The sequence below is a fragment of the Streptomyces sp. NPDC006798 genome (genome assembly GCF_040635975.1).
GTDB lineage: Bacteria > Actinomycetota > Actinomycetes > Streptomycetales > Streptomycetaceae > Streptomyces.
Genome location: NZ_JBEYIS010000050.1, coordinates 1 through 55,223, shown reverse-complemented (window position 1 = coordinate 55,223; position 55,223 = coordinate 1). Strand labels below are relative to the sequence as shown.

45 protein-coding genes, 8 tRNA genes and 2 pseudogenes are annotated in these 55,223 nt (G+C 72.2%); 22 read left to right on the top strand and 33 right to left on the bottom strand.

The window, feature by feature from the left end; genetic code table 11:
- Nucleotides 1-213: pseudogene (locus ABZ714_RS27780) on the top strand (HNH endonuclease); the annotation flags it as partial.
- A gap of 199 nt (nt 214-412) precedes the next feature.
- On the opposite strand, the gene ABZ714_RS27775 reads toward ABZ714_RS27780, so the two are convergent.
- The 5 genes from ABZ714_RS27775 to ABZ714_RS27755 all read right to left on the bottom strand — a co-directional run bounded on the left by ABZ714_RS27775 (nt 413) and on the right by ABZ714_RS27755 (nt 3,977).
- Nucleotides 413-877 (bottom strand): hypothetical protein, encoded by a 465-nt coding sequence (locus tag ABZ714_RS27775; protein ID WP_358828078.1) that lies wholly within the window; start codon nt 875-877, stop codon nt 413-415.
- Between the two features lie 40 nt (nt 878-917).
- A complete protein-coding gene (locus ABZ714_RS27770; RefSeq protein WP_358828077.1) occupies nt 918-1,349 on the bottom strand; it encodes a peptidase inhibitor family I36 protein in 432 nt (143 codons plus the stop codon).
- Nucleotides 1,349-1,969: a hypothetical protein gene (locus ABZ714_RS27765; RefSeq protein ID WP_358828076.1), complete on the bottom strand. Its 621-nt coding sequence runs from the start codon at nt 1,967-1,969 to the stop codon at nt 1,349-1,351. Before ABZ714_RS27765 ends, ABZ714_RS27770 begins: the two co-directional genes overlap by 1 nt.
- Nucleotides 1,957-2,454 (bottom strand): hypothetical protein, encoded by a 498-nt coding sequence (locus ABZ714_RS27760; protein ID WP_358828075.1) that lies wholly within the window; start codon nt 2,452-2,454, stop codon nt 1,957-1,959. The genes ABZ714_RS27765 and ABZ714_RS27760 overlap by 13 nt, the downstream gene beginning before the upstream one ends.
- Nucleotides 2,455-2,927: 473 nt before the next feature.
- Nucleotides 2,928-3,977 (bottom strand): methyltransferase domain-containing protein, encoded by a 1,050-nt coding sequence (locus tag ABZ714_RS27755; RefSeq protein ID WP_358828074.1) that lies wholly within the window; start codon nt 3,975-3,977, stop codon nt 2,928-2,930.
- Between the two features lie 539 nt (nt 3,978-4,516).
- Between ABZ714_RS27755 and ABZ714_RS27750 the strand changes: the two genes are divergently transcribed.
- Nucleotides 4,517-5,125 carry a choice-of-anchor C family protein gene (locus ABZ714_RS27750; protein WP_358828073.1) on the top strand — a complete coding sequence of 203 codons (609 nt, stop codon included), beginning with the start codon at nt 4,517-4,519 and terminating at the stop codon, nt 5,123-5,125.
- An 88-nt stretch (nt 5,126-5,213) separates the two neighbouring features.
- Here the strand turns inward: ABZ714_RS27750 and ABZ714_RS27745 are convergent, their stop codons facing one another.
- Nucleotides 5,214-5,960, bottom strand: coding sequence for a VOC family protein (locus ABZ714_RS27745; protein WP_358828072.1), 747 nt, complete (start codon nt 5,958-5,960; stop codon nt 5,214-5,216).
- Nucleotides 5,961-6,128: 168 nt separating this feature from the next.
- On the opposite strand from ABZ714_RS27745, the gene ABZ714_RS27740 reads away from it, so the two are divergent.
- Entirely contained in the window at nt 6,129-6,887 is a 759-nt protein-coding gene (locus ABZ714_RS27740) for a hypothetical protein (RefSeq protein WP_358828071.1), read from the top strand.
- Between the two features lie 112 nt (nt 6,888-6,999).
- Here ABZ714_RS27740 and ABZ714_RS27735 read toward each other — a convergent pair whose 3' ends face one another.
- Complete coding sequence (locus ABZ714_RS27735) at nt 7,000-7,842, bottom strand: methyltransferase domain-containing protein (RefSeq protein WP_358828070.1); 843 nt, start codon at nt 7,840-7,842, stop codon at nt 7,000-7,002.
- 126 nt (nt 7,843-7,968) lie between these two features.
- Nucleotides 7,969-8,622, bottom strand: coding sequence for an NAD(P)-binding domain-containing protein (locus ABZ714_RS27730; protein ID WP_358828069.1), 654 nt, complete (start codon nt 8,620-8,622; stop codon nt 7,969-7,971).
- Nucleotides 8,623-8,700: 78 nt separating this feature from the next.
- Between ABZ714_RS27730 and ABZ714_RS27725 the strand changes: the two genes are divergently transcribed.
- The gene (locus ABZ714_RS27725) at nt 8,701-9,063 is read left to right on the top strand and encodes a helix-turn-helix domain-containing protein (RefSeq protein WP_358828068.1); all 363 of its coding nucleotides are present in this window, start codon (nt 8,701-8,703) and stop codon (nt 9,061-9,063) included.
- Between the two features lie 592 nt (nt 9,064-9,655).
- Here ABZ714_RS27725 and ABZ714_RS27720 read toward each other — a convergent pair.
- Nucleotides 9,656-9,853 carry a hypothetical protein gene (locus ABZ714_RS27720; RefSeq protein ID WP_358828067.1) on the bottom strand — a complete coding sequence of 66 codons (198 nt, stop codon included), beginning with the start codon at nt 9,851-9,853 and terminating at the stop codon, nt 9,656-9,658.
- Between the two features lie 404 nt (nt 9,854-10,257).
- On the opposite strand from ABZ714_RS27720, the pseudogene ABZ714_RS27715 reads away from it, so the two are divergent.
- Nucleotides 10,258-10,578: pseudogene (locus ABZ714_RS27715) on the top strand (helix-turn-helix transcriptional regulator); the annotation flags it as partial.
- Between the two features lie 129 nt (nt 10,579-10,707).
- Nucleotides 10,708-11,730: an XRE family transcriptional regulator gene (locus tag ABZ714_RS27710; RefSeq protein ID WP_358828080.1), complete on the top strand. Its 1,023-nt coding sequence runs from the start codon at nt 10,708-10,710 to the stop codon at nt 11,728-11,730.
- A 669-nt stretch (nt 11,731-12,399) separates the two neighbouring features.
- Here ABZ714_RS27710 and ABZ714_RS27705 read toward each other — a convergent pair.
- The 7 genes from ABZ714_RS27705 to ABZ714_RS27675 form a co-directional block, all read right to left on the bottom strand.
- Nucleotides 12,400-12,475, bottom strand: a tRNA-Lys gene (locus ABZ714_RS27705).
- Between the two features lie 131 nt (nt 12,476-12,606).
- Entirely contained in the window at nt 12,607-15,690 is a 3,084-nt protein-coding gene (locus ABZ714_RS27700; protein ID WP_358828066.1) for an FG-GAP-like repeat-containing protein, read from the bottom strand.
- Nucleotides 15,691-15,966: 276 nt separating this feature from the next.
- The gene (locus ABZ714_RS27695; RefSeq protein ID WP_358828065.1) at nt 15,967-18,258 is read right to left on the bottom strand and encodes a DEAD/DEAH box helicase; all 2,292 of its coding nucleotides are present in this window, start codon (nt 18,256-18,258) and stop codon (nt 15,967-15,969) included.
- A gap of 348 nt (nt 18,259-18,606) precedes the next feature.
- Nucleotides 18,607-19,194, bottom strand: a complete 588-nt coding sequence (locus ABZ714_RS27690) for a hypothetical protein (RefSeq protein ID WP_358828064.1) — start codon at nt 19,192-19,194, stop codon at nt 18,607-18,609.
- A 621-nt stretch (nt 19,195-19,815) separates the two neighbouring features.
- Nucleotides 19,816-20,166 (bottom strand): fluoride efflux transporter CrcB, encoded by a 351-nt coding sequence (gene crcB, locus ABZ714_RS27685; protein WP_358828063.1) that lies wholly within the window; start codon nt 20,164-20,166, stop codon nt 19,816-19,818.
- Entirely contained in the window at nt 20,163-20,711 is a 549-nt protein-coding gene (locus ABZ714_RS27680) for a CrcB family protein (protein WP_358828062.1), read from the bottom strand. Before ABZ714_RS27680 ends, crcB begins: the two co-directional genes overlap by 4 nt.
- The gene (locus ABZ714_RS27675; protein ID WP_358828061.1) at nt 20,708-21,058 is read right to left on the bottom strand and encodes a metallopeptidase family protein; all 351 of its coding nucleotides are present in this window, start codon (nt 21,056-21,058) and stop codon (nt 20,708-20,710) included. The genes ABZ714_RS27680 and ABZ714_RS27675 overlap by 4 nt, the downstream gene beginning before the upstream one ends.
- Nucleotides 21,059-21,181: 123 nt before the next feature.
- Between ABZ714_RS27675 and ABZ714_RS27670 the strand changes: the two genes are divergently transcribed.
- The 4 genes from ABZ714_RS27670 to ABZ714_RS27655 all read left to right on the top strand — a co-directional run bounded on the left by ABZ714_RS27670 (nt 21,182) and on the right by ABZ714_RS27655 (nt 23,202).
- Complete coding sequence (locus ABZ714_RS27670; protein WP_358828060.1) at nt 21,182-22,807, top strand: metallophosphoesterase; 1,626 nt, start codon at nt 21,182-21,184, stop codon at nt 22,805-22,807.
- 80 nt (nt 22,808-22,887) lie between these two features.
- Nucleotides 22,888-22,960, top strand: a tRNA-Glu gene (locus ABZ714_RS27665).
- A 46-nt stretch (nt 22,961-23,006) separates the two neighbouring features.
- Nucleotides 23,007-23,081: transfer RNA gene (locus tag ABZ714_RS27660), tRNA-Asp, on the top strand.
- Nucleotides 23,082-23,128: 47 nt separating this feature from the next.
- Nucleotides 23,129-23,202 (top strand) — tRNA-Phe (locus ABZ714_RS27655).
- A gap of 44 nt (nt 23,203-23,246) precedes the next feature.
- On the opposite strand, the gene ABZ714_RS27650 is transcribed toward ABZ714_RS27655, so the two are convergent.
- The 3 genes from ABZ714_RS27650 to ABZ714_RS27640 form a co-directional block, all read right to left on the bottom strand.
- Complete coding sequence (locus ABZ714_RS27650) at nt 23,247-24,101, bottom strand: cytochrome c biogenesis CcdA family protein (RefSeq protein WP_358828059.1); 855 nt, start codon at nt 24,099-24,101, stop codon at nt 23,247-23,249.
- 2 nt (nt 24,102-24,103) lie between these two features.
- On the bottom strand, nt 24,104-24,931 hold the full coding sequence (locus ABZ714_RS27645; RefSeq protein ID WP_358828058.1) for a thioredoxin domain-containing protein: 828 nt from the start codon (nt 24,929-24,931) through the stop codon (nt 24,104-24,106).
- Between the two features lie 106 nt (nt 24,932-25,037).
- Nucleotides 25,038-25,397: a hypothetical protein gene (locus tag ABZ714_RS27640; RefSeq protein WP_358828057.1), complete on the bottom strand. Its 360-nt coding sequence runs from the start codon at nt 25,395-25,397 to the stop codon at nt 25,038-25,040.
- Nucleotides 25,398-25,758: 361 nt separating this feature from the next.
- On the opposite strand from ABZ714_RS27640, the gene hrpA reads away from it, so the two are divergent.
- Both hrpA and ABZ714_RS27630 read left to right on the top strand, forming a co-directional pair.
- Nucleotides 25,759-29,703, top strand: a complete 3,945-nt coding sequence (gene hrpA, locus ABZ714_RS27635; protein ID WP_358828056.1) for an ATP-dependent RNA helicase HrpA — start codon at nt 25,759-25,761, stop codon at nt 29,701-29,703.
- Between the two features lie 143 nt (nt 29,704-29,846).
- Nucleotides 29,847-29,921: transfer RNA gene (locus tag ABZ714_RS27630), tRNA-Asp, on the top strand.
- A gap of 685 nt (nt 29,922-30,606) precedes the next feature.
- Here ABZ714_RS27630 and bldC read toward each other — a convergent pair.
- The gene (gene bldC / locus ABZ714_RS27625; RefSeq protein ID WP_003949541.1) at nt 30,607-30,813 is read right to left on the bottom strand and encodes a developmental transcriptional regulator BldC; all 207 of its coding nucleotides are present in this window, start codon (nt 30,811-30,813) and stop codon (nt 30,607-30,609) included.
- Between the two features lie 474 nt (nt 30,814-31,287).
- The gene (locus ABZ714_RS27620) at nt 31,288-32,166 is read right to left on the bottom strand and encodes a hypothetical protein (RefSeq protein WP_358828055.1); all 879 of its coding nucleotides are present in this window, start codon (nt 32,164-32,166) and stop codon (nt 31,288-31,290) included.
- A gap of 417 nt (nt 32,167-32,583) precedes the next feature.
- Here ABZ714_RS27620 and ABZ714_RS27615 point away from each other — a divergent pair, with 417 nt between their 5' ends.
- The gene (locus ABZ714_RS27615) at nt 32,584-33,684 is read left to right on the top strand and encodes a Glu/Leu/Phe/Val dehydrogenase dimerization domain-containing protein (RefSeq protein ID WP_358828054.1); all 1,101 of its coding nucleotides are present in this window, start codon (nt 32,584-32,586) and stop codon (nt 33,682-33,684) included.
- A 295-nt stretch (nt 33,685-33,979) separates the two neighbouring features.
- Nucleotides 33,980-34,234, top strand: coding sequence for a DUF3073 domain-containing protein (locus ABZ714_RS27610; RefSeq protein WP_358828053.1), 255 nt, complete (start codon nt 33,980-33,982; stop codon nt 34,232-34,234).
- A 285-nt stretch (nt 34,235-34,519) separates the two neighbouring features.
- On the opposite strand, the gene purM is transcribed toward ABZ714_RS27610, so the two are convergent.
- From purM to purS, 9 genes are all read right to left on the bottom strand, one after another.
- Nucleotides 34,520-35,617 (bottom strand): phosphoribosylformylglycinamidine cyclo-ligase, encoded by a 1,098-nt coding sequence (gene purM / locus ABZ714_RS27605; RefSeq protein ID WP_358828052.1) that lies wholly within the window; start codon nt 35,615-35,617, stop codon nt 34,520-34,522.
- A 141-nt stretch (nt 35,618-35,758) separates the two neighbouring features.
- Nucleotides 35,759-37,276 (bottom strand): amidophosphoribosyltransferase, encoded by a 1,518-nt coding sequence (gene purF, locus ABZ714_RS27600; protein ID WP_358828051.1) that lies wholly within the window; start codon nt 37,274-37,276, stop codon nt 35,759-35,761.
- A 155-nt stretch (nt 37,277-37,431) separates the two neighbouring features.
- A complete protein-coding gene (locus tag ABZ714_RS27595) occupies nt 37,432-37,920 on the bottom strand; it encodes an META domain-containing protein (protein ID WP_358828050.1) in 489 nt (162 codons plus the stop codon).
- 687 nt (nt 37,921-38,607) lie between these two features.
- Nucleotides 38,608-39,357 carry a sterol carrier family protein gene (locus ABZ714_RS27590; RefSeq protein WP_358828049.1) on the bottom strand — a complete coding sequence of 250 codons (750 nt, stop codon included), beginning with the start codon at nt 39,355-39,357 and terminating at the stop codon, nt 38,608-38,610.
- A 10-nt stretch (nt 39,358-39,367) separates the two neighbouring features.
- Nucleotides 39,368-40,318 (bottom strand): M23 family metallopeptidase, encoded by a 951-nt coding sequence (locus tag ABZ714_RS27585; protein WP_358828048.1) that lies wholly within the window; start codon nt 40,316-40,318, stop codon nt 39,368-39,370.
- Nucleotides 40,319-40,400: 82 nt separating this feature from the next.
- Nucleotides 40,401-40,946, bottom strand: coding sequence for a winged helix-turn-helix domain-containing protein (locus ABZ714_RS27580; protein ID WP_358828047.1), 546 nt, complete (start codon nt 40,944-40,946; stop codon nt 40,401-40,403).
- A 139-nt stretch (nt 40,947-41,085) separates the two neighbouring features.
- A complete protein-coding gene (gene purL, locus ABZ714_RS27575; protein ID WP_358828046.1) occupies nt 41,086-43,335 on the bottom strand; it encodes a phosphoribosylformylglycinamidine synthase subunit PurL in 2,250 nt (749 codons plus the stop codon).
- A gap of 37 nt (nt 43,336-43,372) precedes the next feature.
- On the bottom strand, nt 43,373-44,053 hold the full coding sequence (gene purQ, locus ABZ714_RS27570) for a phosphoribosylformylglycinamidine synthase subunit PurQ (RefSeq protein WP_358828045.1): 681 nt from the start codon (nt 44,051-44,053) through the stop codon (nt 43,373-43,375).
- Nucleotides 44,050-44,298 carry a phosphoribosylformylglycinamidine synthase subunit PurS gene (gene purS, locus ABZ714_RS27565; RefSeq protein ID WP_006348228.1) on the bottom strand — a complete coding sequence of 83 codons (249 nt, stop codon included), beginning with the start codon at nt 44,296-44,298 and terminating at the stop codon, nt 44,050-44,052. The genes purQ and purS overlap by 4 nt, the downstream gene beginning before the upstream one ends.
- 579 nt (nt 44,299-44,877) lie before the next feature.
- Here purS and ABZ714_RS27560 point away from each other — a divergent pair.
- From ABZ714_RS27560 to ABZ714_RS27525, 8 genes are all read left to right on the top strand, one after another.
- Complete coding sequence (locus ABZ714_RS27560) at nt 44,878-45,213, top strand: Lsr2 family protein (RefSeq protein ID WP_358828044.1); 336 nt, start codon at nt 44,878-44,880, stop codon at nt 45,211-45,213.
- A gap of 322 nt (nt 45,214-45,535) precedes the next feature.
- Nucleotides 45,536-45,607: transfer RNA gene (locus ABZ714_RS27555), tRNA-Gly, on the top strand.
- Between the two features lie 78 nt (nt 45,608-45,685).
- Nucleotides 45,686-45,758 (top strand) — tRNA-Gly (locus ABZ714_RS27550).
- 171 nt (nt 45,759-45,929) lie between these two features.
- Complete coding sequence (locus tag ABZ714_RS27545) at nt 45,930-46,847, top strand: ABC transporter ATP-binding protein (protein ID WP_358828043.1); 918 nt, start codon at nt 45,930-45,932, stop codon at nt 46,845-46,847.
- A gap of 1 nt (nt 46,848) precedes the next feature.
- Nucleotides 46,849-47,652: an ABC transporter permease gene (locus tag ABZ714_RS27540; RefSeq protein ID WP_358828042.1), complete on the top strand. Its 804-nt coding sequence runs from the start codon at nt 46,849-46,851 to the stop codon at nt 47,650-47,652.
- Nucleotides 47,625-49,055 carry a histidine kinase gene (locus ABZ714_RS27535; protein WP_358828041.1) on the top strand — a complete coding sequence of 477 codons (1,431 nt, stop codon included), beginning with the start codon at nt 47,625-47,627 and terminating at the stop codon, nt 49,053-49,055. The genes ABZ714_RS27540 and ABZ714_RS27535 overlap by 28 nt, the downstream gene beginning before the upstream one ends.
- Nucleotides 49,052-49,660, top strand: a complete 609-nt coding sequence (locus ABZ714_RS27530) for a response regulator transcription factor (protein WP_358828040.1) — start codon at nt 49,052-49,054, stop codon at nt 49,658-49,660. The genes ABZ714_RS27535 and ABZ714_RS27530 overlap by 4 nt, the downstream gene beginning before the upstream one ends.
- Nucleotides 49,661-49,684: 24 nt before the next feature.
- Nucleotides 49,685-49,757 (top strand) — tRNA-Gly (locus ABZ714_RS27525).
- Between the two features lie 109 nt (nt 49,758-49,866).
- On the opposite strand, the gene ABZ714_RS27520 is transcribed toward ABZ714_RS27525, so the two are convergent.
- The 3 genes from ABZ714_RS27520 to ABZ714_RS27510 all read right to left on the bottom strand — a co-directional run bounded on the left by ABZ714_RS27520 (nt 49,867) and on the right by ABZ714_RS27510 (nt 54,670).
- Nucleotides 49,867-50,778 carry a phosphoribosylaminoimidazolesuccinocarboxamide synthase gene (locus ABZ714_RS27520; protein WP_358828039.1) on the bottom strand — a complete coding sequence of 304 codons (912 nt, stop codon included), beginning with the start codon at nt 50,776-50,778 and terminating at the stop codon, nt 49,867-49,869.
- Nucleotides 50,779-50,886: 108 nt separating this feature from the next.
- Nucleotides 50,887-52,413, bottom strand: a complete 1,527-nt coding sequence (locus ABZ714_RS27515) for a N,N-dimethylformamidase beta subunit family domain-containing protein (protein WP_358828038.1) — start codon at nt 52,411-52,413, stop codon at nt 50,887-50,889.
- A 463-nt stretch (nt 52,414-52,876) separates the two neighbouring features.
- Nucleotides 52,877-54,670 (bottom strand): hypothetical protein, encoded by a 1,794-nt coding sequence (locus ABZ714_RS27510; protein ID WP_358828079.1) that lies wholly within the window; start codon nt 54,668-54,670, stop codon nt 52,877-52,879.
- Nucleotides 54,671-55,223 lie beyond the last annotated feature (553 nt).

Sequence of the window (55,223 nt, the reverse complement as noted above, 5' to 3'; positions counted from 1 at the left end):
GCCGTCACCGCCGCGTCCAACCGCTCCAAGTCCGACCAGGACCCGGCCGAATGGCTCCCGCCGTCCTCCGGCGCGATCTGCCGCTACACCTCGGAATGGCTGGCCACCAAGCTCCGCTGGGGCCTCACCGTCGACCAGACCGAGCAGACCCGGCTGTACGAGCTGGCCGCCGACTGCTCCGGCGACCAGGTGACGTACGAGACGGCTCCGTAGGACCGGACGGCAGGGGTCCCGGGCCGCCGTGGCAGAGGCGGCCCGGGACCGGGTCCCCCGCACGGGCGGGGGGGGCGGGAGGCACCGGGACGGATGTCGTTCCGGCGGGCGGCGAGGCCCACGGATCCGGACGACTCTCCCCGGCCCCGGTGCGCCCCCTCGGTATCGGCCGGGTCGGTGCCGGCCGGATCGGTGCCGGTCAGTGGATGATGATCTCGAAGCCGGTCTGCGCCTCCCGGTCGTTGGCGGTCGCCGTGATGAGGAACGGCCCGGTCACGGTGCCCGCGGTCAGGGTGGGCGCCTGGGCGGTCCCGTCGGCCCCGGTGACCGCGGTCGCGGTCGTGGCGCCGCCGGGGAAGGTGAGTTCGCCCGGGGTGATGAAGGTGATGACGGCGCCCTCGACCGGCGCGAACGAGACGTCCATCGCCTTCACGGTCAGGGCCTGGGGGACCGGCCGCCCGGCGGTGACGGTCTGGCTGTCACCGGAGAAGGCCCGCAGATAGGTGACGGTCGCGGCGGCCTCGGTGGTCGCCGCGGAGATGCCGGCCGGGGCGGGGGCGGCCCCGGCGGCGGCCACGGCGGCCGGGGTGAGCGCCGCCGCGGCGGCGGCGAGGGCGACGGCGGCGAAGGCGGTGCCCGCGCGACGCCGGAGTGACGGATTCATAGCTGCCTTCCTCGGGGGACGTGGTGGGGAGTCCGGCCGCTCAGCACGGCTTCGCCGACTTGATCGCCCAGCCGGCGTCCCAGGTGAACCCCGGTACGGCGGCGAAGCTGTTGCCCCGGTAATCGGGCTCCGAGTAGACGCAGTACGTCAGCAGGGTGCGGTTGGAGTACGACCACGAGCCGTCGATGCTGGCGCCGTTGGAGAACTTGAGGGACGAGAGGTCGGGGATATCGGTACCGGGCAGTGCCGCGAACGACCACCACGTGTAGCGGAGGCCGTTGAAGAGGCAGAACCAGCCGGTGGGGCACTCCGGCCCGTACTCGCCCGCCTGGTTGAGGATATGGACTCCCGGCGGGTTGGCCGCGGCGGCGGACGCCGGGGCGGCCGGAGCTACCAGCAGGGCGGCGACGGCCAGGCCGAGCGCGGCGAACGCGGCCACCGGCCGGCGGAGTACGGCGGGGACGGTGGCCATCACGCTGCCTCCAGGGCGGGGAGATCTTCGGACCAGATGACCTTGCCGGTGCCGGGCACCGTGCTGGTGACCGGGCCGATGCGCTGATAGCGCTGGGTGGCGGTGTCACAGCCGAGGATGCGCTCGTAGTACCCCGTGACCCGCATGGTCTCGATACCGATGTAGACGATGTAGCCCTCGTACGGGCCGACCTCGTAGGCCACCTCGGTCTCCCGCTCGACGGAGTTCTCCTGGGTGATGGAGAAGCCGTAACCGGCCCTGAGCGTCGCGGACATGCTCGCGGAGAAGATGCTGAAACCGGCGGTGATCTCGATCCCCACGTCCACCGAGTGGGTGTACGAGCTGGTGGTGGTCTTCTTGACCCGCTCGGTGTACTTCTTCGGGCTCTTGCTCTTGCGGTTGTCGAAGGTGAACCGTCCGGCTTCCACCCGCTCCTGGATCGGAGCGCCCACCTGGGCGAAGTGCCACTGGTCGTCGCAGGGGATGTCGCCGGGATCGGCCAGGGCCGGTGCCGCCGACGCGGTCATCAGCAGGGAGGCGGACAGCACGCCCGCGCAGAGCGCCGCGACCGTCCGCCGCAGCCCGGATCGCCCGCCGGGACGCTTGCTCAGTAGATCCATGCCGCACCCTCGGGCTTCATCGCGGTGGCCGTGGTGGTCGCGTCGGCGGTCCAGTACAGATGGGAGGCCGACTGGGTCCTGGTCAGCTCGACCGAGACGGTGTCGCCGCCCTTGATCTGCCGCCAGATGAGGTTCAGGGCACCGGTCAGGGTCTCCTGGCAACGGGCCGTGGAGCTCTGTCCGTTCTGAACGCCCGAGCAGTCGTAGACCACCACCGACAGATCACGGAAGGCCCGCCCGGTATTCGTGAACGCCAGATACGGCTCGTTGTTCCGCAGGACGCAGACCGAGAGCGTGCCGCCGGTCACCGGGATGCTGCGCGGTGTTTTGACGCAGTCCGGCGCGGCGGCGGCCGGCGGGGCCTGGGGCGCGGCGGCGACGGGGGGCGCGGCGCCCAGGGGCACCAGCAGGCCGGCCGTCACCGCGATCAGGGCGGCCCAACGGCCGCCGTACCGTGTCCGCATCGCGGACAGTGGAGTGGACATAGCTCTCCTCACGAAGGGTGTGGAGGGTCACCGGCGCACGGCGGCGGGGCACGACGAACGGCCCGGCCGGACACCGGAGGACAAGGGAGTAGCGAGTGCGCCCCGTTGAGCTGCGGCACGCGCACTGACGTGCCTGGATGTCCATGCGGCCCCAGCGGATGGCGACCGTTCTGCGGCACGGACGGCGAAAGGAAAGTGGTCTGCTTCCCAGAGCCCGGCCGCCGCTCGCACCGTGGATTCGGTGAAGACCAAGGCGGCCGTTTTGACTTCCGTATGGTCTGCCCGTTACCGGGTGTCGACCATTGCCCAGCATGACAGCAGAGGTCTCGACAACTGCACAATCGGGTCGTCCCACTTATCACCCGGACAGGTGAAGCAGGGCCTCCGGTCCCATCAAAGGTTCGTCGAATGAGCGCTCGAACGCCCCGCGCCCGGAGCGCCCTTCGGCCGTCGGCGGGGCGTCCCCCGCCCGCTCAGAGCCGGGACGGCGGCACCTCGGCCACGACCACGTACAGCGTCACCGCCCCCAGGAAAGGCCCGTCCGACGCGAGCGCTTCGAGCCAGGCGTCGCCCCGCTCCCGCGACAGATATCCGGCGGCGATCGCGCGTTCGGTGTTGCGGTGCAGTCCGAGGACGTCGTCGGCGGCGCGGACGTCGCGGAAGACCGAGGTCACCGGGATGACCGTCGGTACGTCGAAGCCCGCCGCCAGTGCGATCCTGGGCAGTTGGCGGCCCAGGATCCCGTTGTGGACGATCCGGTCCGTGATGTGCCGGGTGTAGGCGCGGGCGGTCTCCAGGTCGGGATGGTCGACGGCGAGGGAGTCCCAGTCGGGTTCGGCCATGACCAGCCGGCCGCCGGGCCGCAGTACCCGGCGGACCTCGGCGAGGGCGGCGGCCGGGTCCTCGACGTGCTGGAGTACACGGTCCGTACGCGCCCGGTCGGCGCCCGCGTCCGGGAACGGCAGCCGGTGGACGTCCCCGATCCGTACCTCCACATTCCCCTCGGCGGCGGTCCGCTCCCGGGCCCGCTCCACCATCTCCCGGCTGGCGTCGATCCCGATCACCGAGCCCCCGGGGCCGACCTGGCGGGCGAGCGACTCCAGATCGGTGCCGGGCCCGCAGCCCAGGTCGAGGACGGTGTGACCGGCGCCGGCCCGGAGTTCATGCCGTGCCACGTGTTTGTAGGACCGGCCCGCGCCGGTGGCGGCGACCCGGTCGAGATAGCGGATCTCGTCGGGCGGAACGGTCTCGAAGACCTGGCCGCTGACCCGTTCCATGGTCCGCGCCTCCCGGGCCAGCACGTCCCGGCCCCGGCCGGTGATCCGGTACGGCCGCCTGCGCTCCCGTACCTCCATGGCCTCGATCAGCCCCTTCCGCTCCAGCCGTTCGAGGGCGCCGTAGAGACTGCCCGCGCCGAGCTTGGCGCCGGAGAGCTTCTCCACGGCGGAGTTGACGGCATAGCCGTGCAGGGGGCCTTCGGCGAGAACGGTCAGGACGAGGGTCTGTGCGTCATGGGTCCGCATGGCGGCGATAGTACGTGGCGCGTACTACGCGGCGCGAGCTATTCACCGTACAGCTGTCCGCATCCAGCACCCGGGCATAACCCGCGGAAGGCCGGGCAGGGGCGGGTCAGGCCCCGCCGCGCTCCCCCTCGCGGCGGGGCCACCCGCTTTTCTGTTCGCCACGCCTGAATTCCCGTACGGTGAACTCACGTTCATCGTATGAGCATCAGAATTTACGGCGGAAAGAGCAGGATCGTTTCCCCCTAAGTGCCTGCCGGAATAATCCGCGCGAACCCCCGCCCGTCACCCCGCTCACACCCCTCCACCTGCGATGTCACCCGGCGTGAACCGGCACCGGAATGCCGTGAAACCGGCGCTTGAGGCACGTGGGCCCAAGGGATGCGCCAAAGTGCGCCGTCTCTCCGGGGTTGGCGTACAGGCCGATGAACGGGAAATTCATCGAGCGGGAAATACGCCCGCCGGGCCAGCGAATCGGCCCGGTATCGACGCGTACCCCTTTCCCCTTCCGGTTTCCAGTTGCCACGTTCCACGGAGGTTCCATGTCAGCCTTGCGTGCCCGAACCACCCTCGTCGCCACGGCGCTCGCGCTCGCCGCGACCGGCGCCGTCCTCGCCTCGCCCGCCCAGGCGGCGGCGCTCAGCCGGTTCGACAACGGCAGCTTCGAGTATCCGCTCGCCCCCGCGAACTCCTTCTCGACCCATGCCGCGGGCAGCTCCCTCGGCCCGTGGCGGGTGGGCGCGGGCGGAATCGACCTGATCGACAACGGCTTCTGGCAGGCGGCCGAGGGCGACCAGTCCATCGACCTCAACGCCGGTTCGCCGGGGTCGGTCGCCCAGACGTTCACGACCGTGCCCGGGAAGACGTACACCGTCAGCTACTCCCTGGCCGGGAACCCCGAGGGCGTGAACCAGCCGGTGGTGAAGACGGGCCGGGCGCTCATCGACGGCCAGAACTTCCAGGACTTCACCTTCGACGTCACCGGCAAGACGCGGGCGAATATGGGATACGTGAACCGCCAGTTCACGTTCACCGCCGGCGCCGCGGCGACGACGCTCGGCTTCGTCAGCAGCACAACGGGCGCGCATGGCCCGGTCCTCGACAATGTCCAGGTCAAGCTGGGCTGTTGCGGCTGTTCGTCGTCCTGCTGACCCGGCTGGACCCTGCCGAGGTCGCGGCCGGGTAGATATGTGCGTACGGTACGGGCCCCGCGCCTCCCGCGCGGGGCCCGTACCGTACTCAGCCCTCCATCAGGCTCGTGGCCGGGTCCCGGTCGGTGAGGCAGTACACGCCCCCGGACGGATCCCGCAGCACCGTCCAGTGCTCGAAGACCCCCACCACGGTCGCACCCAACGCCTCGTGCGCGGCGGCGGACGCGGCCCGGTCCGCCGCCGCGAGGTCGATATGCGCACCCGCCTCCCGGGGCTCGTCCAACCGCTGGAGCAACAGCCGTACCGGCAACCGCCCGGCCGGGGCCTGAACCGCCCGGTACTCCGCCCGGGGTGCGATCAGCAGCGGCCAGCCGGTGACGGCGCTCCAGAACTCGGTCTCCTTCTCGTATATCTCCGGCGTGATATCGAGGCAGATCTGGTCGAGCCTGGTCCCGGCATGGGTGTCGGGCCGCCGGGACTCGCCGTTCCACTCCACCGAACAGAACGCCTGCCCGCCGGGCGAGGCCAGCACCACGTAGTCGTCGTACTCCCCGACGATCTCGGCCCCCTCCCTGACGGCCCGCGCGGCGAACCCGGCCACGTCCTCGACATGGAAGTCGATATGGGCCCCGCGCGTCCCGTCGTCCCAGGCCCCGACGCCCTGGAGCCGTACGTACGGATCGGCGACGGCGGCGTCCGGCAGCAGCGTCGCGAACTCGCCGTACGCACCCCGGCGCGGGGAGAGTCCGGTCCCCGTGACCGCCGTCCAGAACTCCGCGGCGACGGCGAAGCGCTCCCGCGGCCGGTCCACGAACAGGCTTGTCCAGCGAATCATGGTGCGCTCCCCTTGCTCGGCTTTTTCTGCGGGCTGTCCGCCGCAAGGAAGGGTAGGCGGCGACCGCCCGGTCCGTCGTCGTACCGGGGTGATCACCCCACTCGCCCGGCACGCCGTTTGAGTACGGATGCTCATGTGGCCGCCCGGCGATGATCGAAAACTAGCCACATGAAGCGATTCGACGCCCCTACGACGGGCACCGCCCGCACCGCCCGCACCAGCCGCCGTTCGCGTCTCGCCCTGGCGAGCACGGCAGTCGTCGCGGTCCTCGCCCTCGCCGCCTGCGGCACCGACAAGGCGAACGCCGACGGCACGATGACGGAAACCGCACGAACCGGTACGCAGTCCCAGCCCCAGGCGCAGCCACAGGCCACGGTGGCGGCGACCGCGAAGAAACAGCCGGCGCACGAGGACGACACCAACGCCGATTGGTCGTTCTTCGAGATGCTGACGCAGGTCTCGGACCCCTGCTACCCCGACCCGGTCCCGCCGACCATGCCGGTCGAGCCTCCCCTGAAGGACGGACTCGGGCCCGCCGGGAAGCCGCCGACCCGGCCCGGCCCGGTCCCGATCGACGAATCCGCCCCCGTCCCCGAGCGGATCGACACCATCGAACCGCCGGCCGAGCTGTCCGAGGCCGAGCAGTGCGCGGGCAAGCGCCACGCGGACCGGATCACCAAGGCCCTCAACGGCAAGTCCACCGCGCCCGACCAGGTGCGCAAGGTCCTCAACGACCTCACGTACGACAACGAGCGCATCCACGCCCTGAAGCGCACCGGCTCCACCACCACCTTCGCCCTCGACCTCCGCTTCCTGGGCAGTCACCTCGCCCTGAAGGCGACGGTGACGGCGAAGGGCACGACGGTGGAACCCTTCTGGGCCAATGAGCAGGGCCGGTTCGTCCTGGCGGAGACCGCCTCCCGGTAGCCGGAATCGGTGAACGGGCCCGCTCAACAGGCCCGGTGAACAGGCGGCCCCGTCAACAGACCCGGTCAACGGGCGGGCCCCGGACGCTCCGGACCCGCCCCCCCCTACCCCACTACCCTGGCCGCACCGCGGTGACGACGTAATAGTCGAGAATGCCCCGCTCCCAGGCGTGCCGGAAGTTCCGGGGCCAGCTCCCCGGCGGCCACCAGCGGGCCAGCCAGAGATCCCAGCCCGGCCAGACCCGGTCCCCGATCGACTCGACGCGTACGTCGTCGAAACCCGCCCCGGTCAACGCGGCCACCAGCGCGCCGACCGGGCGGGCGATGTCGAGACCGTTGGCGAAGGTCTCCAGCAGCCCGGCGAGCTGACCGGGCCGTACCGGGGCCCCGTCGACCGCGAAGAAACTGGTCACCCCCACCCGGCCGCCGGGCCGAAGTACCCGGGCCGCCTCCGCCGCGAAGGCGTCGAGATCGGGGAAGTGCTGGGCCGCCTCCACACTGATCACGGTGTCGAACTCGGGCCCGTCCCACGGCATCCGCTCGGCGGCGCCCCGGACGAACCGCAGCCGCCCCGGCTCGGCCCGCAGCAACTCGGACTGCGCCGCGCGGGCCCGCCGGAGCTGTTCGGGGTGGATGTCCATACCGGTGATCACGGCGGGCGCGTACTCCCGCAGCGCCACCGCGCACCCCATCCCCAGCCCGCACCCGACCTCCAGAATCGAGCCGCCCTCCGGTGGCGCCAGCGCGTCCAGCACTCTGCGGTACAGATCCTCCTGGCTCCGTACCCGCTCGGCCTCGCCGACGGGTGCGCCGAGGTCGACGTCCCGCCAGTAGCCGAAGTTGATGAACCCCCCGGCGAAGATGGGCTCCCGGCTCAGATCCCCGGTCCCGTACGCCTCCCGTACCGCCGGGCTGATCACGGGCCAGGCCGCGTCGTCGTCCGTACCGTCCGTCACCCTGCCGCACCTCCGAAAGCGCGATCACCGTGCCGCGCGCGGCTCTCCCCGGCGGCCGGACCGGGAGATGACTTGCCCGACGGCACGGAAACCGAAACGCCCGGGACGCGGGATCCGGCGATCCGGTCATGGGCGTGCGGGCCCGGCCGCGTACTCCAGCGGCGGCGCCATCGCCCGTACGTCCGCGTTCTCGCCCACCCACAACCCGATGTACAGGGCGGCCGTCGCCTCCAGCAGCCCCGCGCGCTCCAGCCCACCGGCGGCCAGGGGCTCGCAGCCCGCGTCCCGCACCAGTTCCCCGACCCGTACGAGAGCCCGCTCGTCGTCCCCGCAGACCGGCACGGCCAGCGGACGGCCCTCGAACACCGGCGGCAGCATCCGCCAGACGTCGACATGGCAGAGGTTGAAGGCCTTCACCACCCGCGCCCCGGGCGCGGCGTCGGCCAGCAGCCGCGCCGCCGAAGGCCCGCCCCCGGTCAGCAGCCGAAACCCCGGCCCGACCGGATTGGAGCAGTCGAGCAGAGTCTTCCCCGCCAGCTCGTCCCGGAGTTCGCGTACGACATCGCCCCCGGCGCCGTACGGCAGGGCGACCAGCACCACCTCCCCGAACCCGGCCGCGTCACGCAACCCACCGGCCCCGGCCCCCGGCCCGAGCCGGGCCGCGAGCCGTTCGGCCGCACCCGGGTCCCGCCCGCCCACGACGATCCGGTGCCCCGCCCGCGCCCAGTGCCCGGCCAGCGCGTCGGCCATCCCTCCCGTCCCCAGTACGCCGATCCTCATCGCCCGTTCCTTCCGTCCGGCTACGACTTCCCCACTTCCCCATCGACGCTAGGGACCGGGCCGGGCACCATCTGGTACGTGCCACCAGACGCCTTCCTCGCCGACTGCCGCGCCCGCCTCGCCTTCGACCTGCTCGCCAACACCTGGAACCCGGTGGTCCTCCGCTCCCTGCGCGACGGCCCCCACCGCCCGTCCGACCTGCGCCGCCACATCGGCGGCATCAGCTCCAAGGTCCTCACGGAAACCCTCCGCCGCCTCACCGCCGACGGCCTGGTCGAACGCCGCGCCGCCACCCCGTCCCGGGTCGAATACGCCCTCACGGACCTGGGCCGCACGCTGCTCGCCCCCATCGACGCGATGGGCGCCTGGGCCTTCGCCCACGGCGACGAGGTCCTGGCGGCGCGCGAGGAGACCTGCGTCCGGGCGCGGGGCGGGCGGTGACGCGTCGGGAATGTGCTCGGGGCAAGTAACGCACCCGGGCCGGACTTCGACGGGTGCCGTCGTGGTTCTCCGGCAGAGCTGGCATTCGGCGGTGTCGGGCTCGGGCGGTCTGGTGAGGAGCCCGTCCCGGGTCACCGGATCCACGTCCGGGCGGGCCCCGGCCTAGCGGCCCGTACGGCCACGGGCTGTTCGAAATGGAGCCCGTCGGGAGCGATGATCACCCTGCGGGGAGCGACGGATCGTTGCCGGAGGATGTCCTGGGCTTCGGCCCGGGTGGGGCTGGTCCAGGGCCGGGCCCACGGGTCGGCCGGGGTCGGCCGGGTCACCACGATGACGGCGGGTCGGCTTCGGCACAGCTTGAGTAAAGCCCGCACGGCGGCAATGAGGCTGGGGATAAGGTCACGCATACGACAGGTCAGCTCCTCGGAGGGCTGGTCGGTTGAGCCCCGGGTGACCGCTGCGAACGGTCGGTCGGGGCGTTTTGCATTTCTGTGGGGGTAGGTGGTCCCGGCTCCGTGCCGCGGGGGACGGTTGTACGGAGCCGGGACCCGTTCCCGGGCCCGGGGCGTGAGACCACCGAACCCGGGAGCTATCAGGCCCGCCGGGGCCGGACCGGGGCCCGCTTACGCGGCTTGGGGCACTCAGGATGCGCGTACAACGACGGACGAGACCCGGACGCCGAGAACCCCAGCATCAGCAGCGTCTCCTCGGTCCGCTCCACCAACCGCTCGCAGTACACGCAGTACTCCGGCGGACCACCGGACGACGCGGAAACGAGGATGTCGATCACGATCGGCCCCCGGGGACATCCCGGCAGCGAAGGCACCGGCAAGGCGGAAACCGCAACGGCTCCAACGGCAGACGATCACGGTCGGCCCCTACACAAACGACCGTCGGCGGCCCCCAGGTCCGCCCCGAGTCCCGGGAGACCCTGATGGTCATCCGGGGCCGGGCTTCTCCGCTCCGGGCATCTGACACCGTCACCGAGCGCTCCCGCACAGCCGGGAGATCGACATGCGGCGCTCAGCATCCGTCGGATGCCCGACGGAGGGTTCGCCTAGGAGAATCCGCACGCTCATCGTGCCCGCCTTCCTGATGCGGGGCCCGTGAACCAGGCCACCGGTCAGAAAGGAAACCGACGACCGGGATGGCAGGAGACCGGTGTCCGTGCGGCGTGCAAACCCTTTGCACGCCATGCAAGTGGTTTACGGGGACTCGCGTCCCGGCCGACGACGGGGCGAGAATCCAACTGGCTGGAGGGGATACGGAAGGTGGGAATTCATGACTGTGGACGCCCCGCACCCAGGCCGACGCACACCCTCGGCTCCGGTCGCCGGCGCACGGGGTGGTCCCGGTGGAATCGTCAGACTGGCCCGGGTCGCCGCAGGTCTCACCCAGGCCGAGTTGGGGGCGGCCACCGGCTACACAGCGGCTTCGATCTCCAGAATGGAGCGGGGCAAGCAACCGATGCGGGACATGGTCCTGTTACGGCGTATCGCCGAAGTGCTGGGCGTGCCGCCTCATCTGTTCGGGCTGGCTGCGGGGCACTCCCCTCCTGAGGCACACGAGTCGGGCCCTCATGTGCAGACCTCGGCAACTAGGGTGGCCGGAAAGCCGCCGCTAGGTGAAGAGGGTGATGATCCCGTGCGACGCCGCAACCTCCTGGCCGGACTCACGACGACAGCCGCGAGCGCCGTACTCGGTACGGCACCGGCACTCGCCGCCCCGACTCTTTCCGGGCTCGAGGACTTGTTGCTGCACCGAGGCGTCCCCGGCACCGGGATCGAGCCCACCCAGCAGTCGGTGGCGGCCGCGCTCGCTGCCTCACGACGAGAGTTCGCCGCCTGCCGCTACGACGCCCTGGCCCGCGCGCTGCCCGCCCGGATCGCCCTCGCCCGAGCGCTGGGGCAGCAGGGCGCGCCAGAGCAGTCGGCCACCGCAGTCGCCGAGTTGTACAACACCGCCACGCGGCTCTGCATCAAGCTCGGCGAGGACGGTCTGGCCGCAGTCACCGCCGACCGGGCCCTGACCGCCGCCCTGTCCGGGGCCGGGGCGCTGACCGTCGCCGAGGCGCACCGTATGGTCTCCAGCTCTTGGCGGCGCCAGGGGCACTACGCCCGCGCCACCGAGGTGGCCGTCACCGCCGCCCGGCAGCTCGCGGACGACCACGCGGCCCCGGAGGCCGAACGCCTCTCCGTGCAGGGCAATCTGTACGCCACCGCCGCGTACACCGCCGCCAAGCAGGGGGATCGGCACACAGCCCGGGAACTGATCTCCGAGGCCGAGGCCACCGCCACCCGGCTGGGCCGGGATGGTCAGCCGGGCGGCACCACCTACTTCGGCCCCAGCCAGGTCCTGCTGCACCGGATTTCCATCAGTCATCTCCTGGGCGATTGCGGACTCGCCGTCGAGCACGCCCGCCGGGTCGACGTCACCCGCCTCCCGTCGCCCGAACGCCAGGCGCGTTACTGGATCGACGTCGCCCGCGCCTTCGACCAGTGGGCCAAACCCGACCGGGTCTACCAAGCCCTCCTGGCCGCTGAGCGGGCCGCCCCGCAAGAAGTACGGCGCGGCTCGGTCCACCCCATGGCCACCGGCCTCCTCCGCCACGACCGCGCCCTCCCGGGCGTCCGCGCCTTCGCCAACCGCGTCGGCGCGCTGAACTGAACAGTCGGCATCGCCCCGGGCACCCTCGCCCATCAGAAGTGGCCTCCCGGTCGGATACGTCCGGCACCAGGCAGCCCGCCACTCGTTAGGGAATGCAGTTGATTCCGCCACCTCTTCCCCGCGCGTGCGGGGATGTCCCCAGTCCACTTGGCTGTGCAGGCCAAGTCATGAAGTCGTCCCCGCACGAGCGGGGTTGTGTTGCCTCGTGGGCGTCGAACCGAACCCTTCGGTTCGACGCCCACACGTGCGTGGTGGTCCGACACTGAACCGCACGCTTGGCGCCCTCTCGATCATCAGCCCGACTCACCGATAGCAGCCACCTCAACCAAGGGGACTGTTCTCCTCAACCGCGTAACCGGTGGACCAAGAGGTCGGTTAGCCCGAAAGCAGGTCGGCGACCGGTCTGTCCTACGAGCACCCGCTGGAGGAAGTAGGCGAGCATGGAACCAAGGCCTCCCTGGTGGTCCGATCCAGGGTGGTGGAATCTCCTCGTCAGCCTGGCCATCGCAGTCATCTCCTGACGCACGACCCCAGCAGGCCAGGCGCACGATGTCAGCTCGTCCTCGGATGAGCTCTCAAGAAAGCCTCACAACACCGAAGCGCCCCACCCGGCCACAACCGGATGGGGCGCTTCGTCGCAGGTGACCCGGGTGAACCCGGGGCCCGTCGTGGTAGGCCGCGTGGGACTCGAACCCACAACCAACGGATTAAAAGTCCGCTGCTCTGCCAATTGAGCTAGCGGCCCTCGGCCCGACCACACCTGAGCATAGCCCGAGCCGGAGCCGGAGCCGATCGGGTATCCCGTGGTAGGCGTGTGGCGGGTGGGGAAGGGCCGTCGCCGGGAGCGTGAGATGTCCCCGGCGGCGGCCCTCCGCGTCAGTGGAGCGAGGTGTACTTCTGCCAGCCCGTGCCCACCTGCGTGGGGGCCCCGAACGTGCCCGTGCCCGTACCCAAGTGCTGCCACAGGCGGCCCGAGGTGTCGCGGGAGAGCAGGTCCTGGCGGGTGTCGCCGTTGAGGTCGCCGACGCCAGCGAAGGACGTGTGGGTGGCGTGCCAGTCCTTCGCGACCAGGGTCTTCGCGCCGAGGGCCGACTTGCCCGTGCCGTTGAAGCGCCACAGTTCGCCGCCGCCGTCGCGGGCCAGCAGATCGGCGTGGCCGTCGCCGGTCACGTCGCCGGGGGCGATCAGGGTGAGGCCCTTGAAGGAGCCGGGGAGGCGGACCGGGGACGCCAGGGTGCCCTGTGCCGTCGTCGGGTAGAGGGAGAGCGTGCCGTCCGGCTTACGGGCCAGCAGATCGCCCCGGCCGTCGCCGGTCAGGTCGCCCGCCGGGAGCAGGGTGTCGAAGGCGCCGAAGCCCCAGCCGATCCGGACTCGAGGGGTCGCCGGGTCGGGCAGCGTTTCGCACAGGCCACGCTCGTAACGCCACAGTTCGCCCGCCGTGGTGCGGACCACCAGGCCATCGCAGCGCCCATTGTTCACTGCGCCCATGGGGACGACCGCGTTGATGTTCTTCCAGCCCTTGGAGACCTTCTGGACGGCACCGCCGGACGCGGCCTTCGTCAGGTTCTGGTGGGCCACGAGATCGCCACCGGTACGGGTGACCAGCTCCGGCAGCCCGTCGCCGTTGAAGTCGCGCGGGACATCCTTGCCGCCGCGCACGGTGAACTTTCCGCTGTCGTAGGTCTTGCCGTCGACCGTCAGCCACCACCAGTACGAGCCGTTGCGTACGGTACGGCCCGCCGCGTCCTTGCCGTCCCAGTCGATGTCGAGCTGGGCGCCGGAGCGCCGGACCCCTGCCTGCGGCAGCGTGGGTACGGTCGCACCCGCCGCGTCCTTGATCGTGATCGACCAGGTGGCCGCCGGGCGGCTGAGCTGCCAGCGGCCGTTCCACCGGCGGTCCACATAGGCGGGGTCGCCGTAGAAGTCGGCTTGGCCGTCGATCTCGGACTCGATCACCGTGACCGGGGCGCGCTCCACGTCCACCGGCTTGATCCGGATGCCCTGGTCGGTGGAGGCGTAGGCGACATGGCCGCCGAACTTGTCGACCGTCCACTTGCTGTTCGGGGGAAGGGTCGCGAACGGAGCCGTACCCCCGGTGTGAAGATCGGTGAGCCGGAGCTGGTCACCGTCCTGGCGGGCCACGAAGCCGTCGCCGAGGCGGGCCCGGCCGCCGGGGGCGACCGGAACGGTACGGCCGGTGGTGCGGTCCAGGACGCCCGCCTTGGTGGTGCCGCAGGCCCAGTAGAGCCAGCGGCCCACGGCCTGGAGGTCGTTCGGTACGCAGCCGGAGCCCAGCTTCAGCTCGGCGCCGGTCTTCTTGGTCTTGAGGTCGTACGGGACGACGTTCCCGGCGGTCTTCCCCGGTGTCCACAGGGTCGTGCCCCAGACCGACGCGGCCGTGTTCGCCCGCTTCAGCGCCACGTTGTCGGCGTAGTGCATCCGTACGTCGCCGATGTACTGGCGGCCGTCGCCGCCGGTCAGTACCGAGTAGCGGCCGGTGGTCTCGGTGATCCGTGCCGGAGCGGCTACGTCGACCCAGGCCAGGCTCGTGTCCCCGTTGGGCACGTGCAGCCCCGCCGAGGTGACGAAGGCGCTGCGGCCGTCGCCGAGGGAGTGCAGATCGCCCTGGAGCGCCTGAGTGCTCCGGTAGACCAGCCGTTGTTCCCCGATCACGGGGGTGCCGGAGCCGGACAGATCGTGCTGGTAGAGGGCGGGAAGGTCGGTGGTGGAGTGGGCGAAGTAGCTCAGCCGGTCGCCGCCCAGGGCGAGGCCCTGGATCTCCGCGTTCATCTGCGGTACGGCCCGGACCGTCGAGAGCCCGACCGTGCCGTCCGCACCCGCCGCGATCCGGCGTACGGCCCAGTCCGCGCCGCTCGTCCCGGCCGCGACCAGCACACTGCCGTCGGGGGCGGGAACCAGGTGCTCGGCCGCGTACCGGATGAGTTCGCGGGTCTCGCCGGAGTTGTCGATCGGGATCGCGTACAGCCTGGCTCCCCGGACATGCGGCTTCGCGTGCACTTCCAGTTGGCGGCTGAGGACGATCGTGTCGCCGACGACCGCGATCCCGCCGTAGGCGCGCTCGGCGCCGACCGGGTCGGGGAGCTTCGTGATGATCGGCGCCGCGTTCGGAGTGCGCAGATCGAGGGTGGTGACCTGCTTCCGCCACGGATCGAAGTCGGTTATCACGTGGTGCTCACCGAGTCGGCGGTAGCCGCCGGAGGGGCTCGGGGGCAGCTTGGCCAGCCGGGCGGTGCGGTAGTCCAGGACGTAGTCGGTGATCGTGCCGTTCTCGCGGATGCCGATCACGGCCGCGTATCCGGTCTGCTCGGCCTCGTAGGAGTCCACGTCGGCCTCGTTGACCGCCGGGAGGCCGGTGACCGGGCGCTCCTCGGTGGTGCCGTCGGCGGCACGCCGCAGGACGCTCATCGAGACGGCGGTGCCCTCGGTGTTCACCCGGTGGACGACGATCGAGTCGGCGGTGTGCGCGCCGCTGTACAGGGCGCCCTGGGGGAGCCGGTAGACCGTGTCCCCGCCGGTCGCCAGGTCGGTGACGGTGACGGTGACCGTGCCGTCGGCCGCCAGGTCCTCCTGGTCCCGGAGACCGGAGTGGCCACGACGCTGGCCCAGGTCGGCGGAGATGTCCCGGACCTCGCCCGTGGCCCGGTCGAACCACTTGTGGTCCTTGCCCCGGCCCTCCTCACGGGCCAGATAGCCGGTCGCACCCGCCTCGGTGAGCACCACCTCACGGGGGAGGTAGCGCGACAGCGGCGGCAGAACCGCCTCCGCCGACGCGGCACCGGACTGCTGCGGCGCGACCGGCGCGGCCGGTGCGGCAGGCGCCGCCGTGGCCGCCGGGGCCACGGCGGTGACCAGGCCCGCGCCGAGGGCGACGGTGACGGCGGTCGCGACGGTGCGTCCGGTGGCCGTACGAGCACAAGAACGGCCGAAACGATTCTGCAAAGAAGCCCTCCCCAGGGGTTCGCGAACCGCGCGGCGACAGGGGTCAGTACGGCGGATCCGCGAAGCGTCAGTCAGTGGTGTGGCCCGGAGGCGGGAGGAGCGACCGGACGACCGGCGCTGCGCAAGCGGATACCCCGACCTCGGGCGGCGCCATGCTAGCAACGGGGCAGGGTGGCCGAAAAGGCCATTACACAGGGATATTCGGCGGTGGTACGGGACAGGGCCCGCACCCCTCGTGGGGTGCGGGCCCTGTCCGGGAACCCTGCTGACCTCGGGTCAGCCGTTGCGCTTCCAGCGCGGCTTGTCGTCGCGGCGGGCGAACGAGCCGGAGGAGCCGGACGTGCTGCCGCCCCGGTGGTCGTCGCGGCGGCCGTACGGACGGTCCGAGGAGCCGGCGCGGAAGCCGCCGGAGGGGCGGTCGTCGCGGCGGTCGCGGTTGAACGGACGGTCGCTGCCCCGGTGGCCGCTGGGACGGTCGTCCCGGCGGAAGCCGCCCGACGGACGGTCGTCACGACGGAAGCCACCACGGTCGCCGCCGCGGTCGCCGCCGCGGTCGTCACGACGGTCGTCGCGGCGGAAACCGCCGGAGGGCCGGTCGTCACGGCGGTCACGGTTGAACGGACGGTCCCCGCCCCGGTCGTCCCGGCGGAACCCGCCACGGTCGCCACCGCGGTCGTCACGACGGTCGCGGTCGAACGGCCGGTCGTCACGGCGGTCACGGTTGAACGGACGGTCCCCGCCCCGGTCGTCCCGGCGGAAGCCACCACGGTCGCCACCGCGGTCGCCGCCCCGGTCGCCACCGCGCTCGCGGTCGAAGGACCGGCCACCGCCGCGGCGGTCGAAGTTGCCCCGGTCGTCCCGGCGCTCGAAGGACCGCTCGCGCTCCTCGCGCGCCCGGCGCTCCTCGCGCTCCTGCTTGGCGGCGGCAGCGGCGGCCTCCGCCTCGAGCTCGGCCTCGACCGCGCCGGTCACCTCGGCGACCGCGGCCTCGGGGTCGTCGCCCCGCTCGCGGGCGGCCCGGGCCACCAGCCGGTCGGCCTCGTCGCGCAGCTCGACCGCGCGGCGCTGCACCCGCTCCAGCTGCCGGTTGAGGTCGGCGACCTCGCGCTCGGCCTGCTTGGCGGCGTTGTTCGCGGAGTCGGCCTGGACCTCGGTCAGGGACCGGGCGCCGGTGATCTCGGCGACCTCGGGGTCGAAGGCACCGGCGCCGCCCACGATGTGGCGGGAGGCGTCGACGCCCGCGTCCTCCATCAGCCGGAAGATCTGCCGGCGCTGGTGGGGCAGGGAGAGGGAGACGACCGTACCGGAGCGGCCCGCGCGGGCGGTCCGGCCGGAACGGTGCAGGTAGTCCTTGTGGTCACCGGCCGGGTCCACGTTGAGGACCAGGTCGATGCCGTCGACGTGGATACCGCGGGCGGCCACGTCGGTGGCGACGAGCACGTTCACGTACCCGTCCTTGAAGTCGGCGAGGGTCCGGGTCCGGGCGCCCTGCGTCATACCGCCGTGCAGCGCGTCGGCCTTCACACCGGACTCGCGCAGCTGCTCGGCGACGCGGTCGGCGCCGAGCTGGGTACGGACGAAGATGATCGTCCGGCCCTTGCGGGCGGCGATCGCGGAGGTGACCGGGGCCTTGTCCTTGGGCTTCACGACCAGGACGTGGTGGGTCATGGTGGTGACATTGCCCTGGGCACTGTCGACCTCGTGGCTGACCGGGTCGGTCAGGTACCGCTTCACCAGGGTCGCGATCTCGTTCTCCATGGTGGCGGAGAAGAGCATCCGCTGGCCGTCGGCCGGGACCTGGTCCAGCAGCTCGGTGACCTCGGGCAGGAAGCCCAGGTCGGACATCTGGTCGGCCTCGTCGAGGACCGCGACCTGGACCTGCTCCAGGGAGCAGGCGCCCCGGTTGATGACGTCCCGCAGCCGGCCCGGGGTGGCGACGAGGACGTCGACGCCCCGCTCCAGCGCGTAGATCTGGTTGCCCATGGACGTACCGCCGCAGACGACCTTCATCTTCAGGCCGAGGACGTCGCCGTACGGCTGAAGGGCGTCGGCGACCTGCATCGCCAGCTCACGGGTCGGGGTCAGGATGATGCCGCGGGGCTTCTTCTTCTCGGTGCGGCCTTCCGCGAGGGTGGCCAGCAGGGGAAGACCGAAGGAGAGCGTCTTGCCGGAGCCGGTACGGCCACGGCCGAGGATGTCCTTTCCGGCCAGGGCGTCCGGAATGGTCGCGGCCTGGATCGGGAAGGGGGTGGTCACACCGTTCTGGCCGAGCTTGCGGACGACGCCCTCGGGCAGACCGAGGTCCGCGAAGGTGATCTGCGGCTCGGCGTCTTCGACATCGGCGTCGTCGGCCGCGTCGTCGTCCTCGGCACGGAGGTCGTCCGCGTCATCGGCGGCGTCATCGGCCGCCACGATGTCGGTGTCGGTGTCGGTGTCGACGGAGTCGGTCGGCTCGGCCGCGATCTCGACCGGAGCGATGTGCTCGGGGTGCTCGGGGTTCTCGGTGCTCTCGGCGGGAGTGGTGTTCTCGACCGGCTCGACAGCGTGATCAGAAGTGAAAGTGGACATGCGAAATGCGAAACCTTCCGGAGTCTCGGCACGCGCCCGAACTCCGTGATTTCACACACGACCGCCTCGATGCGGTCCGCCACGGCTGGGAAATACGCGCCACACGGCGCGCTCTTCCGGCGCCGGGCAATGGGATCAAACGATCTACCACCATACGCACCCTCCCCGGTCCGAGGCAAACCGCTCGGGCGTGACCCCCGTTACACGCGCCCGCCGCGCGCCCCGCGCGCTCCGTCGCCGTACGCGTCCGTACGCGTCCGTACGGTCACCGGGCGACCCGGCGGCGACCGTCGGGCGGTACCGCCGGAGCAGCACGGCCCGACGGGCCCGGCACGCGCCCGGCCGGGATCACACCGGGCCCGGCCGGGGAGACACCTCGGGCCGGACCGCCAGCTCCGGCCCCGCCACCTCCGCGAGCCGCATCGCACCCGCGTGCACCTCGGGCGCCGAAGACGCGGACGGCGGGTCCGTCGGCTGGGGCTGCGGCGAGGTCGGCGGATCGACCGGGGGGTCCACCGGCGGATCCACCGGGGGCTGGGTCGGCTCCTCGGAGTGCGTGGGGCGCGCGGTCGGGCCGGGCGCCCCCGGCTGCTGCGGCCGGGGGCGCTCCACCGGCTTGCCCGGCCGCTCCGCCTCCGGACCGGTGGAGGCGCTGGGGCTCGGCGACAGCTCCGGCTTGCCGCCCTTCGCCGCCTTTCCGTCGGCCCCGGCGACCGCCGGGTGCCGGTGGCCGCCGCCCGCGTGCCGTCCGCCGCCCGGGCGTTCGTAGCCGCCGTCCGGTTCCGCGACCGTGTCGCGCCGGTCGGGCGTACCGCTGGGGGCGGGCTCGGCCCGCTCGTCGTCGCCGACGCTCATGCACCCGGTCGAAGCGGCCAGGGCGAGGGAGACGGCGAAAGCGGCGGCCAGACGACGGCCGGGGACGGGGAGCTGGCGCACGGGGGCACCTCCGGGCAGGACGGGGACGGCGGGGACAGGGGGCGCGCGTCGAGCGCCCGGCGCTCAAGGGCGCGCGGGAGCGCGTTGCGCACCGCGCGCGGGGCTCGGCCCCGTACGCGGGTCTTCCTGCCCAACTCCCGGCGGGCCACCGGGGACACGCCCTCCCCGGCGCCTTGGCTGCTCCGGGGCACCGGCCCACTACCCGGGCCGCGTCCAGCCGCCTGATGTCGCTGGCGGTCCGCACCCCGGTGGGTGGCTTGTGTCGCAGTTCCCCGAGCCCGTAAAAGCGCTCTCCCCCGGCACCGCTCCCTATGCCTTCGGCAACGGGGGACCCCCGGCGCCTTGGCTGCTCCGGGGCACCGGCCCACTACCCGGGCCGCGTCCAGCCGCCTGATGTCGCTGGCGGTCCGCGCCACCGTCGTGGCTGGTCGCGCAGTTCCCCGCGCCCCTGAAAACCCCTACCCGGCGCCGCTGAAAGGGGCCCGCCTCTCCGCAAGAGCGGTCGGGAGGGCAACCCAGGGGCTCGGGGAACTGCGAGACGAGCCACCCACCGGCGCGGGGTCGGCAATGAGCGGGTGCGGAGCACACACCGGCCCCGGGGCGAACCGCTCGGCGGAAGGGCTAGGTCGCCAGTTCGAAGGCGAGGATCAGTGCTGCAGTGCCCGCCAGGACCGACGCCGTAGCGTTCGCGAGGGCGACCCGCCATCGGGCCGTCCCGGCGAGGCGGAAGGTCTCGTAGGAGAAGGTCGAGTACGTGGTGAGCGCGCCGCACAGGCCCGTGCCCAGCAGGGCGTACAGCTCGGTGGAGACGGCGGCGCCCGCGACCGCGCCGAGGATCGCGCAGCCGGTGACGTTGACCGTGAACGTGCCCCAGGGGAACGCCGTGGTGTGCCGGGACTGGATCGCGCGGTCGGTCAGATAGCGCAGTGGCGCGCCCACGGCGGCGCCGATCGCCACCAGCAGCCAGGTCACGGGTCCCCCGCTCCGGCCCGGCGGGTCAGCAGGACCGCCGCCCACACCGCGCCGAGGCAGCCGACGAGCGTCCCGGCCAGATACCCGAAGGCCGTCAGGGGCTGTTCGCGGGCCAGCAGCTCCCGGATGTCGAGGGCGTAGGCGGAGAAGGTGGTGAATCCGCCGAGTACCCCGGTTCCGGCGAACGGGCGGATCAGCGGGTGCGGATTCCGGCCGCCCTCGGCGACCAGGACCATCAGCACCCCGATCAGGAACGACCCCAGGAGGTTGACCGCGAGCGTCGCGAGGGGGTCGTCGGCGGGCCGGGCGCGTACCACCGCGTACCGGGCCAGCGCCCCGACCGCACCACCCGCCGCGACGGCCGCGACCACCAGCACGAGGTGCGCCCCGGCGGTCTCGGCCCGCTGGGCGGGCACCCGGAGATCGACGTCCGGATCGATCGGCAGGGACGAGGGGGTACGAGGCGGGGCACCGGAATCCGCAGGGCCCCGGTCCGGCGCCCCCGGCGGCTCCGACGACCCCGGCTGCTCCGGCCCCCCGGTCATCCGTAGCCCAGCGCGTGGAGCCGGTCGTCGTCGATCCCGAAGTGGTGGGCGATCTCGTGCACCACCGTGATCTCGGTCTCCTCGACGACCTCCTCCCGGCTGGCGCACATCCGCAGCGTCGGCCCCCGGTAGATCGTGATCCGGTCCGGCAGCACCCCGGCGTACCACTCGCCCCGGTCGGTGAGCGGAGTCCCCTCGTACAGTCCGAGCAGTTCGGGATCGTCGGGGGACGGCTCGTCCTCGACGAACACCGCGACGTTGTCCATCAGCCGCGTCAGCTCGGGCGGGATCCGGTCCAGCGCCTCGGCGACCAGTTCCTCGAACTCCTCGCGCGTCATCTCCAGCACCCGGCCATTGTCACGTACCCCGGCCGAAACGCGACCGGGCGCCCGGCCGTACGCCCCCGCGCCCCGGGTCCGGCACCCCCGGACTCCCGCATACCGGGCGGGGCGGTGGGGCATACGGGCCCAATGACAGGCCCGTCGGAACCGCCCAGGCAGCCCCGGATCCGTGTCGCGCCCGGGATCCGTACCGCCGCGTCCCGAGCGATCCGAGCGATCCGTACGCCCCGGCTCACGAGACGGCGCCCCGCGGACACCGGGCCCGCGGACACCCGGCTGGCAGAAGCCGCGCCCCGGCCCTGGGCCCGGGCCGTCGGACTGGTGGCCGTGGCGCTGCTCGGCGCCTGGCTGGGGCTGCTGGTCGTGGGCAGTGTCCACACCCGGGTGGGGCCGATGGAGACCAGCATGACGCTGCGGCCCGATCTCTCCGGCGGGACCCGGATCAACATCTCCCCGCTCGGCGCGCTGGACCTCGACTCGCATACCGCGCCGCTCCGGCTCGACGTCGACGTCGAGCAGCTCGACCCGGCCCGTTCCACGGCCCTGGTGGAGCATCCGGAACGGCTCTCGGGGCTGGGCGACGAGGTCGCGGCCGATGTCGTCGACGGCACGACCGAGCTGGCCGTACGGTCGGTGACGGCGGTCGTCGCCGGGGCCACCGCCCTCGGGCTCGCGGTCTACCGCCGGCCCCGCCGGGCGCTGGCCGCCGGGGGCCTCGCCCTCACCCTGCTGGCGGGGTCGTCGGCGACGGCCCTGGCGACCTGGAATCCCAAGTCCGTCCTCGAACCCCGCTTCTCCGGGCTGCTCACCAGCGCGCCGTCGCTGGTCGGCAACGCCCGTTCGATCGTCACCGAGTTCGACGTCTACCAGCAGGAGCTGGCCCGGCTGGTGACCAATGTGACCAAGCTGTACGACGCCACGTCGACGCTGCCCGCCTACCGGCCCGACCCGAGCGCCATCCGGGTCCTGCACGTCTCCGATCTCCATCTCAATCCGGCCGCCTGGCACATCATCGCGTCGCTCGTGGAGCAGTACCGGATCGATGTGATCGTGGACTCCGGCGACACCATGGACCACGGCAGCGGCGCCGAGAACGCCTATCTCGACCCGATCCAGGACCTGGGCGCGCCCTATGTGTGGGTCCGCGGCAATCACGACTCCCGGCTCACCCAGGCATATCTGACCCGGCTGCGGAACGTCACCGTGCTGGACGAGGGCCGGGCGGCGACCGTCGGCGGGCTGCGGATCGCGGGGACGGGCGATCCGCAGTTCACCCCGGACCGCTCGGCGGTCCAGGGGGGCGATCCGGCCGAGCGGCTGGCGGGTATCCGGCTGGCGTCGGCGATCCGGGACCAGGCGCGCGCGGGCACCCCGGTGGACATCGCGGTGGCGCACAACCCGGTGGCCGCCCGGGAGACCGACGGCACCGTGCCGCTGGTGCTCGCCGGGCATCTGCACCGGCGGCAGGTGGAGGTGATGAAGCTCGGCACCCGGCTGAAGGTGGAGGGGTCGACCGGTGGCGGCGGGCTGCGGGCGGTCCAGAACGAGAAGCCGGAGAAGGTCCGGGCCTCGGTGCTCTATCTGGACCGTTCCACCAAACGGCTGCGGGCCTGGGACGAGATCACCCTGGGCGGTCTGGGACTGACGACGGCCGAGGTCAGCAGGCATCTGCCGGAGGAGAACCGGCCCGGGGCGAAGCCGTCGCCCGGCCCCTTCCCGAAGCCCGCCGGAGGCCCCGGTTCCCCGGCCCCGTAAACCGTTTTGGCGATACCTCCCGCCATCCCATATGCTTCTCACGTCCCCGACGCGCTGCGAAGCGCCCAGGCGGGCCCTTAGCCCTCATCGTCTAGTGGCCCAGGACGCCGCCCTTTCAAGGCGGTAGCACGGGTTCGAATCCCGTTGGGGGCACGCAACACCTGTGCGAGAATAAACCCTCGTACAGTACGCATCACCTGGTCCTGTGGAGCAGTTTGGAGTGCTCGCCACCCTGTCAAGGTGGAGGCCGCGGGTTCAAATCCCGTCAGGACCGCTACAACTCGCGCGAAGGCCGAGAAGGCTCGATCCGCACAGTTGTACGGCTGGGTAGCTCAGTTGGTACGAGCGACCGCCTGAAAAGCGGTAGGTCGCCGGTTCGATCCCGGCCCCAGCCACCTCGATCGAAGGCCCCGTCCAGTGGACGGGGCCTTCGTCGTTCCTAACCCTCCTCCGCGGAAGACGGGGCGGCGGTTTCGGATTCGGTACGGCGCCGGGCCCGGAGCGCCAGTACGGCACCGGCCGCCGCCACCACGCCCACCAGCAGCGCCCAGTCCGGTACGGCGGCGCCCACCTCGCCCGCCCACTGCTCGGCGGCGAAGGAGCGGTCGACGGAGACCAGGCCCGGCAGGGTCGTCGCCCCGTCGAAGACCAGGAAGAGGACGCCGAGGACGATGAAGAACACCCCGGACACCAGGGATGTGGTGTGCAGCCGGAACCGGCCGACGGTCAGGCCCCGGCCGCGCAGCCAGCGCCGGGAGCCCAGGTCGTACCGGTCCCAGAGCAGGGCGAGGAAGAACAGCGGTACGGCCATGCCGAGGGCGTAGACCGCGAGCAGCAGCCCGCCGTAGACGGGGCTGCCGCTGAACGCGGCGACCGTCAGCACACTGCCGAGGATCGGCCCGGCGCAGAAGCCCGCGAAGCCGTAGACCAGGCCGAGGGCGTAGACGGGTGCGGCCGTGGTGGGGCGGATCCGGCCGGAGACCGCCGCCAGCCGCCGGGAGGCGAAGCCGAGCCCGAGGATCTGGGCGACCCCCAGGGCGATGATCAGCCAGCCGCCGACGGAGACCAGCAGATCGCGGTTGCCGTAGAAGAAGCGGCTGGCGTACGACCCGGCGACGCCGAGCGGGACGAGGGTGGTGGCGAGTCCGGCGTAGAAGATGCCGGTACGGGCCAGCAGCCGGCCCGCCGAGTCGAGGGAGTAGGCGAAGAAGGCCGGGAGCAGCAGGGCGCTGCACGGGCTGATCAGGGCGAGGAGGCCGCCGAGGAAGGCGGCCAGATATCCGATCTCGGGCACGGTCAGGACTTCTTCGCGCCGGAGCCGCCCGCCGCCGCGAGGGCGCTCTCGATGGCCTCGGTGAAGGTCTCCTCGGGCTGGGCGCCCGCGATCGGGCTGCCGTTGATCAGGAAGGACGGGGTGGAGGAGACCCCGAGGCCGTACGCCTCGTCCTGGTCGCGCTTGACGGACTTCCGGGCCTCGTCGCTCTCCATGTCCCGGGCGAACCGGCCGAGGTCGGGTACTCCGGCCTCCTGGGCGAGGGTCGTCACCCGGTCGGCGGAGAAGCCCTTCTCCTTGGCGCCCTTGGCGAAGGCGGCGGCGTGGAACTCCCAGAACTTGCCCTGCTGTCCGGCCGCCCAGGCGCCGCGCGCGGCGTTCTCGGACGGCTCGCCGAAGATCGGGAAGTTCCGCCACTCGATCCGCAGATCGCCCTTCTCGACATAGTCGGCGATCAGTCCGGGCTCGGTGTCGCGGGCGAACTTGCCGCAGTAGCCGCACTGGAAGTCGGCGTACTCGATGAGGACGACGGGCGCGTCGGCGCGGCCGATGGCGAGCTTGTCCCCGGCGTCGCGGCGGGCCAGCTTCTCCAGCTCGGGGAAGGCGCCGGTCTTCTCCTCGACGACGGCGCCCGCGCCGCCGGTCCGCTCGGCGCCGGGGGTGGCGGTGCCGCCGGACCGCACGGTGGTGGTCGTGGGGTCGTCGGGGCGGGTCGCGCTGTAGGAGGCGAGGCCGAGCAGCAGTGCGGCGGTGGCGACGCCCGCGCCGATCAGCAGCGGCTTGCGCCGGGTGGCGGCGGACGGCTTGCCGGCGGAGGGCCGGGGGGAGGGGGGCGTGGCGGGGGACGACATGACTGAGGCTCCTGTGACGAGTGGTGCGTGACGAGTACGTACGGACGGGAACAGCGGAAGGGACGAACCGGGGCGAAAGCCCCGGGCGAGGGCGCGCCTTCCCGTTCTACATCCGCAGGATCGACAGCTCCTCCGGCGAGCGGGGCCCCAGCGGCGGTGGCCGCCCGGAGCCGGCGGGCCCGCCCGCGAGGTGGGCCCGGGTGGGCTGGGGCGCGGCGCAGTGGGGGACGTACGGGACGGGCGGCGGCTCGTACGCCGACGCCCCGCGCGGCGGGGTGGCGGGCTGCGCGTCCCGCTCGCCGCCCCCGGTACCGCTGCCGCAGCCGGGGATTCCGGCGGGCGCGGTCGCCACGGTCCGCTCCCCCGTGTCGTGCCCTCCCGTCCCGGCCCGCAGCCCGGGGCAGAGCGCCAGCAGTACGGCGACCAGCAGCGCGAGGGCGAGCCCGGCGGCGTACGGCCGGGGCACCCCGGGTGTCGTGAATGCCGCGGGGGATGTCCCGGGGGCGGTACGCGACCGGGCCCGAGCCGCGCCGGCGGCGCCGGGCCGCGTCCGTACGCGCGAGACCCCGGCCGTGCGTGTCCGTGTCCGTACCGGCGCCGCGCCCGTACGCCCCCGTACAAGAGACGCCGCGCCCGTACGCGCCCGTACCCGCGGCCCGGCCAGGGCACGGCTCGGCGGGTGCGGCACGGCGGCGGTTCCCCTCGGGTCGTCCGGTCCCGCCGGGCGGCGGCGGGAGTGAGGCGGATGATCGCTCCATACTGCACCAGATCCGAGGGGTGAAATGCGGTCGCCCTCCGTTTCCCGGGGGTGCGATGCTGGAGACCGTATGTCTACTTCCTTCGCCGACCTTCAGACGCTGCTGGCCGGGGTCTCCCTGCGGGACTCCCACCGGCTGGGCCGCCGTCTCGAAGGCGCTCGCCGCATCCGTAAGCCCGAGGCGCGGCAGGCCGTGCTGGACGAGATCGCCGCCGAGGGGGAGAAGGCCGCGGCCCGGATCGCCGCCCGGGCGGGCCGGGTCCCCGAGGTCAGCTATCCGGAGCAGCTTCCGGTCAGTCAGAAGAAGGACTCCATCCTGGAGGCGATACGGGACCACCAGGTCGTGATCGTCGCGGGTGAGACCGGCTCCGGCAAGACCACCCAGATCCCGAAGATCTGTCTGGAGCTGGGCCGGGGCGTCCGGGGCATGATCGGGCACACCCAGCCCCGCCGGATCGCGGCCCGTACCGTCGCCGAGCGCGTCGCGGACGAGCTGAACACCCCGCTCGGCGAGGCCGTCGGCTGGAAGGTCCGCTTCACCGACCAGGTCGACCAGGGCTCCACCTTCGTCAAGCTGATGACGGACGGCATCCTGCTCGCCGAGATCCAGACCGACCGCGAGCTGCGCGCCTACGACACGATCATCATCGACGAGGCGCACGAGCGGTCCCTGAACATCGACTTCCTGCTCGGCTATCTGGCCCAGCTGCTGCCGAAGCGGCCGGACCTGAAGGTGATCATCACCTCGGCCACCATCGATCCCGAGCGGTTCTCCCGGCACTTCGGCGACGCGCCGATCATCGAGGTCAGCGGGCGGACGTATCCGGTCGAGGTGCGGTACCGGCCCCTCCTCGAAGAGGACTCCACCGACAGCGACCGGGACCAGATCACCGCGATCTGCGACGCCGTCGAGGAGCTGATGGGCGAGGGGAAGGGCGACATCCTCGTCTTCCTCTCCGGTGAGCGCGAGATCCGGGACACCGCGGACGCGCTCAACAAGAGACAGCACCGCTTCACGGAGGTCCTGCCGCTGTACGCCCGGCTCTCCCACGCCGAGCAGCACCGGGTCTTCCAGCCGCACACCGGGCGCAGGATCGTTCTGGCGACCAATGTCGCGGAGACGTCCCTGACCGTCCCCGGTATCAAGTACGTGATCGACCCCGGCACCGCCCGGATCTCCCGCTACAGCCACCGCACCAAGGTGCAGCGGCTGCCGATCGAGCCGGTCAGCCAGGCCAGCGCCAACCAGCGCAAGGGCCGCTGCGGCCGGACCTCCGACGGCATCTGTATCCGGCTCTACTCGGAGGACGACTTCGAGGCCAGGCCCGAGTTCACGGACGCCGAGATCCTGCGGACCAATCTGGCGTCGGTGATCCTCCAGATGACGGCCGCCGGGCTCGGCGACATCGAGAAGTTCCCCTTCATCGACCCGCCGGACCACCGCAATATCCGCGACGGCGTCCAGCTGCTCCAGGAGCTGGGGGCGTTCGACCCCGTACAGAAAGACCCCAAAAAGAAGCTCACTCCGCTCGGCCGGAAGCTGGCCCAGCTCCCCGTCGATCCCCGGCTCGCCCGGATGGTGCTGGAGGCCGACAAGAACGGCTGTGTCCGCGAGGTGATGGTGATCGCCGCCGCGCTCTCCATCCAGGATCCCCGGGAACGGCCCGCCGAGAAGCAGACCCAGGCCGATCAACAGCACGCCCGGTTCAAGGACGAGACCTCCGATTTCCTGGCCTTCCTCAACCTCTGGCGGTACGTCCGCGAACAGCAGCGGGAACGCGGCTCGTCCAGCTTCCGCCGGATGTGCAAGCAGGAGTATCTGAACTTCCTGCGGATCCGTGAGTGGCAGGACATCTACGCCCAGCTCCGGTCGGTCGCCAAGTCGATGGGGATCCACGTCAACGAGGACGACGGGCCGGAGTCCGGGGTCCATGTGTCGCTGCTGGCGGGGTTGCTGTCGCATATCGGCTTGAGGGATACCGACGCGAAGAACGAGTTCCTGGGGGCGCGGGGCGCCAAGTTCGCCGTCTTCCCGGGCTCCGCGCTGTTCAAGAAGCCGCCCCGGCTGGTGATGTCCGCCGAGCTGGTCGAGACGTCCCGGCTCTGGGCCCGGGTCAACGCGAAGATCGAGCCCGAGTGGGTCGAGCCGCTGGCCCAGCACCTCCTCAAGCGGACCTACTCCGAACCCCACTGGGAGAAGGACCAGGCCGCGGTGATGGCGTACGAGAAGGTCACGCTCTACGGCGTGCCGATCGTCGCCCAGCGGAAGGTCAACTACGGCCGGATCGACCCCGAGACCTCCCGGGACCTTTTCATTCGCAATGCCCTCGTCGAGGGCGACTGGCGGACCCACCACAAGTTCTTCGCCGACAACCGGCGCCTCCTCACCGAGGTCGAGGAGCTGGAGCACCGGGCCCGCCGCCGGGACATCCTGGTCGACGACGAGACCCTCTTCGACTTCTACGACCAGCGGGTCCCGGCACATGTCGTCTCCGGCGCGCACTTCGACTCCTGGTGGAAGCAGAAGCGCCGGGACGAGCCCGAGCTGCTCGACTTCGAGCGCGAGATGCTCATCAACGAGAAGGCCGGCGCGGTCACCAAGGACGACTATCCGGACTCCTGGCGGCAGGGGCGGCTGAAGTTCCGGGTGACGTACCAGTTCGAACCGGGCGCCGACGCGGACGGCGTCACCGTCCATATCCCGGTCCAGGTACTGAACCAGGTCACCGACGAGGGCTTCGACTGGCAGATCCCCGGACTCCGCGCGGAGGTCGTCACCGAGCTGATCCGCTCCCTCCCCAAGCCGATCCGCCGTCACTACGTCCCGGCGCCCGACTACGCCAGGGCGTTCCTGGAGCGGGCGGTACCCCTCCAGGAGCCGCTGACGGCGACCCTGGCCCGGGAGCTGAAGCGGATGGTCGGCGTCCCGGTCGACGCCGCCGACTTCGATCTGGCGAAGATCCCCGACCATCTGAAGATCACCTTCCGGATCGTCGACGAGCGGCGGCGGAAGCTGGCCGAGGCGAAGGAGCTGGAACCCCTCCGGCTCCAGTTGCGCCCCAAGGCCCGCAAGGCCCTCTCGGAGGCCGCGGCGGGGGCCGCCGGGCCCTCGGGCGAGTCCATCGAGCGCAAGGGGCTCACGGACTGGACCATCGGCACGCTGACCAAGGTCTTCGAGACCCGGCGGGCCGGGCAGCCGGTGAAGGCGTACCCGGCGCTGGTCGACGACGGCGACACCGTGTCCGTACGGCTCTTCGACACCGAGGCCGAGCAGCGGGCCGCGATGTGGCGGGGCACCCGCAGGCTGATCCTGCGCAACATCCCGGTGAACCCGGCCAAGTTCGCCTCCGACAAGCTGAGCAACCAGCAGAAACTGGCGCTCTCCGGCAACCCCCACGGCTCCAACCAGGCCCTCTTCGAGGACTGCGCGACCGCCGCCGCCGACAAGCTGATCGCCGACCACGGCGGGCCCGCCTGGGACGAGGAGACGTACCGGAAGCTGTACGACGCCGTACGCGCCGATCTGGTCGACGTCACCGTCCGCACGGTGGGGCAGGTCCAGCAGGTGCTGGCCGCCTGGCAGGCGTGCGAGCGGCGGCTCAAGGCCACCACGAGCCCGGCGCTGCTCCCCAACGCCGCGGACGTCCGCGCCCAGCTCGACACGCTGGTGCCCGCCGGGTTCGTCACCCTCACCGGACTGGCCAGGCTGCCCGACCTGATGCGCTATCTGGTCGCGGCGGACCGGCGGCTGACCCAGATGCCGGCCGCCGTCCAGCGGGACACCGCGCGGATGGAGAAGGTCCACGACATGCGGGACGAGTACGCCTGGCTGCTGGAACAGCTCCCGCAGGGCCGGCCCGTGCCGAAGGACGTCACGGCGATCCGCTGGATGATCGAGGAGCTGCGGGTCAGCTACTTCGCCCACGCCCTGGGGACGGCGTACCCCGTCTCCGACAAGCGGATCGTGAAGGCCGTGGACGCGGCGGCGGCGGCGTACGGGACCGGGGCGCGCTGAGCCCCTCCGGGGCGGGGTCCCGGGCCTGCTCCGGACCCCGTGGCCTGTGACGGCGCCGTCACACAAAGCGAGTTCGACCGGAGCGGCGGTGCTGCTGTATTGTCCTTCTCGCAGCCCAGCGCAGGAATCGGGCCGCGAAATCTGGTCCTGTGGAGCAGCTTGGAGTGCTCGCCACCCTGTCAAGGTGGAGGCCGCGGGTTCAAATCCCGTCAGGACCGCGTTTCTTTTCTTCCGAGAGGCCCGCATCTTCTGGTGCGGGCCTCTCGCATGCGCCCGCATCTCGCCTGCGGCGCCGCGCCGTTCCCATGCCCCTCGAACGCCGGCCTCGCGCCCGCCCGTGGCTTGTCGCGCAGTTCCGCCCCCTATGCCTTCGGCGATGGGGGGGACCCCCCATCGCCTTGGCCCTCCATAGCGCCGCACCGCCCCCGAATGGATTCCCGGCCCCGGGAAGGCCGAGGCGCCGGGGGTCCCCCACCGTCCGCACGCAACCGGTCGCGGAGGGGCCGGCTCCGAACCCGCCCCGGGAGCCGGGACCTTGGTCCCGGAGGTCGGGGACCTCCGCGCCGTGACGGGGGCCTCGGCCAATGACACGCTCGACGTTGGCAAGGGTTGCAGCATGTGACGGGTGTCACCGTATAGGTTTTGCGCAGGCGGGTTTTTAGGCACCACTTACAACCGACCAATTTAATATGTGCCATTGCACTCCCCCGATAAGTCCCCCTCCCCGGGCATATGAAAATCGCGCTGGACTCGAAGGAGTCCAGCGCGATCGACGACCGGCGTCCCGTTGGGGCGGGGCGCCCGTCAATGGAGCTCAAGGGTGGGCTCACCAGGATGGGGGTCCCGGAAACGCCCGGATCCGGAAGGGTCGCGGCTTTGCGGCCGGACCCGCCGGGACGAGACTTACGCCTCGCTGCGCTGCTGCGGAATGCCCGCCAGCAGGGCGCGTACCTCTGCCTCGCGGTACCGGCGGTGTCCACCGAGGGTACGGATGGACGTGAGCTTGCCTGCCTTCGCCCAGCGGGTGACCGTCTTCGGGTCCACGCGGAACATCGTGGCAACCTCAGCCGGGGTCAACAGCGGCTCGGCGTCAGGGGTGCGAGCGGTCATGAGCGGCCTCCTCGGGAGAACCGAACCTTCTCGGTTCTTTCCTCTAAATTCTGCACCTTGACCCGCGTTGCCCGAAATGGCGGATGCGGGTTGAGTCGGTTATAGGACGAACGGCTTGTCCTCGGCACTACAACTACACCATCTGTCCAGCCGCCACGGCCAAACCGTTGGAATTGCCCTCCGAGGTGTTCATCAGCGGCGGAACGCCGATGGACCATGCCATAGCGGACAGTTACCCCACGGTGACAACCAGTCACAGAGCGATCAGGAGCCATCAGACCCCCCATAGAGCACAATGCCGAGCGTTCCGCCCTTACTTGGACGGAAGGAACCCTCCCCGGACTCCTTGTCCTATTTTGACACGAGGGTAGGCGTTGGGCGCAAGGGCCCTGTTAGTGCCGTCCATCACGCTTGAGGCAAAGGCCCGGATCGGGACCTAGGGCCCATGACGGTCCGCAGTCGGCGGCGAACTGTTCAGTTCGCGAACTGAAGACCCCTCACCGCCCGCCAGCGGTCGACCAGCCGGCCGTACGCCACCCGGGCCCCCTCGCCGTCACCGGCCTTCAGGGCGGCGATCCCGGCCGCCACGTCCGCGGCGGAGTGGTCGTCCGCGAGCGCCGGTCCGGCAAGCGCGTGGGCCAGGCCGCCGTAGTCGAGTTCGACCAGGGACCGCGGATGGAATTCCTCCAGCCACTTCCCTACATCTACCAAACCCGCCGTGAGCCGTCCGGCGTCCTGGGAGTCGCGGAGGGTCCGCAGCGCGCGGGCGACCCGCCGCCGGGCCTGCACCATCGGCGTCCGGTAGGTCAGCGCCGGGCCGCGCTTCCCGCCCCCACCGCCACCGCTGTCGCCGCTGTCGGCCCCGTCGACGGGGGCGTACCGCCGCTCGTCGTCGTCGAAGAGCGCGAACCAGCGGACCGGCACCTGCCAGACGGCGGTCCTGATCCACGGCCGGGCGTCCGGGTTCCGCTCCCGCCACCGCTCCCAGTCGGCCGCGGCCTGGGCCCGGACCACCGGCGGCACGGCCGCGTCGAGCAGCGCCTCCGGAAACCGCTCGGGCGCGTCGGCCAGCGCCAGCCAGCCGCGCAGCCGGGTCCGCCAGGGGCAGATCAGCACCATCCCGTCGACCTCGGCGACGAACGCGTCCCCGCTCTCGTGCACCGGCACCGGAACGGGCGGTACGGGCGTCAAATCGGCGAGCGAGCGGCGGAGTTCGTCCTGGGCCGTCAAAGGCTCCCCGCGGGCCGCGTAGCGCGCCCAGTAGCCCCGTTCGGGCTCGGGGAAGGCGGCCAGGGGCTCGTACACCCGCAGATAGGAGGCGTAGGGGACGATCACCGAGGACACCGCAGGCATACCGGAAATACTTCCACGCCCGGACCGTCCGCACCCCTCGGCCGGGTGATCCGCGGCACGGCGGCGGAGCCAGGGTCTTTCTTTCGGGTCAGGCCGGGTCGGCGAGCGGGGTCTGGTGCCGTGGATCGCCAGGCGGAGGATCGAGCCACTGCGGTGGGGGCACCGCCGGCGCCGCCGGGCGCGGGGGGCCGTTGGCGATCGACGGCAACGCGGCGTGGGGGCACCCCCCTGGGCTCCGCCCGGGGGACCCCCACCCGGGCCGCCGGGCCCCGGGGGAGCGGCACCAGGGCACGCGAGCCCCGGCAAGACCCGAAAGAGAGACCCTAAGGCGCGCGTAGGACTTACCCTCGTGCCGTCTGGGGGTTTCCCCCACCCCGGGAAATCCACCCGCCGCTTCGTCTACTGGGAGTCACCACAGTGACCGACATGACCGGCGTCTCCGCCTCCGTACTCCACACCCTGTTCCGATCGGACCAGGGGGGACACGAGCAGGTGGTCCTCTGCCAGGACCGTGCCTCCGGCCTCAGGGCCGTGATCGCCATCCACTCCACCGCCCTGGGCCCGGCCCTGGGCGGTACCCGGTTCCACCCGTACGCCTCCGAGGAGGAGGCCCTCGCCGACGCGCTGAACCTGGCGCGCGGGATGTCGTACAAGAACGCCATGGCCGGGCTCGACCACGGCGGCGGCAAGGCCGTGATCATCGGGGATCCCGAGACGCTGAAGTCGGAGGAGCTGCTGCTGGCCTACGGCCGGTTCGTGGACTCCCTCGGCGGGCGTTACGTGACCGCCTGCGACGTCGGGACGTACGTCGCCGACATGGACGTGGTCGCCCGGGCCACCCGCTGGGCCACCGGCCGCTCCCCGGAGCACGGCGGCGCCGGCGACTCCTCGGTGCTCACCGCCTACGGCGTCTACCAGGGCATGCGGGCCAGCGCCGCGCACCTCTGGGGCGACCCGGGGCTCGGCGGCCGTACGGTCGGGGTCGCGGGGGTCGGGAAGGTCGGCCATCACCTGGTGAAACACCTGGTGGACGAGGGCGCGCGGGTGATCGTGACCGATGTCAGGGCGGAGTCCGTACGCCGGGTGCTGGACCGGCATCCCTCGGTCACGGCGGTACCCGACACGGCGGCCCTGATCAGGACCGAAGGGCTGGACGTCTACGCGCCCTGCGCGCTCGGCGGGGCGCTCGACGACGACTCGGTACCGGTACTGACGGCGACCGTGGTCTGCGGCGCGGCCAACAACCAGCTGGCCCACCCGGGGGTGGAGAAGGACCTCGCCGACCGGGGCATCCTGTACGCGCCCGATTACGTGGTGAACGCGGGCGGGGTGATCCAGGTCGCCGACGAGCTGCACGGCTTCGACTTCGACCGGTGCAAGGCGAAGGCCGCCCGGATCTACGACACCACCCTGGAAATCTTCGCACACGCAAATTCCGAGGGTGTTCCCCCGGCTGTGGCGGCGGACCGGATCGCCGAGCGCAGGATGGCCGAAGCGCGCCCTGTCGGACGCGGCTGAGCTACGGGTCTCCGGCGCGGTCCCCCGTTCGGGAGGGTCCCGGGATGACGAGACTCACCCCGGACGGGCGGGCCGACCGCCGAGAAGAGGTTAATATCGCAGATGACCAGCGAGGACGGGGCTCCTCGCGGGTCCTGTGACGTGGCACGTCATGCGGGCGGCGTACCGCATGGCCGCGGAAGCAGGTACCGTTGAAGCCCTACGGGTCGGTCTCTCCACGGGGAGTCCGTTCCGACTCATGAACGCGTGTCAAGACTCTGGGGCCGTCGAGCCCCGTCACCGAGGGGGTCGAGCCATGGGGCGCGGCCGGGCCAAGGCCAAGCAGACAAAGGTCGCCCGCCAGCTGAAGTACAACAGCGGCGGCACGGACCTGTCACGACTGGCCAACGAGCTGGGCGCATCTTCTTCAAGCCAGCCGCCGAACGCGGAGCCGTTCGAGGACGAGGACGAGGAAGACGACCCGTACGCACAGTACGCGGAGATGTACAACGACGACGAGGACGAGGACGACGAGTCCGGTCCCGCGTCGCAGCATCGCCGCGGCGCTTGACGCCGCATCGACGAACACCGACCCGGTCCGGGGGCGAGAGCCCCGGGGCCGGGTTCCGTGCTGTCGGCTCGGGCCGGTCCGATCACGGCCGGTCCGATCCCTTCGGCCGGCTCGGTGATCGCGGTGATCGTGGTGATCTTCCGGCGGGGTGCCGGGGCGCGGTGGACGGCCGTACGCGACCGGGCGCGGTAACCGGCCCCGGGGGCGTACGGAATGCCGTACGCGCCCCTCACCGGTCCCGCCGCCCGGACCACGGTCCGTCGCACCGCCGTGCCGTCCCGTCCGTCAGACCGCGTAGTCGCCGACGAGGGCCGCGCCCGTGGTGTGGTCGCCCCGGTCGGTGATCTCACCGGCGACCCAGGCCTCCACATCGCGGTCGGCGAGGACCGTGAGGGCGGTGTCGGCGGACTCCCGGGGCACCACGGCGATCATGCCGACACCCATGTTCAGGGTCCGCTCCAGCTCCTCGCGCTCCACCCGGCCCGCCCGGCCGACCAGGTCGAAGACCGGGCCCGGGGTCCAGGTGGAACGGTCCACGACGGCGTGCAGCCCGTCCGGGACGACCCGGGCCAGGTTGTTGGCGAGCCCGCCGCCGGTGATGTGGCTGAAGGCGTGGACCTCGGTGGTCCTGGTCAGCGCCAGACAGTCGAGGGAGTAGATCCGGGTGGGCTCCAGCAGCTCCTCGCCGAGGGTCCGGCCCAGCTCCTCGACCCGCCCCTCCAGCTCCATGCCCGCCCGGTCCAGCAGCACATGGCGGACCAGCGAGTACCCGTTGGAGTGAAGGCCGGAGGAGGCCATGGCGATCACCACGTCCCCCGTACGGATACGATCCGCGCCCAGCAGCCGGTCGGCCTCCACGACACCGGTTCCGGCGCCCGCGACGTCGAAGTCGTCCTCGCCCAGCAGTCCGGGGTGCTCGGCGGTCTCGCCGCCGACCAGGGCGCAGCCCGCGAGGACACAGCCCTCGGCGATGCCCTTGACGATGGCGGCGACCCGCTCGGGGTGGACCTTGCCGACACAGATGTAGTCGGTCATGAAGAGCGGCTCGGCGCCGCAGACCACGATGTCGTCGACGACCATGCCGACCAGGTCGTGGCCGATGGTGTCGTAGACGCCGAGCCGGCGGGCCAGGTCGACCTTGGTGCCGACGCCGTCGGTGGCGGAGGCCAGCAGGGGGCGCTCGTACCGCTTGAGGGCGGAGACGTCGAAGAGGCCGGCGAAGCCGCCGATGCCGCCGAGGACCTCGGGGCGGCGGGTCTTGCGCACCCACTCCTTCATCAGCTCGACGGCGCGGTCGCCCGCCTCGATGTCGACGCCCGCGGCCGCGTAGCTGGCACCGGCGGGCTCGGGGGACCCGGTGGTCGCAGGGGACTCAGTGGTCATGACAGGGGGCTTTCTGGTCGTCAGGGGACGGCACGGCGGACACCGGCGTCACGTTCGGCTCGGGCGGCGGCTCCGGTACCGGTGGGGTCACCGGTACCGGGGGCCGCGTCCTCACCGGCGGTACGCGCGGCGGCCCGGAGGTCACGGTCGGCGCAGCGCGTCGGCGGCGTCGGCGCCGCCCGCCAGCTCGGATTCGAGGAGTTGCTTGCCCAGCAGCTCGGGGTCGGGCAGCTCCATCGGGTACTCCCCGTCGAAGCAGGCCCGGCAGAGGTTGGGCTTGGCGATCGTGGTGGCCTCGATCATGCCGTCGATGGAGATGTACGAGAGCGAGTCGGCGCCGAGCGACGTACCGATCTCCTCGATGGTCATCCCGTTGGCGATCAGCTCGGCGCGGGTGGCGAAGTCGATGCCGAAGAAGCAGGGCCACTTCACCGGGGGCGACGAGATCCGGACATGGACCTCGGCGGCACCGGCTTCGCGGAGCATCTTGACGAGGGCGCGCTGGGTGTTGCCGCGGACGATGGAGTCGTCCACGACGACCAGGCGCTTGCCCCGGATGACCTCGCGCAGTGGATTGAGCTTGAGCCGGATGCCGAGCTGGCGGATGGTCTGGGACGGCTGGATGAAGGTCCGGCCGACATAGGCGTTCTTGACGAGCCCGGAGCCGTACGGAATCCCGCTGGCCTCGGCGTATCCGATGGCGGCCGGGGTGCCGGACTCCGGGGTCGCTATGACGAGATCGGCTTCCGCGGGGGCCTCGGCGGCCAGTTTCCGGCCCATCTCGACCCGGGAGAGATAGACGCTCCGCCCGGCGATATCGGTATCGGGGCGGGCCAGATAGACATACTCGAAGACACAGCCCTTGGGCTTCGCGTCTGCGAATCGAGAGGTGCGGATGCCGTTCTCGTCGATGGCGATCAGCTCACCGGGCTCGATCTCCCGGACGAAGCTGGCACCGCAGATGTCGAGGGCGGCGGACTCGCTGGCGACCACCCAGCCCCGGTCGAGGCGGCCGAGGACCAGCGGGCGGATGCCCTGCGGGTCCCGGGCGGCGTAGAGGGTGGACTCGTCCATGAAGACGAGCGAGAAAGCGCCCATGACCTGCGGCAGGATCCGGGCGGCGGCCTGCTCGATCGAGAGCGGCTTGCCGTCGTCGTCGGCCTGTCCGGCGAGCAGGGCCGTCACCAGATCGGTGTCGTTGGTCGCCGCGACCTGGGTGGCGCGGCCGTCCTGGCGGGGCAGCTCGGCGACGAGCCGGGCCAGTTCGGCGGTATTGACCAGATTGCCGTTGTGACCGAGGGCGATGGAGCCGTTGGCCGTGGCGCGGAAGGTGGGCTGGGCGTTCTCCCAGACCGAGGCGCCGGTGGTCGAATAGCGGGCGTGTCCGACGGCGATATGTCCCTTGAGGGAGCCGAGGGACGTCTCGTCGAAGACCTGGGAGACCAGGCCCATGTCCTTGAAAACGAGGATCTGCGAGCCGTTGCTGACCGCGATACCCGCGGATTCCTGGCCTCGATGCTGGAGGGCGTAGAGCCCGAAGTACGTGAGCTTTGCGACCTCTTCTCCCGGGGCCCAGACCCCGAAGACGCCGCAAGCGTCCTGGGGGCCCTTCTCGCCGGGGAGCAGATCGTGATTGAGTCGACCGTCACCACGTGGCACGGCACCGAGTGTAGGCGAGATCGACCACTGGTCCGAATTGGCGGACGTCACGATTAACGCAGATCACACGGAGCGCGCGGTGGAACGGACCCGCGAACGCCCGCGGGACCCTCCCGCGGGCGGGGTACGGCACCGGGCGCGCGGGCCCGTCACGATCAGTGCGCGGTGGCCCGCAGGGTCGTACCGTTCCGCCCGGTCAGGGTGAGGTCGTGGCCGTCGACGGCGAAGGTCACCCGCTGGTCGAGCACCTGCGAAACACGCTTCTCCAGCTCGCCCTTCGGGCCGTCGCAGAGCATCTTGGTACTCACCAGGGGCCCCAGGACGATGGTCTCGCCGGTGACCTTCGCGGTGGTGGTGAACCGGTTGCAGCCGAGGTTCCCGGCGAGCCCGCCCTTCTCACCGGGGGTGAGGGTGAAGCGGGCACTCCGCTCGGCCCCCTTCGGGAGCCCGCCCGTGACGTCCGTCACCTTCCACTCGGTACCGGCGAGCGGCAGCGGTGACGGGTCGGCGCTCACCCGCCCACCGGGGGCGGCGCCCTTCTTCTCGTCGGCTACCCCCGACCCCTTCTCGTCGCCGCAGCCCGCGGCGGTGAGGAGGGTAAGCAGGGTCAGGGCGGTCGTGAGGTTTCGCGGCAGCCTTCGCATGCGGTTCTGACGCGAGGCCCTTCAATCCGGTTCCGGCGCCCTGGAGCGCCCGACCCCATGGGGGAGCGTTGCCCTCCCAAGGGCGCGGGAGGTGGACGCCGAGCGCCCTGGCCTCCGGGTGAGGCCCACGCCACCCGCCCAGCCGGGCGGGTGTTGTCGGGCGACCTCGCGCCGTCGGTGGCCGTTCGCGCAGTTCCGCCCCCTATGCCTTCGGCAATGGGGGGACCCCCAGCGCCTTGGCCCTCCGGGTGAGGCCCACGCCACCCGCCCAGCCGAGCGGGTGTCGTCGGGCGACCGCACGCCGGTGGGTGGCTGGTCGCGCAGTTCCCCGCGCCCCTAAATGCTCCCCCGGGCGCTGGCCTTGAAAGGGTCCCGCCCACGGCAGGAGGGACCCGCCTCTTGGAAGGAGCGGTCAGGAGGGCAACCAGGGGCGCGGGGAACTGCGCGAGCAACCCACCACGGTCCGCAGACCGGGGAACAGATCAGGTGGCTGGACGCGACCCGGGTATGGGGGCGGTGCCCCGGAGGGCCAAGGCGCTGGGGGTCCCCCCACGCCGCCAGGCGTAGGGGGCGGAACTGCGCGACCAGCCACAGGCGGGCCGCAGACCGCGAACAAGAATCAGCGGCTGGGCACGGCCCGAACTGCGCGACCGGGGCACCGCGGCAACCCGGCCCGGTGGGGGCGCGTCAGGGGAGGATCGGGAGCATCGCGGAGAGGTCCGCGCGGTCGCCGCTCGCCGAGAGCTTCGCGGAGTGCAGCGCGTCCGGCCAGGTCAGGCGGCCCGTGGCCAGGCGGAGCCAGCTCAGGGGGTCCGTCTCGACCACATTGGGCGGGGTGCCCCGGGTGTGCCGGGGGCCCTCGACGCACTGGACGACCGCGTACGGCGGGATCCGCAGCTCCACCGAGCCGCCGGGCGCCGCGGTCGCGAGGGCGTCGGCGAGCAGCCGGGTGGTGGTGGCGAGCGCCTCGCGGTCGAGCGGGACGGTGATCCCGGCCGGTGCCAGGGCCTTGTCGAGGTCGTCGGTGTGGACGGTGAGTGCCACGATCCGGGTGACCAGGTAGTCCGGGAAGCGCATGGGCCCGGCTTCGGTGGCGACCCGGCGGGTGTCGGGCGTACCGGTGACGGCCTCGGCGACGGCCTCGTACGCGTCCTGGAGCGGGTCGCCGCCCTCGGCGGCGTCGGCGCGGGCGGCGTACGGCCAGCGCTCCAGGGCGAGGAGGTCGTCACCGGGCGCGGGTTCGGGCGCCTCGGTGACGGTGACGATGTTCCCGGCCGCGTGGTGGAGACGGGCGAGCGGCTCTCGTACGGTCGGGTCGGCGAGCTGTTCGGGCGTGAGCCCCGCGACGGCCGTGCGCACGGTGCCGTACTGCGTGAGTACGGCCCGCCGGAGCTTGGCGGAGTCGTAACGGCGGGCGCGCTTCTTGGCCGGGGGCATGGGGTCGAGGTTAGAGGGTGTCCCGGGCGGCCGGCGCGGAGGCGGCCCCGGCGCCGGCTCCGGGCTCGGCCTCCACTACGGCACCCGGCTCCGGGGCGGTGAACGCCTGGCCGTTGGCGGGCAGCTCCATTCCCCGCCAGCGGAACGGGACGGCGCGGGCCGACTCCGGGTCGGGCCGGTCCATCAGCTGGAAGTGGACATGGGGTTCGGTGGAGTTGCCGGAGTTCCCGCAGTGGCCGATGAGCTGGCCGGCGGTGACCTTGTCGCCCTCCGCGACGGTCAGGGAGCCGCGCATCACATGGGCGTAGAGCGCGTAGTTGCCGTCCCCGAGGTCGAGCACCACATGGTTGCCGACCACCCGCCACGGGCTGATCAGGGAGCGGACGAACCCCTCCAGGACCAGCAGATAGATCACCATCGGCAGGGAGTTGCGGCTGAGGTGGTCGCGCTGGCCGTCGCGGGCCCGGACGACGGTCGCGTCGGCGGTCGCCAGCAGCGGCATGCCGTAGGCGGGGTAGGCGGAGCTGCGCCGGACCAGGGGCCAGAACCAGCTGAAGCCGGGGTTCCCGCCCGCGACGGGCTCGGCGACGATGTCGATGGCGTACGTCTGGGCGTAGAGGTGCGTGCCGTGGCTGGGGGTCTTGTCGACGGGGCTGTTGTGCGCCACCCAGCGGCCGGTGACGGGTACCCCGACCTCGACGGGTTCGGGTGTTCCGGCGGCCCGGTGTTCAAAACGGTGCAGCCGGGCCCGGGCGGCTTCGAGGGCGACCGCGAGCGCTCCGGCGGTGACGACGACGGTCCAGCCGCCGGGGAGTGTCAGGAAGACGTCCCAGAGGAGCAGGGCGCCGAAGAGCCACCAGAAGAGCCCGGCGGCCCCGGAGAGCAGTCGGTGGACGAGGTCGCGTCGGCGCCGGGCCGCGTCGGTCGCGGCGGGCCCGGGCGGTGTGGTCGGTACGGGCATGGGCTCCCCCGGTGGCGAGGGTCCGTCGGACGACGGACGGTCGGAGCTGATCGGTCGAAGTCGGGTGGTCAGGGCTGGGCGGTCAGGGCTGGGCGGTCAGAAAGGCGACCAGCAGCGGAACGGTCCGCGCGGGCGGGACCGCGTACCGGCCGCGCCCCGCGGTGTGCAGCCAGCCCGCGGCGGTGAGCTGGCGCAGATGGTGGTAGATCTGGCCGGATGTGCCGAGGCCGTCGAGTTCGGCCAGTTCGGCGGCGGTCCGGCGGCCGCCGAGGATCTCCCGCAGCAGCCGGATCCGGACCGGATGGCCGAGGGCGGCGAGACCGTCGGAGACCGCGGTCCAGTCCCGGTCCAGCAGATCCTCGGTGAGCGCGCCGAACTGCCATTCGTACCGCTCGCCGGTGGGCAGCCGGACGTCGCCGGTGAAGAGCACTCCGCCGTCGGCGGCGCCGAGGACCGCGAGCCGTTCCTTGAAGCCGTTGAGGGCCCAGAAGGTGTCGCCGCCGTCGGTACCGGCGGCGGTGTCGGTACCGGCCGGGGGCGCGGTCGGCCGCCCGGCCTCCCCCGTCTCGCGCCGTTCCAGTGCGGCCAGCCGGAGTTCCAGGTCCGCGACGCGCTGCTCGAGATCCATGGCACCATCCTACGTAGTTACGGAATTACGTGCAAACATTCTTCGGTCGCTCTCCCGCCCCGCACCGGATACGCCGAAGCCCCCGCCCGCGAAAGTGCGGACGGGGGCTTCGGCGCCGTACGAAACGGGCGGCGGCCGGTCAGGCCAGCAACGCCGGAATCGTCTCCTCGTGCGCGGTACGCAGCTCGGCCAGCGGGATCGAGAACTCCCCCTGCACCTCCACCGTGTCGCCGTCGACCACACCGATCCGGGTCACGGGCAGCCCTCGGGCCCCGCACATATCGGTGAACCGCAGCTCCTCGCTCCTCGGCACGGCGACCACGGCCCGTCCGGCCGACTCGCTGAAGAGCAGGGTGAAGGCGTCGAGACCGTCGGGGACGATCAGCCGGGCGCCGTGGCCGCCGCGCAGACAGGACTCCACGACCGCCTGCACCAGACCGCCGTCGGAGAGGTCGTGCGCGGCGTCGACCATGCCGTCCCGCGAGGCCGAGATCAGGATCTCGGCCAGCAGCTTCTCCCGGTCGAGGTCGACCTTCGGGGGCAGTCCGCCGAGGTGGTCGTGGACCACCTGCGACCAGGCCGAGCCGCCGAACTCCTCAGCGGTGTCGCCGAGCAGATAGAGCAGCTGCCCCTCCTCGGCGAAACCGATCGGGGTACGCCGGGTGACGTCGTCGATCACCCCGAGCACCGCCACGACCGGCGTCGGGTGGATCGCCGTCTCGCCGGTCTGGTTGTAGAGGGAGACATTGCCGCCGGTGACCGGCGTACCGAGCTGGAGGCAGCCGTCCGCGAGACCACGGGTGGCCTCGGCGAACTGCCACATCACGCCCGGGTCCTCCGGCGAGCCGAAGTTCAGGCAGTCGGAGACCGCCAGCGGCCGGGCGCCGGACGCGGCGACATTGCGGTACGCCTCCGCGAGCGCCAGCTGGGCGCCCGCGTACGGGTCCAGCTTGGCGTACCGGCCGTTGCCGTCGGTCGCCAGCGCCACGCCGAGGTTGGTCTCCTCGTCGATCCGGACCATGCCCGCGTCCTCGGGCTGGGCGAGCACCGTATTGCCCTGGACGAACCGGTCGTACTGGTCGGTCACCCACGCCTTGGACGCCTGGTTGGGCGAGGCCACCAGCCGCAGCACCTGCTCGCGCAGCTCCGCCGCGTCCGCCGGGCGGGGCAGCTTCGCCGCGTCGTCGGCCTGAAGGGCGTCCTGCCAGTCGGGGCGGGCGTACGGGCGCTCGTAGACCGGGCCCTCGTGGGCGACGGTCCGCGGCGGTACGTCCACGATCTGCTCGCCGTGCCAGAAGATCTCCAGCCGCTCGCCCTCGGTGACCTCACCGATGACGGTGGCGATGACGTCCCACTTCTCGCAGATCTCCAGGAAGCGGTCGACCTTGCCGGGCTCGACGATGGCGCACATCCGCTCCTGCGACTCGCTCATGAGGATCTCCTCGGGCGAGAGGGTCGCGTCGCGCAGCGGCACGGTGTCGAGGTCGATCCGCATTCCGCCGGAGCCGGCGCTGGCCAGCTCGCTGGTGGCGCAGGAGAGCCCGGCGCCGCCGAGGTCCTGGATCCCGTCGACCAGCTTCTCGGCGAAGATCTCCAGGGTGCACTCGATCAGGAGTTTCTCCTGGAACGGGTCGCCGACCTGGACGGCGGGCCGCTTGGCCGGGCCGGTGCTCTCGAAGGTCTCGGAGGCCAGTACGGAGACGCCGCCGATGCCGTCGCCGCCGGTCCTGGCGCCGTAGAGGATCACCTTGTTGCCGGGGCCGGACGCCTTGGCGAGATGGATGTCCTCGTGCTTCATGACACCGATGCAGCCCGCGTTGACCAGCGGGTTGCCCTGGTAGCAGGAGTCGAAGACGACCTCGCCGCCGATATTGGGCAGGCCCAGGCAGTTGCCGTAGCCGCCGATGCCCGCGACCACGCCCGGCAGGACGCGGCGGGTGTCGGGGTGGTCGGCGGCGCCGAACCGCAGCGGGTCGACCACGGCGACCGGGCGGGCGCCCATGGCCAGGATGTCGCGGACGATGCCGCCGACGCCGGTGGCCGCGCCCTGGTAGGGCTCGATGTAGGAGGGGTGGTTGTGCGACTCGACCTTGAAGGTGACCGCATAGCCCTGGCCGACGTCGACCACACCCGCGTTCTCGCCGATCCCGACGAGCAGGGCGTCGTTCTCGGGGGCCTTCTCGCCGAACTGGCGCAGATGCACCTTGCTCGACTTGTACGAGCAGTGCTCGGACCACATGACCGAGTACATGGCGAGTTCGGCGCCGGTCGGACGGCGGCCCAGGATCTCGCGGATCCGGGCGTACTCGTCCTCCTTGAGGCCGAGTTCGGCCCACGGCTGGTCGGCTTCGGGCGTGCCCGTGGCGTGCTTGACCGTGTCCAGGCTCATGCTGCTGTTCCCTCTGTGCTCACAGGTCCGCCCGCGCTCACGCCGCGACCAGCTTCTTGATGACCGATGTGAAGAACGGGAGGCCGTCGGTGCGGCCGGTGCCGACCAGCGGCTCCACGGCGTGCTCCGGGTGGGGCATCAGACCGACGACATTGCCCTCGGCGTTGCTGATCCCGGCGATGTCGCGGAGCGACCCGTTGGGGTTGGTGCCCAGATAGCGGAAGGCCACCCGGCCCTCGGCCTCCAGCTCGTCCAGGACCCGCTCGTCGGCGACGTACCGGCCGTCGATGTTCTTCAGCGGTACGGAGATCTCCTGGCCCGGCTCGTAGTCGGAGGTCCAGGCCGTACCGGCGTTCTCCACCTTCAGCCCCTGATCGCGGCAGATGAAGTGGAGATGGTTGTTCCGGAGCATGGCACCGGGCAGCAGATGCGTCTCGGTGAGGATCTGGAAACCATTGCAGATACCGAGGACCGGCATGCCCGCCCTGGCCTGCTCGATGATCGTCTCCATCACCGGCGAGAACCGGGAAATGGCCCCGGCGCGCAGATAGTCGCCGTACGAGAAGCCACCGGCGAGGACGACGGCGTCCACCTGGTGGAGATCTTTGTCACGGTGCCAGAGGGCGACGGGTTCGGCGCCCGCGAGACGTACCGCCCGCAGACTGTCCCGGTCGTCGAGCGTGCCCGGGAAGGTGACGACTCCGATACGAGTTGTCACGACTCGTCTACCTTTACAACGAAGTCTTCGATGACGGTGTTGGCGAGAAACGTCTCGGCCATCTCATGGATACGGGCGAGGGCGGCGTCGTCGACCGGCCCCTCGACCTCCAGCTCGAAACGCTTTCCCTGACGTACGTCCGCGATCCCGTCGAATCCGAGGCGGGGCAGTGCGCGCTGCACCGCCTGTCCCTGCGGGTCGAGGATCTCGGGCTTGAGCATGACGTCGACTACGACGCGTGCCACGGGCACTCCCGGGGTGATGTGGTGCGAAGGCGGTCGTCACAGCGTACCCGGCCAAAAAATCTACTCGCGTAGATATCCGATCCGTCCCTGGTGGAAGCCGGGGAGAACACATACAGAACACCCGGAACGCCATACCGGACGCGGCCTTGAGGGAGCCCGTACGGACATCCCGGACGGCGTCCGGGGAGCGAAGGCCGGGGGAAGACCGGCACAAGACCCGGGGAAGACCTCGGGAAGTGCCCGGAAATCAAGAAGAATATCGCGACCTCTTTGCCGGGACGGTACGGCCGGATTGCGCGGGTGTCACCCGGCCACCGGGGTCCGGCCAGCGGCGGAACCGGGACGGACCGCTCACCCCGGCATCCGGAGCCGGCCTCGCCCCCGACAACACGCGCGGACAATTGCGCGGGCTTCACAATGGGCCGTCGACCGCTGTACAAAGGAATGCGTAACCCTCATTGCCGGAAAGTCGGTATCACCACATCCGGAGCCGGAGAAGGCGGTCGGCTGATCCGTTTACCCGGCCGCCCGGCCGGGCAGCGTCTCGTGATGCGATACCGCGGGAAAGGACCGATATCCGTGGCTCAGAAAGTAGTAGTCGCGCTCTTCGACGACATCGACGGCGGAGAAGCGGCGGAAACGGTCTTGTTCGGTCTGGACGGAAAGTCCTACGAGATCGACCTCAATACCGCGAACGCGAAGAAGCTGCGGTCGGCGCTGGCGCCCTACCTGGCCGCGGGCCGCAAGCAGCCCGCCGGACGCCGGGGCCGGCAGCCCAGGACCGCGTACAAGCACACGGCGCTGGAGCCGTCGCCGGCCGCGGTCCGGGCCTGGGCGCACTCCAACAAGATGGACGTCCCGGCCCGGGGACGGATCCCGAAGGCGGTGTACGAGGCGTTCCGCGAGGCGAGTTGAGCCGCCCGGCCGGGTTCCCGGGGCCGGTGTCCGGGCCGGGGCCCGGGTCCGGATTCCGGGCCGCGGTTTCCGGGCGGGCGTTCCGGACCGGGGCTTCCGGGCCGGGCGGGAGCGCCGCCCCGGAGGTACGCCGCCCGGGCCCGGGTGCGGCCGGGCACGCGGTTTCGCCCGGCGCGCCGCCCGGGAGCCGGGGGTGCGGCACCGGCCCGTCCGGGGCCCTGACTCCGGGGCCCGGCCGCCGAGTTGCACGGACCCCCGGGGTGTCGGCTAAAGTCTGAACCACGCCGAGGGGCGAGGCCGGAAGGCCCCACCTCAGCAGCGTGCGGGTGTAGTTCAGTAGTAGAACATCCCCCTTCCAGGGGGAAGGCGCAGTGTGCAATCCCTGTCACCCGCTCTCATCACTGGCACCGACCACTCCGGTGGATCAGGTACAGTGGTGTTCGCACCGCCGGTGAAAGCCGGTCGGGAGCATGCGGACGTAGCTCAGTTGGTAGAGCGCAACCTTGCCAAGGTTGAGGTCGCCAGTTCGAACCTGGTCGTCCGCTCAGTGAAAGGCCCCGGTCGAAAGACCGGGGCCTTTGTCATTCTCCTGTCCTTCCCCCGACACCTCCCCCCTTTCCCCGGTCCGGCGGGACCGGCCGGCCGATGACAAATGTCATCCAGGCCCATGACAGCCCGCACTGCCGACGGGCCCGGGGGCGCGGAAATCTTGGGGCATGACCACAGACCAGTACGTGATCGCGGCGGAGGGCCTCCGGCGCAGCTACAGCGGCGGCTACGAGGCCGTTCGCGGAATCTCCTTCTCGGTGGCGCGCGGCGAGATCTTCGCCCTGCTCGGGACGAACGGCGCGGGGAAGACCTCGACGGTCGAGCTGCTCGAAGGGCTCGCGGCCCCCTCCGGTGGATCCGTACGCGTCCTCGGCCACGACCCGTACCGGGAGCGCGCCGCCGTCCGGCCCCGGATCGGGGTGATGCTCCAGGAAGGCGGCTTCCCCTCCGATCTGACGGTCACCGAGACCGCCCGGATGTGGGCGGGCTGCACCAGCGGGGCCCGGCCGGTCGCCGAGGCGCTGGACCTGGTGGGGCTCGGTGCGCGGGCGAAGGTCCGGGTCAAGCAGCTCTCCGGCGGTGAGCGGCGGCGGCTGGATCTGGCGCTGGCGCTGATCGGCCGGCCCGAGGTCCTCTTCCTCGACGAGCCGACCACCGGTCTGGACGCCGAGGGGCGGCGCGACACCTGGGATCTGGTCCGGGCGCTGCGGGACACCGGGACGACGGTCCTGCTCACCACGCACTACCTGGAGGAGGCGGAGACGCTGGCCGACCGGCTGGCGATCATGCACAACGGTGTGGTGGTGACCTCCGGCGCCCCGGCCGATGTGACGGCCTCCCGGCCGGCCCGGATCCGGTTCCTGCTGCCGCGCGGCGTGGCCCCGGCCGTACTGCCGCTCTCGCTGCGGGCCGCGGCCGACGGCCGCCGGGTGGAGATCCGTACCCATCAGCTCCAGGAGTCGCTGGAGGAACTGCTGCGATGGGCCCGGGAGGGCGGGCACCGGCTGGAGGGGCTGGACGCCAGGGCGGCCTCGCTCGAAGAGGCGTTCCTGGAGATCGCGCAGACGGAAACGGCGGGTGTGTGAGATGGCGACGGCACTGATGACGGACGGCGGGACCGGGGCGCGGAGTACGGCGGTGGGCCGGCTGAGCGCGCTCGGCCGGGCCGAACTGACACTGCTGGTACGGAACCGGGCCGCGCTCTTCGTGGCGCTGCTGCTGCCGCTGGCGATGGTGCTGGCGATGCAGTCGTCGCTGAAGGAGCTGGACCTCGGCAGGACAGAGATGAGCCTCGCGGAGGCCGCGGTCATCGGCGGTACGGGCTTCATCCTGCTGCTGGTGATCCATGTGAACCTGGTCTCCGCCTATGTGGCGCGGCGCGAGGAGCTGGTCCTCAAGCGGCTGCGGACCGGTGAGATCTCCGACCGGGAGATCCTGGCCGGGACGGCGCTGCCCGCCGTGGGTCTTGCGCTCGCCCAGGTGGTGCTGCTGGTGGCGGCGTCGATCGCGCTGCTCGACGTGGGTGCGCCGAAGCGGCCCGATCTGCTGCTGGCCGGGGTGGTGCTGGGGGTCGTCCTGCTGGTGGCGCTGGCCCTGGTGGTGTCGGCGGTGACCCGGACCGTGGAGAGCGCCCAGCTCACCACCATGCCGGTCTATCTGGTGTCGGCGCTGGGCTCCGGGCTCTTCGTACCGCTGGAACTGATGCCGGATCGGGTGGCGTCGATCGCCGAGCTGCTGCCGATGACCGGGGTGATGACCCTGATCCGCGACGGCTGGGTGGGGGCGTCCGACGGCAAGGACCTGCTGGGGGCGGCGCTGACCGCCCTGGCGTGGATCGCGCTCTCGGTGTTTGCTGTGAACCGGTGGTTCCGCTGGGAGCCTCGTCGCTGACCAGCAGCTTCAGGGAGGGTTCCGTGCGGGTCAAGGGCTGGACCGGGCGCAGTGGGCTCGCCAAGGTCGACATCTACAGCCGGGGCACCGTCTACACGGTCTACTGGGCCACGGCCCTGGTCTTCATCCTGATGATCGTCACCCGGCCGGTACGGGAGAACGCCCCGGTGGTCGCCGGGTTCGGGCTGCTGACCGGGCTGGCGTCGGCGGTCGTCGGCGCCCGGCTGCTGCGGCGCGCGATGGACTCCTATCTGGGGCGGGGCGAGGTGTCGCGGCGGCTGCTCGTCGCGGGCGCGGCGCTCGCCACGACGAATACCGCCCTCGGGGTCGGCCTGGCGGTGGCGGGCTCCGTCGACCAGCTCGACGAAGGGGTGGCCTATCTGATCGCCGGGGGGCTGCTGCCGTTCCTGACCGCCCACAGCCTGCTCGTACCGGCCCGGACGACGGTTCTCGTCCAGGCCGGGGCGCTGATCACGATCGTGGCGGTGCTGGCGGTCGACGGCTACTCCCTCGCCCAGCTCGTCCCGATCACGGTCGCGGCCGGGTTTCTGACCGGCTGGCTGGCCTTCACGGCGATCGCCTCCATCTGGCTGCTGAAGATCATGTGGGAGGTGCGGGACGCCCGGGACGTCCAGGCCCGGCTGGCGGTCGCCGAGGAGCGGCTGCGGTTCGGGCGGGATCTCCATGACGTCCTGGGCCGGAATCTGGCGGTGATCGCCCTCAAGTCCGAGCTGGCGGTGGAGCTGGCCCGGCGCGGCCGGGCCGAGGCCGTCGACCAGATGACGGAGGTCCAGGAGATCGCCCGGAATTCGCAGCGGGAGGTCCGCGAGGTCGTCCGGGGCTACCGCGAGGCGGATCTGCGGGTCGAGTTGGAGGGCGCGCGGTCCGTACTGGGCGCGGCGGGCATCGTCTGTACGGTCGTCGCCGACGAGCTGCCGGAGCGGCTGGCGGGCGAGGCCAGGTCGGCGCTGGCGTGGGTGGTGCGGGAGAGCGTGACGAACGTACTGCGGCACGGCGACGCGCGGCGCTGCACGATCTCCGTGGGGCTGGTGGAGCAGGTGGTGGTCCTGGTGGTGGAGAACGACCGGGCGGACGCCCCGTCGCTCCGGCCGGGCGGCGGCGGTTCCGGGCTCGCGGGGCTGCGGGAGCGGCTGGTGGCCGTGGACGGGACGCTGGCGGCGGAGCGGGTACGGGGTGCCAGGTTCCGGGTGACGGCGCGGGTGCCGCTGGCGGGTGCCGCGGCGGGGGCCCCGGGGACGGAGGCGCTTCCCGAGGCGGCACCGGCTCCACCGGCTCCGGCTGACGCGAGGGCTTTGGACTCGAACCCGGCCTCGGACGCGGGGGCTGACGCGGACGCGGGGGCTCTGGTGGCCGGGCGTACGACACCGGAGGGGGACGCGTGACCGTCCGCGTACTGCTCGCCGACGACGAGCATCTGATCCGGGGCGCGCTCGCCGCGCTCCTCTCCCTCGAAGACGATCTGGAGGTCGTCGCCGAGGCCGCGTCCGGGCCCGAGGCGCTCGCCATGGCCCGGACCCACGGGCCCGATGTCGCCGTGCTCGACCTCCAGATGCCGGGCGCCGACGGTGTGAGCGTCGCCACATCGCTCCGTACCGAACTCCCCGACTGCAGAACCATGATCGTCACCAGTCACGGGCTGCCCGGCCATCTGAAGCGGGCCCTCACCGCCGGGGTGCGCGGCTTCGTGCCCAAGACGGTCAGCGCCCAGCGGCTGGCCGAGATCATCCGTACCGTCCATGCCGGAAACCGCTATGTCGACCCGGAGTTGGCGGCGGACGCGATCTCCGCCGGGGACTCCCCGCTGACCGCCCGCGAGGCGGAGGTGCTGGAGCTGGCGGCCGACGGGGCGCCGATCGCGGAGATCGCCCGGCGGGCCGCGCTCTCGCAGGGGACGGTACGGAACTATCTCTCGTCGGCCGTCTCCAAGCTCGGGGCGGAGAACCGGCACGCGGCGGCCCGGCTCGCCCGTGACCGCGGTTGGGTATAGTGGTCAGCGCGCCGAAGGCGTGACGCGGACGTAGCTCAGTTGGTAGAGCGCAACCTTGCCAAGGTTGAGGTCGCCAGTTCGAACCTGGTCGTCCGCTCAAGTGAAGGCCCCGGTCGGAAGACCGGGGCCTTCGTCGTGCCGTCGTCTCCCCCTGTTCCCTTCCCACCGCCCGGCGGACAGCGGCCCGGGCGGTGGGAAGGGCCGGGTCAGGACCAGGTCGTGCCGGTCAGGATCTCGTACGCCTCCACGTACTTGGCCCGGGTCGCCTCGACGATCCGCTCCGGCAGCGGCGGCGGAGGCAGCTCGCCCTTGCGGTCCCAGCCGGATTCGGGGGACGTCAGCCAGTCCCGGACGAACTGCTTGTCGAAGGACGGCTGGGCGCGGCCCGGGACCCAGCGGTCGGCGGGCCAGAACCGGGACGAGTCGGGCGTCAGTACCTCGTCGGCGAGGACCAGGGCTCCATCGGTCTCTCCGGCGGCTCGGCCGAACTCGAACTTGGTGTCCGCGAGGACGATGCCCTGCTCCAGGGCGATGCCCCGGGCCCGGCCGTAGACCGCGAGCGTCGTCTGGCGCAGCAGGGCCGCCGTCTCGGCACCGACCCGGCGGGCGACCTCCTCGTAGGAGACGTTCTCGTCGTGGTCGCCGACCTCGGCCTTGGTCGCCGGGGTGAAGATCGGCGCGGGGAGTTCGGAGCCGTCGGTGAGCCCCTCGGGGAGGGCGAGGCCGCAGACCGTGCGGCTCTCCTCGTACTCGGCCAGCCCGGAGCCGGTGAGATAGCCGCGGGCGACCGCCTCGACCGGGATCATGTCGAGGGACTTGCAGACCAGGGTGCGGCCCTCCCAGTCGGCGGGGGCGCCCGGCGGGAGTTCGGTGCTCAGCACGTGGTGCGGGACGAGATCGGCGAGCCGGTCGAACCACCAGAGCGACAGCCGGGTCAGGACCCGCCCCTTGTCGGGGATCTCGGTCGGAAGCACCCAGTCGTAGGCCGAGACGCGGTCGGTCGCGACCATCACGAGTTCGCCCGCGTCGTTGCGGTACAGCTCCCGCACCTTGCCGGTGTGGAGGTGGACCAGCCCCGGCACCTGTGGCGCTTCGGGCTTTTCGACGAATCCGGACACGGTTGCTCCTCGTGGTTTCCGACGTGCGTGCTTCCGATTCTCTCAGCCCGGGCCCGGACGCTCGCGGGGCGGTCGGGTCGGGGGCGGCGGAATCGGGGACGGCGGGGGTCAGTCCCGTTTGCAGATCCGGTCGAGGAGGTTGGCCGTGGCCCGCTGGACCCGGGCGTCGACCCGGCCGGGCCGGTCGAGCGCCGGGGACCAGGCGGAGGTGCCCGAGGCGAAGACCAGGGCGCCGGAGGGAGCCCGGTACAGGGACGTCTCCTGGTGGCGCCGCACCCCCGCCGGATCGGTGTACGGCGAGTGCGCGAGCAGGATCCGGCCCCGGTGCTCGGGCAGCGATGTCCGCGGGAAGTAGCGGTCGGCCTCCCCGGCGACCAGACCGGGCAGCTCGTCGCCCTCGCCCGCGCCGGTGGCCTCCCAGAGCCAGTGGTCCGCGTTCCTTACGACCAGGGGGCGGGGTTCGGGGACCCGGCCCTCGTACTGGATGCCGAGCAGCAGTTGCTCGGCCCGGTCCGTGTCCCGCCAGAGCGCCGGCCTGCCGGGTCCCCGGCGGCCGCGCCAGGTCAGCAGCCGGTCCGGGGCGCCGGAGGCGGAGGCGGCCAGTTCGGACTGGCGGGAGAGGGTACCCGCGGAGAGGAAGACGAGGGACGTCCCGGCGTCGCGGGCGGCCTCGGCGGCCCGGCGCATGGGGACGGACCAGTAGGCGTCGGGGCCGGGGAAGAGCAGGCCCCGGTAGCGGCCGGGGTCGACCCGGCCCGCGTGCAGATCGCGGCCGTCGGCGTAGGCGAGGTCGTAGCCGTAGCGCTCGGCCCAGCGGATCACGTCGTAGGAGTGCCCGGCGAGCGGCGGGAGGCCGGAGCCCGCGTACGGCCGGTCGAAGGAGACGGTGGTGATCTCATCGGCTCCGGGCTCGCCCGGCGGCGGTCCGATGGGGCCGGGGGGGCCGGGGCGGGCCCCCTTCGCCGATGCCGCGGCCGTCGTCGGCGGCGACGTCGCCGCGGCCGGCGCGGGGTACGGATCGCGGTCGCCGTCACCGGCGTACGCGTTCCGCGCCTGCCAGGTGAGATCGGGGAGGAGCAGCAGCAGATCGGCCGGACGGTCGTCGCGGACCGTGAAGGGGATATGGGCCCGGTGGCCGTCGACGGTGGTCAGAACGGCGATATGGGCGCCCGGGGACCAGGACGACGGGACCCTCAGCCGCCAGGAGAGCCACCAGTGATGGCAGGAGACGGTACGGCCGGCGGCCAGGGGGGGCGGCTGGACCAGGCCGGGGAGCCTGGGGCCGGACGCGATCTTGTCGGCGCCCCGGCCCGCGTAGTGGCCGATGCGGTAGACGTCGGCCTGGAACGGCCGGGGCGGGTCGACGGTGATATGGAAGTCGAGGGTCCCGCCCGGGGCGACCGGCCCGTTGGAGACGAAGCCGCCGATCCGTCTGCGGGGCCCGGCCGGGGCGCGGGGCGCCCGGCCGGCCGGCCCCCGGTCGGGATCGGCGTACCAGGGGACGGCCCAGCCGGTGTCGTCGTCGCGGGAGCCGTACCGGAAGGCATGCGCGCCGCCGGTGGTCTCGCCGGTGGATTCGCCGGTGGTCCCGGGTCCCTCGGATCGCTCGGGCCCCTCGGCCCCCGTGTCCCGCATGCCGTCGTGCCCCTGCCCCTCTTCGTACGCCCTCGTACGCCGCGCCCGTGTACCGATCCGCCGTCGCCGCCCCGGGGCCGATACGCCGGTACCGACCCGGCCGGTGCGCTCCGTGCGCTCCTTCGCCGGACGGGCCGCGTCCCGGTACGTCGCGTGCCGTCCACCGGACGAGGCCCCAGCACATCACATTACGCGCTCGCACTGTCACCCTTCGTCGCGAGAATGTCCCCGGACGAGCGGTGGGCGGCCGGTTTCCGCCGGGAGTGGTGGGGGAAGGGCGACGCGGCGGCCGTACGAGCCCCGGGGCCGGCACCGGGCCGCCCCGTTCCTTTGCGGGCCTCCGCCGGCCTTCGCGGGCGTGCGCAGCCCCGGGCATACGGGCCCGGCCCGCCTCGTTCGGGGCACCTCGTCAGGGGCGGGGCGGCGGGGTCGGGGCGGCGGGGTCGGGGCCGCGACCCGTACGTCAGACGAGGCGTACCGGCTTCTCCGTACGGATGCCGTTGGTGGCGAGCCAGGCCCGCAGGGGCCCGGGATCGCCGTCCTCCGTGAGGGTGAGGACCCGGGAGGCCAGATCGGCGCAGCGCTCTCCGTGGAAGAGCAGGGCGGGGCCGTCGAGCCAGTCGAGGCCGGGGCGGGCCCCGGCGGTGTCGACGGCGGCACAGCAGACCATGGCGGTGACATGGTCGGCGAGCAGTTCCCGGCCGGTGCGCGGGGGCTGGAGGGGGAAGAGGGGCAGCGGATCGGCCCCCCAGCCGTGGGGCGCCTCGACGGCGCCCGGCCCGGAGCGGTCGCCCGGGGCGCCGGAGCGGGCCGCCCGGTCGGCCTCCTCCCGGGCGACGGCGGCGCCGATGCCTTCGGCGAGCCGGTCACCGGCTTCCGGTCCCGGCCCGCTGAGCCGGGTCAGTACGCGCTCCAGGGTCGGCCCGGCGGCGGGCGCCGCCTTCCGCTCGTCGAGGACGCGGTGGAGCCGGGCCGCCTCCGTCCGCCACTTCCGGTCCACGACCTCCTCCGGATACTGCCGCCAGTCGACGGGCGACCAGTCGGGCCCCGGTTCGGCCGGGCCGCCGTGGAAGAGCCGGGCCGCGAGCAGGGACGCGGCCTCGTCCATGGCGCCCGGCTCCTCCAGCAGATCGCAGGCGGGCCGCTCGCCGAGACGGGTGGCGAAGCCCTCCGCGAGCCGGTCGCGGCGGGACAGTTCGGTCAGGGCGGAGACCACCCCGGCGTCCAGCCGGGCCGGCCAGCGGCCCATCCGCCAGGCGGGCAGGGCGACCCGGGTGAGCAGCCGGTCCCAGCCCGCGTAGGCGAGGCCGACCTGCTCCTGGGCGACGATCCGCAGCCCGTAGTCGACGTCCTGGGCGCGCTCGGACGCGGCGGCGGCGACGCCCCGCTCCATCTCGGCGGCATGGGTCCGGCAGGCGCGCAGCAGCAGCCGGGCGACGCGGGCGACGAAGCCGAGGGCGAGGGCACGGGGAAAACCCGGCAGACCCAGCAGACCGCGCAGAGCGAGCAACAGCCGTATCGGCCCGGTCGGCGCGGTTCCGTTCCGGCCGCCTCCGGCCGGGGCCGAGGGCCGGGCGGGGACCTGGGATCCGGCGGCCCCGGCGAACCCCGCCGCTCCGGCGGGCCGGGCGCCGAGGGCGACCGCGGCGTCCAGACCGCGGACGAAGCGGCGCGCCCCGGCTATGTCGGGCTGGGCCGCGGACGCCGTGCCCGCCACCACGGGCGCGAGCAGGGCCCGCAGCTCGGCGACCCGCATCCACCACAGGAACGGCGACCCGATGACCAGTACGGGTGCCTCGGCCGCCGCCTCCCGGCCGTGATCCGGGCGGCCGGGCGGCCGGATCGCCCGCAGCGGGCGGTGCGCCCGGTGCGTACGGTCCTCCAGCCAGCTGTCGCAGTCGGGGGTGAGCGCGAGCGCGGAGGGCGCGGGCACGCCCAGCCGGTCGGCCAGCTCCCGGACCAGCCGGTAGAGGTCGGGGGCCGCGCTCTCGGGGATCTCGACGGTCGGGCTGAGGGCGGGTCTGGCCCGCGCGATCACCGCCGCGACACCCAGCGCCGCCACGCCCACCACGAGCGCGGCGACCAGAGCGACGGTCCGGGCGGTGTCCCAGCCGGGACCCGGCATATGGCCGGTGTTCCCGCCCGCGAACAACACCACGGCGACGGCCGCGGGCAGGATCGCCACCGCGACGGCTCTGCCACGGATCCGCAGCACGGCCAGCGCCCGTGAGCGCGCGGCCCGCGCGCCGATCGACATCGACTCACTGATCCCGGTAATGGACACGGCCGGTCCTCACCCCCTCTGCCCCGCGACGGTGTAGGTGGTGCACTCCACCCACTGTGGCACCCGCCACCGACATCGCAATGCCGGTGGGCCAAGTGCCGGAACGCCTCCGCCGCACCATAGTTGGGGCGATCGCGGGCGTCATCCGGATGGCCGAGCGTCACCCGATGGAATGGCTTTGGTCAAAGGTGATGACGAATGAGCGGAGAGTGTGAGTTCCCCGTGGAGATGGCGTGAATACGCCAACTTCCACCCCGGTCCGGATCCGGGTGGATCCCCGCCGTGACGTCCTTGACCAGGGGGGCGGGGGCGGCGGAGCGCGCCGTACGGGCCCGGCGGCGGCGCCCGGAACGGAACCGTCGACGCGGGACGAACCCGGCCGCGAAGCGGAGCCGTACCGCCGTTTCGAACGGAGCGGAACGCACCGGCCCCGGCCCCCTGGTCAAGGACGTCACGGCGGGGATCCACCCGGATCCGGACCGGGGTGGAAGTTGGCGTATTCACGCCATCTCCACGGGGAACTCAC

Excerpts from the sequence above, each read along its gene's own strand:
- ABZ714_RS27590 (WP_358828049.1), bottom strand. The coding sequence starts at position 39,357 with ATGCCCCCGGCCAAGAAGCGCGCCCGCCGTTACGACTCCGCCAAGCTC.
- ABZ714_RS27745 (WP_358828072.1), bottom strand. The coding sequence starts at position 5,960 with ATGATTCGCTGGACAAGCCTGTTCGTGGACCGGCCGCGGGAGCGCTTC.
- ABZ714_RS27595 (WP_358828050.1), bottom strand. The coding sequence starts at position 37,920 with ATGCGAAGGCTGCCGCGAAACCTCACGACCGCCCTGACCCTGCTTACC.
- hrpA (WP_358828056.1), top strand. The coding sequence starts at position 25,759 with ATGTCTACTTCCTTCGCCGACCTTCAGACGCTGCTGGCCGGGGTCTCC.
- ABZ714_RS27510 (WP_358828079.1), bottom strand. The coding sequence starts at position 54,670 with ATGTCGATCGGCGCGCGGGCCGCGCGCTCACGGGCGCTGGCCGTGCTG.
- ABZ714_RS27760 (WP_358828075.1), bottom strand. The coding sequence starts at position 2,454 with ATGTCCACTCCACTGTCCGCGATGCGGACACGGTACGGCGGCCGTTGG.
- ABZ714_RS27580 (WP_358828047.1), bottom strand. The coding sequence starts at position 40,946 with ATGGATCTCGAGCAGCGCGTCGCGGACCTGGAACTCCGGCTGGCCGCA.
- ABZ714_RS27740 (WP_358828071.1), top strand. The coding sequence starts at position 6,129 with ATGAAGCGATTCGACGCCCCTACGACGGGCACCGCCCGCACCGCCCGC.
- purL (WP_358828046.1), bottom strand. The coding sequence starts at position 43,335 with ATGAGCCTGGACACGGTCAAGCACGCCACGGGCACGCCCGAAGCCGAC.
- ABZ714_RS27585 (WP_358828048.1), bottom strand. The coding sequence starts at position 40,318 with ATGCCCGTACCGACCACACCGCCCGGGCCCGCCGCGACCGACGCGGCC.
- ABZ714_RS27670 (WP_358828060.1), top strand. The coding sequence starts at position 21,182 with ATGACAGGCCCGTCGGAACCGCCCAGGCAGCCCCGGATCCGTGTCGCG.
- ABZ714_RS27730 (WP_358828069.1), bottom strand. The coding sequence starts at position 8,622 with ATGAGGATCGGCGTACTGGGGACGGGAGGGATGGCCGACGCGCTGGCC.
- ABZ714_RS27680 (WP_358828062.1), bottom strand. The coding sequence starts at position 20,711 with ATGACCGGGGGGCCGGAGCAGCCGGGGTCGTCGGAGCCGCCGGGGGCG.
- ABZ714_RS27775 (WP_358828078.1), bottom strand. The coding sequence starts at position 877 with ATGAATCCGTCACTCCGGCGTCGCGCGGGCACCGCCTTCGCCGCCGTC.
- bldC (WP_003949541.1), bottom strand. The coding sequence starts at position 30,813 with ATGACCGCTCGCACCCCTGACGCCGAGCCGCTGTTGACCCCGGCTGAG.
- ABZ714_RS27750 (WP_358828073.1), top strand. The coding sequence starts at position 4,517 with ATGTCAGCCTTGCGTGCCCGAACCACCCTCGTCGCCACGGCGCTCGCG.
- purM (WP_358828052.1), bottom strand. The coding sequence starts at position 35,617 with ATGACCACTGAGTCCCCTGCGACCACCGGGTCCCCCGAGCCCGCCGGT.
- ABZ714_RS27515 (WP_358828038.1), bottom strand. The coding sequence starts at position 52,413 with ATGCGGGACACGGGGGCCGAGGGGCCCGAGCGATCCGAGGGACCCGGG.
- ABZ714_RS27755 (WP_358828074.1), bottom strand. The coding sequence starts at position 3,977 with ATGCGGACCCATGACGCACAGACCCTCGTCCTGACCGTTCTCGCCGAA.
- ABZ714_RS27545 (WP_358828043.1), top strand. The coding sequence starts at position 45,930 with ATGACCACAGACCAGTACGTGATCGCGGCGGAGGGCCTCCGGCGCAGC.
- ABZ714_RS27770 (WP_358828077.1), bottom strand. The coding sequence starts at position 1,349 with ATGGCCACCGTCCCCGCCGTACTCCGCCGGCCGGTGGCCGCGTTCGCC.
- ABZ714_RS27540 (WP_358828042.1), top strand. The coding sequence starts at position 46,849 with ATGGCGACGGCACTGATGACGGACGGCGGGACCGGGGCGCGGAGTACG.
- ABZ714_RS27645 (WP_358828058.1), bottom strand. The coding sequence starts at position 24,931 with ATGTCGTCCCCCGCCACGCCCCCCTCCCCCCGGCCCTCCGCCGGCAAG.
- ABZ714_RS27695 (WP_358828065.1), bottom strand. The coding sequence starts at position 18,258 with ATGTCCACTTTCACTTCTGATCACGCTGTCGAGCCGGTCGAGAACACC.
- ABZ714_RS27610 (WP_358828053.1), top strand. The coding sequence starts at position 33,980 with ATGGGGCGCGGCCGGGCCAAGGCCAAGCAGACAAAGGTCGCCCGCCAG.
- ABZ714_RS27765 (WP_358828076.1), bottom strand. The coding sequence starts at position 1,969 with ATGGATCTACTGAGCAAGCGTCCCGGCGGGCGATCCGGGCTGCGGCGG.
- ABZ714_RS27620 (WP_358828055.1), bottom strand. The coding sequence starts at position 32,166 with ATGCCTGCGGTGTCCTCGGTGATCGTCCCCTACGCCTCCTATCTGCGG.